Origin of the sequence: Seohaeicola sp. 4SK31 (genome assembly GCF_028802875.1) — a bacterium.
GTDB lineage: Bacteria > Pseudomonadota > Alphaproteobacteria > Rhodobacterales > Rhodobacteraceae > Seohaeicola.
On record NZ_JARAMP010000004.1, the window covers coordinates 1 to 56,530 of the forward strand.

A 56,530-nucleotide genomic window follows, 5' to 3' on the forward strand; every position below is an offset into this window, starting at 1 on the left:
ACACATCCAAACCAGCATAATGTTCCATAGGTCGTTCTCCTCACGCCTTATATACATGAGGCCAACATACCGGACCTCGTTCGCCACTGGAGAGCGACCGCCGCAATCACACCATGTGGTTTGGCCGGGCTATCGCGGGATTGTGAGTATTTGCGGAACGATGAAGGGGCGCGCAAAAATCCTTGCGCGGCGGGGTGGGTGCGGGTGTAGCCTGTCATCATGCCACGTCAGAACCCGCATCGCCCTTTTGTTCCCGATCCTGCGCAGATGGCGCTGGCCCCGCCTTTGTCGGGCAATGCGATCAACGGTCTGGGCGAGGAGGCCGCGCGGCCTGCGCGCGTGGTCTATTGGGCTCCTGATCCCGACACGATCCCCCATGGGGCGATGCAGCGGTGGTTCTATACCGTCGATCCTGATGCCGCACCCATCGTGGCGGCACGCGCCGCGCGGCAGATGATCCTTGCTGCTCCCTTGGCCGATCTGGCGGGCCCGCCTGTGGAGCGCCCGTCCGAGGAATGGACCGAGTCCCTGACGCGATTCGTCGAGGATGGTATCTGCGAAAAGACCGGCGTCGCGGTGATGGATACAGGATGGGTCTATGAAGGCCAGAGCATCCCGCAATCGCGGGTGATCATGCTGGGCGTGCAGCATGATTTCGACGCGATCAGCACCGCGCCCGAGGCCGAGGCGGGCGGCGAGGTGATCCGCCAATATGGCCGCGCGGCCGCCGCCGCCAAGACCGTGGCCAGTTGGTTGCGCCAGCAGGGCTGGGAGGCCGAGCCGGTGACCGGCCCGATGGCGGGCAAACTGCTGTTGATCCCGCCCGCGCTGGCCTGCGGGTTTGGGGAATTGGGCAAGCATGGATCGATCATCGACTCCGACATGGGCGCGTCCTTTCGCCTTGCGGCGGTGCTGACCGATGCGCCCTTTGCGCCCACCCCGCCGCAGAGCTTTGGCGTGGACGATTTCTGCGCCAGTTGCCGCATCTGCGAGGATGCCTGCCCGCCTTTCGCCATCGCGCCCGAAAAGCAGACCGTGCGCGGCGTGGACAAGTGGTATGTGGATTTCGACCGCTGCCTGCCTTTCTTCAACCAGACCAATGGTTGCGCGATCTGCATTGCCGTTTGCCCGTGGTCGCGCCCCGGTGTCGGCCTTAACCTTGCGGCCAAGCTGGCGCGGCGCGCGGCGCGGGTGCAGGGGTCAGAAGCGGACGCAGCAGCGCCAAGGGATGCGCCCTGAGCGACAGGCGCATGGCGACGTAATCCTCGACCACCTCCTCGCCCAGCGTCATCTGCGGCAGATGGGCGGCGGGCTCAACGATCCCCTCGCCGTCCATGTCCAGCGCGAAGAGCGGCAGGGGCGCGGCGGCGGTCAGGGCCTTGGCCTCCCACAGGGCCTGACGGCGGTTGAGGCCAAGGTCGGCGAAGGCATCCGCCTCGGCCAGTCGTGCCACTACTACAGGCGACAGCCCCGCGCGGCGCCAGACATCCGCCACCGTGGGATAGCCATTGCCACGCGCGGCACAGAGCCACGCGGCATCATCCTCGCGCAGGCCCTTGATCTGGCGGAAACCCAGACGCAGCGCGAGCCCGCCCAGACCGTCGGGTTCCATCACATTGTCCCAATAGCTGTTGTTGACGCAGACCGGCCGCACCTGCACGCCATGTTCGCGCGCGTCGCGGATGATCTGTGCCGGGGCATAGAAGCCCATCGGTTGCGCGTTCAGCAGCGCACAGGCGAAGATACCCGGATGATGGCATTTGAGCCATGCCGAGGCATAGACCAAGAGCGCGAAACTGGCGGCATGGCTTTCGGGGAAACCGTAGCTGCCGAAACCTTCGATCTGGCTGAAACACCTCTCGGCGAAGTCCATGTCATAGCCGTTGCGTGCCATGCCGCGCAGGAACCGCGTGCGGAACGCGGACACATTGCCGTGTTTCTTGAAGGTGGCCAGTGACCGGCGCAACCTGTCGGCCTCGTCCGGGGTGAAGCCTGCGCCGATGATGGCGATCTGCATCGCCTGTTCCTGAAACAGCGGCACGCCCAGCGTCTTGGCCAGCACCGCGCCCAGCGCGTCTGAGGGAAACTCCATCTTCTCCTCGCCATTGCGGCGGCGCAGGTAGGGATGCACCATATCGCCCTGAATGGGACCGGGGCGCACGATGGCGACCTCGATCACCAGATCATAGAAGCTGCGCGGTTTCATCCGGGGCAGGAAGTTCATCTGCGCGCGGCTTTCCACCTGAAACACACCCACGGAATCGGCGCGGCACAGCATGTCATAGACGCGCGGGTCTTCGGGCGGCAAGGTCGCCAGCCGGTGCCGCGTGCCATGATGCTGCGCGATCAGGTCAAACGCCTTGCGGATGCAGGTCAGCATCCCAAGGCTGAGAATATCGACCTTGAGGATACCCAAGGTATCAATGTCATCCTTGTCCCAGCAGATGACGGTGCGGCCCTCCATCGCGGCATTCTCGATGGGGACCAGTTCGTCCAGCCGCCCCTCGGTGATGATGAAGCCGCCGACATGCTGGCTCAGGTGGCGGGGAAAGCCTACGATCTCATGGATCAGAGCCATGGTGCGGGCCAGTCGCGGCTCGGTCGGGTCCAGCCCGATTTCGCGCAACCGGGCATCCTCGGTGCCGGACATGCCGTAGAAGCCCCACAGCTGCGAGCTGAGCGCGGCGACGGTATCCTGCGACAGGCCCATGGCCGCCCCCACCTCGCGGATGGCGCGTTTGCCGCGGTAGTGGATGACGGTCGCACACAGCCCGGCGCGGTGGCGACCGTAGCGGTCATAGATATGCTGTATCACCTCTTCGCGCCGTTCATGCTCGAAATCCACGTCGATATCGGGCGGCTCGTCGCGGGCTTCCGACACGAAACGCTCGAACACCATCGTGCCGATCTCGGGCGAGACCGAAGTGACGCCAAGGCAATAGCAGACCACAGAGTTCGCCGCCGATCCGCGCCCTTGGCATAAGATTCCGCGCCCGCGCGCGAAATCGACGATGTCATGCACGGTCAGGAAATAGGGCTCATAGTTCAGCTTGGTGATCAGGGTCAGCTCATGTTCCAGCATCCCGCGCACGCGGTCGGGCGCACCCTCGGGATAGCGCCAGTCCAGCCCGGCAAGGGCCAGGCGGCGCAGACGGGCAGCGGCTGTTTCGCCCCCTGTCACCTCGGACGGGTATTCATAGCGCAACGCGTCCAGCGAGAAGATCAGGCGATCCGCCAAGGCGCCCGCGCGGTCTACGGCGGCGGCATGGGGTTCGAAGAGGCGGCGCATCTCGGCCTCGGACCGCAGGCGCTGCTCGCCATTGGCCAGCGCCGCGCGGCCCAGCCTGTCAACCGTGGTGCCGGTGCGAATCGCGGTCAGCACATCGGCCATCTGGCGGCGGCGCCCCTCGTGCATCAGGGGCGTGGCCGAGGCGAGCGTGGGGATGCCCAGATCAACGGCCAGCTTTGCCAGACGGTCGAACCGCGCGCGGTCCTGCCCGTCATAGCGGGGGGCCATCACCAGATGCATCTGGCAGACCAGGCGGCGCGTCAGGGCGCTTGCCAGTGGCAGCCAATCGCGCGCGCCGCTGTCAGGCCTTGGCGGGTGCAGCAGGAAATGCAACCCTTCGGTCTGCCCCTCCAGATCGGTCAGGCGCAGATCGCAGCCCCCCTTGGGCGCGCGACGGCGGCCCAGCGTCAAAAGGCGGCACAGATGCGCCCAGCCGGTGCGGTTCTCGGGCAGCGCGGTCAGCACCAGCCCTTCGGCCAGATGCAGCGTGGCGGCGGGGATCAGACGCGGGCAGGTGAAACGCGGACCCTGATCCTCTGGCGCGCGAGCCGGATCGGGCGGGCCGATGATCCCATGGGTGGCCAGATGCGCCTGACGCTCGGCCACCTGCCGCGCAATCTCGCGCGCCGTGGCATGGGCGCGCACGATGCCCGCGACCGTGTCCTGATCCGCGATGGCAATGGCTGTGAGGCCAAGCGAGGCGGCACGCTGCATGAATTCCTCGGGGTGGGACGCCCCGGTGAGAAAGGTAAAATTCGAGGTGATGCACAGTTCTGCGAACATGACCTTGCAGTATATTCACGTTTTGTTCTTTTTCGAGTCCTATCATCGGGATCACCTGCGGCAGATGGCGCAATTGAGTATTTGGGGAACGATGAAAGGGGCTGCCGTGTCAGGCTTTCGGGCGCAGGCGCATCAGAAGGTAGATGTTGAACCGCGCAAAATTCTCGCGGTTGCGTGTCTGCTGGTTCAGGCGCTGATCAAGGCGTGCGCGTTTGCGTTCGCTGATCAACGTACGGATCGCGCGGCGCAGAAGCCAGCGCAGGCGGGGTTTGTGGCGTGCAAGGTCCTGATCCACGCGGGTCAGGCCATAGCCGAAGACGTTGAACAGCCCTTGCTCGATCTCGACCGACGGGGCGGCGGACAGGGTGACATCCTCCTCGCTGACGATGTCGAGAGGGAGGGTGGCGAGCGTTTCGCGGAAGGCGACGATGCGGTGCCCCCCACCAACCGGAGCCAGCATCCGGTCGCCGGTATATTCGGGCGTGCGGAAGCAATCGGCCACGATGATCTCGCCCCCCGGCGCCAGCAGCGTGAGGCATTTCGGCAGGCCCTGATCCAGTGGGATATACTGGAAACTTTCGGAGAACAGGCAGAGGTCGAAGCTGGCCGGGGCGGCGGTGAAATCCTCGAACATGCATTCATGGACGCGCGCTGCAGGCGCATTCGCGCGGCAGCGGCCGGCCAGAAAGGGGCTGGGCACGACGATATCGACCGAGTGACCGAGGGCCAGCAGCTTTTTCGCCGTCTCGCCCGCGCCGCCACCAATATCAAGGATGCGGCAGGGCCGGTCAGGCAGCAGCGCGAACAAACGATCCGTATAGGCCTCCTGCGCGGCGCGCAGGTTGGCCGCGCTGACCTCCAGCCCATCCCAAAGCCCGTAATGCAGATTCTCGGCCCCGGTCAGCCATTTGGTGAATGCCAGCCCGACATCAAGGCCAATGGCCTGCGTATTGATCTTGTCCTGTCCCATGCGCCGCACCTAGCGGAAAGCAAAGGTTCTGGGAAGCAATTTTCGTCAGTCAGGGACGGGTTTTCGCCCTCAGATCAGCGGGCCGAATTCCGCCAGCACCGCAGCATAGACTGCCCGCTTGAAGGGGACGATGTGATCCACCAGATCGGACGGGTCCAGCCAGCGCCATTCCGAGAATTCGGGATGGCTGGTCAGGATATTGATCTGGTCATCACTGCCGTGAAACCGCATCAGGAACCATTTCTGGCGCTGCCCCCGGAAACGGCCTTTCCAGATGCGCGGGACAATCTCATGCGGCAGGTCATAGGGGATCCAGTCGGCAGTCTCGGCCACCACGCTGACCAGATCGGGGGTCACGCCGGTCTCCTCCCACAGTTCGCGCAGCGCGGCGTCATGCGGGGCCTCACCCTCGTCTATGCCACCTTGGGGCATCTGCCAGGCCGGCGTGTCATTGTCGAGCCGCTGACCCACAAAGACCTCACCCCTGTCATTGCACAGCATCACGCCGACGCAAGGACGATAGGGCAGCAGGGCTATCTGTTCAGGGCTGGGCGTCATAGCGCTCTATTCCGGCATTCAAGGGACATGCCCCGCACCGCAAAGGTGCGAGGCAAAGGCGCGTCAGCGAACCGGACCAAGGGCCGACAGCCCCTTGAGGATATCCAGCGCATAGGCCAGCTGGTAATCATCCTCGCGCAGCTTTGCCGCCAGTTCCGCCTTGGCGCGGTCTTCTTCGATCTGGCGAATCTGATCCTCGGACAGGCTGTCATTGTTCAACGAACCGCGCAGATCTGCCTCGGACCGACCGGGAGGGGTCGTGCCCTCTTCATCCTCGGCCTCGGGGCGGCGCGGCGGCTGATCCACCACGATATCCGGCGAAACACCAAGCGCTTGGATCGAGCGCCCCGACGGCGTGTAATACCGCGCAGTCGTGAGGCGCATCGCACCATCGCCCCGCAAGGGCATCACGGTCTGAACCGAGCCTTTGCCGAAGCTTTTCGTGCCGATCACCACGGCGCGACGATGATCCTGCAACGCCCCCGCCACGATTTCCGAGGCCGAGGCCGACCCGCCATTGATCAGCACCACGATGGGTTTACCCTGCGCCAGATCGCCTGGCGTGGCATTGAACCGCTCCCCATCCTCGGGGTTGCGGCCACGGGTCGAGACGATCTCACCCTTCTCCAGAAAAGCATCCGACACGCGGATCGCCTGGGTCAACAGACCACCGGGGTTGTTCCGCAGGTCCAGAACCACCCCTCTGATCGCATCGATACCGCCCGCCTCCTCGATGGATTCGGCAAGCCCGCTTTCAAGGTTGGCATAGGTTTGATCGTTGAAGGTGGTGACGCGCAACACGACAGTCTGCCCCTCGGTCCGGGTCCGCACCGCCGTCAGTTTGATGGTATCCCGGATGATCGAGATGTCGAAGGGCTCGGTGGTTCCCTCGCGCAGGATGGTGATCACGATCTCGCTGCCAACAGGACCGCGCATCATGTCCACCGCCTGATCCAGCGTCAGACCCATCAGGCTTTGCCCGTCCACATGGGTGATGAAATCGCCCGCCTCGACCCCGGCGGCATCGGCAGGTGTGCCGTCGATCGGCGAGACGACCTTGACGAAACCCTCTTCCTGCGTGACCTCGATCCCCAGACCACCAAACTCCCCGCGTGTCTGCACCCGCATATCGGCTGCGTCCTCGGGGGACATGTAGCTGGAATGCGGATCAAGCGAGGTCAACATCCCGTTGATCGCCGCTTCGATCAGTTCGTTGGTATCCACCTCTTCGACATATTGGGCGCGGATCCGCTCGAAAATGTCGCCGAAGAGGTCAAGTTGCTCGTAAACCGAACTGTTCTTCGCCGATTCCTGCGCCAGAAGCGGTGCTGCCAACTGCGTCGTGGCCAGGACCCCGACCATCGTTCCACCGATCGCGGCCATCACGAACTTGTTCATCTAGTCTTCCTCTCGCGTTGCGAACCATGCTTCCGGATCGACCGGCGCATCATCCTGCCTGACTTCGATATAGAGCGTCTCGGGGCGCCCGGTTCCAGTCCCATTTCCGGAATTGGCCAGAATTTCGCCGATCTCCGCATCCTGCCCCCCCATCAGCCCGATCGGACTGCCGGCTGGGATCACTTCTCCTATCCCACCATAAACCACATCCAGACCGGCAAGCACGAAAAGAGTGCCGGCCTGAGGCTCGAGAATCATCACGTTTCCGTAGTCCAGCAACGGCCCCCGGTAGCGGATCGTCGCGGCCGTGGGCGCCGTGACAAGCGCGCGCGGGCGGGTGGCGACCAGCAGGCCGGGGCGCGTGATTCCCGCCGAATCCGCCTCTCCGGCCCGGCGCAGAATCTGTCCCTGCACCGGCAGAGGCAATGTCCCACGCAGGTTCGAGATATCGGGCAGGTCCGCACGATCCTCGTCGGTCGTCATCTCGGACAGGCCGCTGGCAAAACCTTCCAGCGTTTCGGTCGAGGCGATCAGGATCGCGGTCCGCACCGGATCTTCGGTAAAGCGGCGTGGCAGATCGGTGCGGTCGGCAACAGCCTGGGACAGGGCCGTGCGCGCCTCCTGCACGCCATTCAACCCGTTCTGCAAGGTCTCGACCGCGTTCTGTTGCAAGATCCGAAGGGTCGTTATCTCGGACAGTCTTGTGCGCAACTCGTCGGCACGCGCGCTCAGCGCGGGCGTGACATCGGTCAGGATCATGCCCGAACGTGCGGTGCCCACCGGGCCCGCGGGATGCAGCAACATGGTCGGCGAGGGCCTGTCCCCCATGCTGAGCAGAACGCCCAGAAGCTGCGCCACCTCGGCCTCGCGGGCTTGCAACTCGCGGGTCAGACGCGCCTCGCGCAGGCTCGCACGGCGCAGCCCGTCCCGCATTGCTTCAAGACCGTCCTCGAAAGCGGCCACGGTTTCGGTCAGGGCGCGCACCCGGTCGCGGGCCGATTGTGCCTCATCAAGTTGCCGGGTCGCCTGTTCCAGCCGCACGGCAGCGGCACGCGCCGCCTCGGCGGCCTCACCCTCCGACTGGGCCAGCAGGGGGCCAGTGACCAGCGAAATGATCAGGGCGGCAAAGGCAGCGGCACGGATCATACGATCAGGCTTTCTCCGGTCATCTCCGGCGGTTGCGGCAGCCCCATCAGTTCCAGAAGAGTGGGTGCCAGATCGGCCAGCCGTCCGGGTTTCAAGCTGACACCGGACGGCCCGCCCACAAGGGCAACGGGGACCGGGTTGAGTGTGTGGGCTGTGTGCGGCCCGCCCGTGTCGGGGTCTATCATGACCTCGCAATTGCCATGATCCGCCGTGACGATCATCGCGCCGCCCACCTGTTCCAGGGCGGCGACGACGCGGGCAAGCCCCTGGTCCACCGCCTCGCAAGCGGCGATGGCGGCTTTGAGATCGCCCGTATGCCCGACCATGTCGGGGTTCGCGTAATTGACGACGATCAGATCGTAACCATCCTGGATCGCCTGCACGAAATGGTCAGTCACCTCAGCGCAGGACATTTCGGGTTGCAGGTCATAGGTTGCGACCTTGGGCGATGGAGCCATATAGCGGTCCTCGCCTGTCTCGGGCTGTTCCTCGCCGCCGTTCAAAAAGAAGGTAACATGGGGGTATTTCTCGGTTTCGGCCAGCCGGAACTGGCGTTTGCCGTGCTTTGCCGCCCATTCGCCCAGCGTGTTCACGATCTCTCGGGAAGGAAAAACCGTCGTCATATAGGCGTTGTGCGCCTCGGAATACTCGACCATGCCCAGACAGGCCGCCCAAACGGGGCGCGCGCCCGCGTCAAAGGCCGCAAAAAGCGGCGCGGCCATGGCCGCCAGGATCTCGCGCGCCCGGTCGGCACGGAAGTTGAGACAGAACAACCCGTCCCCATCGCGCGCGCCTGCATAGTCGCCGATCACGGTGGCCGTAATGAACTCGTCGGTTTCGGACCGGTTGTAACCCGCAGTCACGGCGGCATGGGCCGACGCCGCGTGAAGTCCCTTGGCATGGACCATCGCCTCATAGGCCTCGGCCACGCGCTCCCATCGGTTGTCGCGATCCATCGTGAAATAGCGCCCGGTCAGCGTGCCGATCCTTGCCCCGTTCGGCATCGCTGCCTGAAGGTCCTCGAGGTAGCCATAGGCGGATTTGGGCGCCACATCACGCCCGTCGGTCACAGCATGCAGCACTACGGGCACGCCTGCCTGCGTGATCGCGCGCATCGCCGCAAGGATATGGCTCATATGCCCGTGCACGCCCCCATCCGACACCAGACCGATCAGATGCGCTGTCCCACCCGATGCTTTCAACGTGGCGATGAACGCTTGAAGGGCCGCGTTGGTGAAGAACGATCCATCCTCGATCGCAAGGTCAATCTGGCCAAGGTCCATCGCCACCACGCGGCCTGCGCCGATATTGGTGTGCCCCACTTCGGAATTGCCCATCTGCCCGGTCGGCAGGCCCACATCCGGACCATGTGTGATCAACAGGTTATGCGGACAGGTCGCGATGATCCGGTCGAAGGTCGGGGTGTTCGCCAATGCGGGGGCGTTCGCGGTGCGATCTTCCCGGTGGCCCCAGCCGTCCAGAATGCACAGCACCACGGGTTTCGGGGTGGTCATCGTCCAGTTCTCCTGCCTGATAGGGTGCCTCTTACCCTGTTGCGGCGCAGGGGTGAACCTGTTTCAGGCGGATGCGACCCCATGCAGCGCCGGGATCGCGGTCGCAGGGATTTGAGGCGCGGGTTCAGTTCGACGTCCCTGTCAGGCCTTCGGGCTGCCCCACGACGACGAAACTCAGCGCCGCAGGGTCCAGCACCTCCCGCGCGACGCGGTTTACATCCTCCAGCGTGACGGCATTCACCTTGTCATTGCGGGTCGCGGCATAGTCGATGGGCAGGCCGCGCATCTGCATGCCGACGATGATGTTGGCAATCGTGCCGTTTCCGTCAAACCGCAGGGGATAGGCCCCCGTCAGATAGGTCTTGGCGTTCTCCAGTTCCTCGGCAGTGACACCCTCGGTCTGCAACCGTGTCCATTCGGCGCGGATCACGTCCACCGCCTCGGCCACCCGGTCATTGGCAGATGCCACCGATCCGCCCCATGTCTGCGCGTGATCGCGGTCAGCCAGATAGGTGTAGATGCCATAGGTCAGGCCGCGCTTCTCGCGCACCTCGGTCATCAGGCGGCTTTCAAACCCGCCGCCGCCCAGAATGTGATCCAGAATGAAGGCAGCAAAGAAATCGGGGGCTTCCTGACCGACACCCGGCTGGCCGAACAAAACAACAGATTGCGGGGTCGGAAAATCCACGACATCAACACCACCCGGAAAGACCGGATCTGCCGGCCCCGGCATGGCGGCACCCGTGGCGGGCAGGTCGCCCAGCAGCTTGTCCAGAAGGGTGCCAAGCTCGGCTTCCGTGATATCCCCCACGGCAGAGACATAGATGCGGTCCCGCGCCAGCGTTGCGGCATGGGCGGCGCGCAGATCGTCACGGGTCAGGGCGCTGACCGTTTCGATCGTACCATCCAGCGAGGAGGCATAGGGGTGATCCCCGAAGATCAGCCCGTCAAAGCGGCGCGCGGCGATGCTTTGCGGATTCTTCTCGTCCGACCGCAAGCCCGACAGGACCTGGGCACGGACCCGCTCGATGGCCTCGGCGTCGAAACGCGGCTGGATCAGCGACTGGCGCAGCAGATCGACCGCCGCATCCCGGTTTTCGGTCAGGAACTGGGCCGAGACGGACAGCGCGTCATCCGAAACGGAATAGCGGAACGAGGCGGCCAGGCCGTCGCGCGCGCGGGCAAAGGCGCGCGCGTCCATTTCGCCCGCACCCTCTTCCAGCAGCGCTGTCATCAGGTTGGTCGCCCCACGCTTGTCCATCGGTTCGACGGATGCGCCACCGCGAAAACGGACTTCCAGCGCGGTGAAGGGGATCGTGTGATCCTCGACCAGCCAGGCGGTGATGCCGCCGGGACTGACGACTTCCTTGATCTCGATCGCAGCGCGCGCGGGCAGCGCCGCCAGCGCCAGCATCAGCGGCAGAATGAAACGCATCATCACTGTGTCACCTCCTCGGCCATCAACCAGCCGGTCACGGCCTGCCTGCGATCCAGCACCATCCGCGCCGCCGCCATCACGTCGTCGGCAGTCACCGCCTGCAGGATGTCGGGCCAGGCCTGCACATCCTCGACCGTCAGGCCCTGCGTCAGGGCGCGACCATAGCGGTTGGCGATACTGTCCACGTTGTCGCGCGCATAGATCTGCGCGGCGCGCAGTTGCATCTTGATCCGGTCAAGCTGTTCGGGGTCCACCCCTGTCGTCAGAAACTCGGCCAGAACCTTGTCCATCGCGGCCTCGGCCTCCTCGAGCGTCACACCTTCGGAGGGCACGACAACAACGTCGAAGGTCGTCTTGTCCAGCGACATGCCGCTGTAGAATGCCCCGGTGAAGGTCGCGACCTGGCTGTCGAACTGCAAGGCCTCGGCCATCACCGATGTGGTGCCGGAGCCCAGCACCTCGGCCAGAATGGTCAGGGCGGCGGCGGTATCCTGCGCGCCGCTGTCGCGTTCGGGGGCCAGATAGGACCGGCTGACATAGGGCTGCGCCACCCGCGCATCGCGGAAGGTGATCCGGCGTTCAGCGGTCTGGGGCGGCTCGGTCGGGCGGAGGCGTTCGGGCAACGCGGGATTGGCGGGGATCGGCCCGTAATGCTCTTGGGCCAGCGCGCGGACCTCGTCGGGAGTCACATCCCCTGCGACCACCAGAATGGCGTTGTTCGGCGCGTAGAACCGTTCGTAGAAGGCCAGTGCGTCATCGCGGTCCAGCGACACCATCTCATGACGCCAGCCGATGATCGGGACGCCATAGCGATGGTTGAGGTATTGCACCGCGTCCTTCTGCTCGCGGAACAGGGCGGCGGGGCTGTTCTCGACCCGCTGGTTACGCTCTTCGATGATGACCTCGCGCTCGGTCGCGATCTCGGCATCGTCAAGGCGCAGGTTGACCATGCGGTCCGCCTCCATCTGCATCATCAGACCCAGACGATCCGCCGCGACCCGCTGGAAATAGCCGGTATAATCATAGCTGGTGAACGCGTTGTCCTGTCCGCCGTTGCGCGCCACGGTGCGCGAAAACTCGCCCGACTCCATCGTCTCGGTCCGCTTGAACATCAGATGTTCCAGAAAATGCGCGATACCGGAGGCGCCAGCGGGTTCATCCGCGGACCCGGCCCGATACCAGACCATATGGACGACGACGGGCGCGCGATGATCCTCGATCACCACCACATCCATACCGTTATCGAGCGTGAAATGCGTGACCTGCTCATCAGCCATCGCAGGACGGGAAAGGCCCAGTGTCAGGCTCAGAGCCAGTGACACGGCGGCGGCAGTCAGTCGGAACACGGGTGTCCTCCTCGGATTGGATCAATGCAAGGATAGGCAGTCGCCGTTCAACCGCAACCCGGACTGACGCAGATGTGACGGATCAGCGCCGCTCGGGCGGCGGTGCCGAGGGTGTGGCGACTCCCATCCGGCGGAAGCGGCGCAGTTCGGCATAGGGATCGGTCATCTCGGACTGATAGACCTCGTGATAGCGGTCCACGTCGCGGAAAATGCGGAACTTCGTGAACCGCGAGCGGCTGCGCTGGAACTCGGCATCCTCGGCCGCAAGGGTCATGCGGATATCGCTTGAGATACCGTTGCGGGCGGCATGCTGCACCAGCGCCGCGTCCGACGCGGCGACGCCCTGCGGCACCAATGCACCGGGGCGTCCGCCCAGAGCGGCCACACCATCGGCCAGCGGGTTCTGATCGGTCAGGTTGGAGCCGCCCGGAGTGGGCGCAGGCAGGCTGGCGACCTCGGTCGGCATCTCCAGCGGCTTGCCGGGCAGGACCGAGAATTCATCCGGCCCCGCGCCCATCGACCGCAGATTGCGCAGGTTGAGGTCTCCCTCGGGCCTTGAACAGGCCGACAAGGCCAGTATGGCCACCAAGATCATCCCATGCGGCAGACGCATTGCCACCCTCCTGACGTTATCGGTTCCAGCTTTAGACCATCAACGGCGGATCGTCACGGGGCCTTTTTCTCTGGCGTGAAAAGAACCAGACCAATCGCCCCGGCAAAGATCGAGATATCGGCGATATTGAACGCATAGGGATTCTCGATCCCGCAGCAGGACATGTTCAGGAAATCCGCGACCGCGCCATACAGGACACGGTCCACCACATTGCCCAAAGCACCGCCAACCAGCAACCCGGCCGAGATCAGACCCCAGCGTCCCGGCGGATCCCTGCGCACCCACCACAATACCCCACCGGAAATCACCAGCGCCACCGTGATCAACAGCCAGCGCGCCAGATCCGAGGCCTGCGCGAACAGTCCGAAATTGATTCCGTAATTCCACGCCATGCGCAGGTTCAGATAGGGCGGAAATACGTCGATCGCGCCCAGATAGGCCAGATCCAGCAGGTGCACGACCAGATATTTCACCGCCTGATCGGCCACAAAGATCGCCAGCGCGACCCAGAATACCAGCCTCATCTGTCCTCCTTGCCGCCGCGTCTGCCCTTGGGCGCGACTCCTGTTTCTTCTTGCCTCAAATATCCCCGCGCGGCGCGCGGTCCCACTTCAGTGCCGGAAATGCCGCATCCCGGTAAAGACCATCGCCAGACCCGCTGCATCCGCCGCCGCGATCACCTCGTCATCGCGCATCGACCCACCCGGCTGGATGACTGCCGTCGCCCCCGCCTCGGCTGCGGTCAGCAGGCCATCGGCAAAGGGAAAGAACGCGTCCGACGCCACGACCGACCCCTGCGTCAGCGGTGCCGACAGGCACAGCGCGTCTGCCATGTCCTGCGCCTTGCGCGCGGCGATGCGGCAACTGTCCACGCGGCTCATCTGCCCGGCACCCACGCCGACCGTAGCCCCGTCCTTGACATAGACGATGGCATTCGACTTCACATGTTTCGCCACTTTCCACGCAAACAGCAGATCCGCCAGTTCCGCATCCGTCGGCGCGCGTTTCGTCACCACTTTCAGATCATCGGCTGTGATATGGCCATTGTCCTTGTCCTGCACCAGATACCCGCCCGACACCTGACGCCATGTCAGTGCGGCCTCGGCCGGATTGGCAAGGCCCGGCGTGATCAGCAGGCGCAGGTTCTTTTTCGCGGCAAAGAGATCGCGCGCCCCCTGATCGGCACCGGGCGCGATGACGACCTCGGTAAAGATCTGCGCGATTTCCTCGGCCGTCGCGACGTCCAGCGTCCGGTTCAGCGCGATGATCCCGCCAAAGGCGCTGGTGCGGTCGCAATCGAAGGCGCGCGAATACGCCTCTCTCAGCGTGGCCCCGCGCGCCACACCGCAGGGGTTGGCATGTTTGATGATCGCGCAGGCCGGCCCGTCAGATGGCGCGAATTCGCTGACCAGTTCGAACGCCGCATCCGTGTCGTTGATGTTGTTGTAGGACAGCTCCTTGCCCTGCAACTGCTTGGCCGTGGCCACGCCGGGGCGCGGATTGCCGTCCACATAGAAGGCCGCCCCCTGATGCGGGTTCTCGCCGTAACGCAGCCCTTGCGCCAGCTTGCCTGCCGTCACCCGGCGGCGCGGGCTGGCCTCGCCGATTGCCGCCGCCATCCAAGTAGAGACCGCTGCGTCATAAGCCCCGGTCCGCGCATAGGCGATCTGCGCCAACCGCTGCCGGAAAGCCAGGGAGGTCGCGCCGTCATGCGCGGCCAACTCGTCCAGAAACGGCTGATAATCCTCGACATCCACCACGACGTTGACGAAGGCATGGTTCTTGGCCGCCGCGCGGATCATCGCAGGGCCGCCGATGTCGATATTCTCGATGCAGGTGTCATAATCGGCACCCTTGGCCACCGTCTCTTCGAACGGGTAGAGGTTCACGACCAAGAGGTCGATTTCCTTGATCCCGTGGGTGACCATCGCGCCGACATGGGCGTCATTGTCCCGCAGCGCCAGCAGCCCGCCATGCACCGCCGGGTGCAGGGTCTTGACCCGGCCATCCATCATCTCGGGAAAGCCCGTCACATCGGCCACATCCTTGACCACCAGCCCCGCCGCCCGCAGCGCCGCCGCCGATCCGCCCGTTGACAGCAGCTCGATCCCCCGCGCCGCCAGCGCATGCCCCAGGTCCAGCAGGCCGGTCTTGTCGGATACGGAAATCAGCGCGCGGCGCACTGGGTGCAGGTCGGTCGTCATGGTTCTTGGCCCCCGAGGTCGTCGGCCCCTTATCGCAGGGGCCTAAAGTGTCACATCCATCTCGTCCCGGTTCAGGTCACGGATACTGATCGGCGTATCCTGCGCCTTGGTCAGCGACCACCGGGTGCGGGTCGCATAGTCCATCGCGCGACCGGATAAAACGATTTGTTTGGTCGCACGCGGGGCAAGACGTCCTTTTTCAAGGTAAACACTCGGCTCCAGCGACATCTCGGCCCGGCTGTCATGGCGGAACACCCACAACTCCCCGCTTTTCAGGGCCAGCGACACGGCTGTGCCGCCCATATCGACTTCGGCCTCGACCTCGGGATGCAGGTGAAAGCGGATGGCAAAGGGAATCCCCTGCAAACGCACGGCATCCATCTGCCGGTCAAAGGTCTTTTGCGCGGCACTGTTCAGCGCGATCAGCAGATCCTCACCCGCCAGCCCGCTGCCGTCGAAGGTCAGTTCCAGCGTGCGCGCATGGGTCAGGCCATGGGTGCGGACATAGCCGTCATGCCCACCCTGAAACCGCAGCCCGTCCGGGGCCTGTGACATCTCGACCGGCACATCGCGCGGAGTGTCCATCAGCCATTCGGCGCGCCCGGGGATGCCCCCTTTGGCCTTGCCCAGACGCGCGCTGGAGTAGCCCGCCAGTGTCAGTGTGGAATGGCTGGGGGTCGCGCGCCCGGCCCGCCGCCAGTCGGCACCGAACGCGGCACCCGACCCGCAATTGACCACGACGGGCCGCCGCCCCGAGGTCAGCTCGAAGGCCAGTGTCGAGGCATGTGCATTGACCGAGGCCACACCCGCAGGGGGCGGTGCCGCATCCACGATGATACTGCTCCGCCCTGCCCCCAACCGGGCAAACCCCATGGACAGCCCCTCGGGCATGCGTCCCTTGGCGCCCGAGGCCGCCAGCGCCGCGTCCAGCCGCCCTTCAAGCCCGCGCCCGCCACCGTGGAACCGGGCCAGTCCGCCATCCGAATGGCGCAGGGTGCGCAGGCTTGGCGCGATACGGTCGATCGCCTCCAGCAGATCTGCGGGCACGCTGCGCCCGGCCTCGCTCAATGCAGCGGCCGACCATGTCAGAAGGGTAAAGACCTCCAGCAATTCCTCGGGGTTGCGGGTGGGTATGCCGCCCTGCGCGTCCACCTGGACCCGGCAATCGCGCGCCAGTGCGCGCATCGCCGGATCGACCAGCCGTTCCATCCCTTGCAACGACAGGCCCGCATAGATCATGCCCGTCAGCGCCTCGATGCGCGGCAGCCCCGGCGAGGCCGCGCGCCAGCGCCGCCCCAGAAAGATCGCCTGTTGCGCCAGTGACCGGTAAAAGGCTTCGGACGCCGCCTTGTCCTGACCGCGCAGCACGAACAGCGCGTGATGGATCCAGCGGATGACCCGCCGTCCGGTCAGATCGGGTGTCCAGCCCGGTCCCTGCCCGCGCCCGAACCTGTCGATCCAGCCCCAGAGCCAGCTTTGCGCCAGTGACCGTGTCGCGCCGTCACCCACGGCGGCCAGATCGTCCATCCAGCCGAATCCGTGCAGTTCGTCCTCGAACAGGTCGTCCGGTGCCCCAATCTCCCACAGGGATTGTCCCGGCGCCTCGACAAGATGACCCGCGAACAGGTAGTTGCCCGCCACAAGCTGCCGTCCGCGCGCGAAACTGCCGATGGTGCGAGGTTCGGGCTGGCTAACAAAGCCGGTGGCCGGGCGGCTCAGCGTGCTCAGCCGCGCATGAAAGCGGTGCATCCAGCGCCTGCGACGCGCCGAAAAGCTGTCGGGTCGGGACATTGCTCTGCCTCTCGCGCGGGTTGACGCGTCTTTGGGGCAGCATAGCGCGGCCCATTCTGCAAGTCACCGCTGAATTCCCCGGCGGGCTTCTTCTTGCCCGAAATATCCTCGGGGGAGGCGTTCAGCGCCGCTGAACGCCGGGGGCAGACGCCCCCGGCAAGGCCAGCCTCAGACGCGCAGGCAGGCGATATAGAACCCGTCCATCCCGCCCTGATCCGCCCAAAAATCAGGCCGCAGCCGCAACCCGCCCTCGGGCGTGATCCATGCGGGATCATGCCCCGGCAGATCAAGGGCGGCACGGTCCACCGTCAGGCCCGGGTGCCGTTCCAGCGCCTCGTCCACCTGAACCTCGCCCTCATCGGGAAGCAGAGAACAGGTGCAATAGACCAGCCGCCCCCCCGGTTTCAGCAGGGTCAGCGCGTGATCCAGCATCTGGGCCTGCATCTCGATCAGCGCGCCGAAATCGGACCCGTCCTTGGCATGGGGCAGATCGGGATGCCGCCGGATGGTGCCCGTGGCGGAACAGGGCGCATCCAGCAGGATGGCATCATACTGTCCTTGATGCGTCATCGCATCGCCCACGACCAGCGTCGCCGTCAGCCCTGTGCGCGTCAGATTGGACGCCACCCGCGCCATCCGCGCCTCGGATATATCCAGCGCTGTCACCGCGGCCCCGGCGGCTGCAAGCTGCATCGTCTTGCCACCCGGTGCCGCGCACATGTCCAGCACTCGCTCGCCCGGCCGCACCGCCAGAACCCGCGCCGGGATCGCCGCCGCCGCATCCTGCACCCACCACGCGCCGCTGTCATAGCCCGGCAGCGCCGTCACCTGCCCCGCTGCGGCAAGCCGCACCGATCCTGTCGGCAGCACGACGCCGGCCACCGCCGCCGCCACCTGCTCCGCAGCGCCCTTCGGCGTCAGGTCCAGCGGGGGTGTCGCGAATTGCACCGCCTCCATCGCTGCCACGACCGAAGCGCCATAGCCCTCGACCAACGGATCACGCAGCCAATTCGGCAAGCGCGGCACACGCAGCTTGGCCCAGGCCGCAGGCCCCTCGACCGCGATCTTGCGCAGCACCGCATTGACAAGCCCCTTGAGGGCGCCGGTCCGCTTGTCCTTGCCGACGGTCGCCACCGCCTCGTTCACCACGCCATGCGCGTCGCCGCCCATGCAGATCTCGACCGTGGCCAGACGCAGCATGTTGCGCACGGTCAGGGGGGGAGTCTTCCGCAGATGTTTCTCAAGCAGACGGTCGGCCCGTTCCAGGCCGCGCAATGTGTCCAGCGCCAACCGCTGCGCCCGCGCGCGATCAGCCGGATCAAGCCGGTCCAATGCCCCCGCAGCCAGAAGTTCTGGCATCAGCCGCCCCTCGCCGGTGATCTGGTCCAGCAGGTGATGCGCCACTTGGCGCGCGGAAGTCTGGGAAGCGGCCATGGCAGGGTCCTTGCTTGCGGGCGGTTGCGCCGTATATCAAGGGCTGTGACCAGAAGGAAGACAGCCGTGACAGACGAGACGCCGCACCACGACAAACGCGACCTGCCCCCCGCCGCCCAGCGGGCATTGGCCGAGGCCGAAGAGCGCCGCCTGCGTACTCAGGATTTGGCCCTGCCCAAGGAGTTGGGCGGGCGCAACGGTCCCGAACCCGTGCGCTTTGGTGATTGGGAAAAAAAGGGCATCGCCATCGACTTCTGATGGCGCGAGCCGCCGGGGCTATTGCAGCGCGAAATCCGCGTAATCGCCTTTGCCCGCGTCGGATACGAAGCGCACGGTCTGGCCCTGCACCAGCACGGCCTGACAATTCTGACCCAGATCGCTGCCGCCCCAGTTCAGATCGCGGCAGAACAGCCCGTCCTGCCAGCGCCATGCGCCCGTGACGTCCCATCCCAGACCCCGCCCCGTGATCTCTCCATCCGGCTGCACGGTCAGGCGCACGACAATGGGGCCATAGCCTTTCAACCGCAGGTCCTTGCCTGCGACGGTGGACAGAAACGCATTCTCGTCAGGGATCGGCGTGAACTGCTCGGCCACGGCAGGGGCCATGGCGGGAACAGCCAGCGACAAGCTCAGGATCAGGGCAGCAAGTCTCATCATAACCTCGGCGTGTTTGCGGGGTATTTGCAGATAATACGCCAGAACACCGGATTCGGATCAGTGGGCAGGTCACATCCGCGCGAGGCTCGGCAGCTTCCTGCCGATCCCTGCGGAGTGCGGCTTCCGCTCTACTGTGCGCCCAATCCCAGAACGTCGACCATGTCATATTCACCCGGATGCCGCCCCTGCCCCCAGAGCGCCGCCTTCAGCGCGCCGCGTGCGAACACGGCCCGGTCGGTGGCGATATGGCGCAGAATGATCCGCTCGCCGGGGGCGGCGAACATCACGTCATGGTCGCCCACGATGTCGCCGCCGCGAATGGCGGAAAAGCCGATATGTCCCCGCTCCCGCGCGCCGGTCATCCCCTCGCGCGCGGCATCGCGCACATCCTCCAGCCGCACGCCGCGCCCGATGGCCGCCGCCTCGCCCAGCATCAGCGCCGTGCCCGAGGGCGCATCGACCTTGCGGTTGTGATGCGCCTCGATCACCTCGATGTCGAAATCGGCGTCCAGTGCGGCGGCCACGCGCTTTGTCAGCTGCACCAACAGATTGACGCCCAAGGACATGTTCCCGGCCCGCACGACGACCGCATGGCGCGCGGCGGCCTTGATCGCGGCCAGATCATCCTCGGACAGGCCCGTGGTGCCGATCACATGCACGGCGCGCGCCTGCGCGGCCAATGCCGCAAATTCCACCGTCGCTGCCGGGCTGGTGAAGTCGATCACCGCCTGCGCGCGTGCAAAGGCCTCCAGCGGATCATCCGTCACGGTCACCCCCAGCGCCGCCCCCCCCATGGCGACACCCAGATCCTGCCCGATCCAGTCATGGCCCGCACGTTCCACCGCGCCCACCAGACGCGCCTGATCGCTGTCCGTGATGGTCTGCACCAGCATCCGGCCCATCCGCCCCGATGCGCCCGTCACCACGATTCCCGGCTTGTCCGTCATGCTATCCGCTCCCGCTGTCATCTGCGCCCCTCATATCCAAGCAACGGCGGCTTGGCAAAGCCCGCCGGACAGCTTAGATGGGCGGCATGGCAAAAAGCACATCTTCCACCGGCCCCGGCCAACGTCAGCTGCGCGTCGGCGAATTGATCCGCCGCACCTTGTCCGAGGTGCTGCTGCGTGGCGACATTCACGACCCCGACCTGAACCGCATGTCCATCACCGTGGGCGAGGTGCGGGTGAACCCCGATCTGCGCGTGGCCACGATCTATGTCCTGCCCCTGGGTGGTCAGGGCAAGGACGAGGTTCTCAAGCTGCTCGCCCGCAACAAGGGCGAGATCCGGCGGATCATCGGCAAGAAGCTGACGCTGAAATTCGTGCCGGAACTGCGCTTCCAGCTGGACGAGACCTTCGACCGCATGGATGAAACCCGCCGCCTTTTCGCGCAGGACGAGGTCCGGCGCGACATCGAGGAGTGATGCGCGCCCTTTTGGCGCTCGCCGCCCTGCTGGCCGGGGTTGGCACCGCACCGGCGCAGGCACTGGATTGCCGCGAGGTGACGCATGACGGCATTCTCTATGCAATCTGCGAGGTCGATCCCACCAGCCAGCGGCTGGAGTTGTACCTGAACGACGCCGCCGACCGCCCCTACGGGCATTTCTCGGCCATCGAAGACATGCTGGCCGCGCAGGGGCAAACCCTTGGCTTCGCGATGAACGCCGGCATGTATCACACCGACCGCCGCCCTGTGGGACTCTATATCGAGGACGGCGAAACACTGGCCCCGCTGCAAACCCGCGAGAGTTTCGGCAATTTCGGCCTGCTACCCAATGGTCTGCTCTGCCTGACCGAAACCGGCGCGCGGGTGATCGAGACCCTGCGCTATCAGCGCGAGCAGCCCGCTTGCCGCGCGGCGACGCAATCGGGGCCGATGCTGGTGATTGACGGCGCCTTGCACCCGCGTTTCCTGCCCGACAGCACCTCGCGCTATATCCGCAACGGGGTGGGCACGACAACAGAAGGCGACCGCGCGGTCTTTGCCATCTCGCGCAACCCGGTGACCTTCCATCAGTTCGCCCGTTTCTTCCGCGACGCGCTTGGCCTGCCGCAGGCGCTCTATTTTGACGGCAATATCTCGCGTCTGCACGCACCGCAACTGAACCGCGCGGACTCCGGCTTCCGCATGGGCCCGATCATCGGCCTGCCCGTGCCCAAATCCGAGTGACCCCCGTTCATCTTGCCCCAAATACTCATTTCCCCGCAGACGGACCACGCAACGCCCGCGTTTGACAGACTGCCCCCCTTGGGCTAGGCCCCGCGCTCTGACAACAACGGGACGGAACCATGGGACGCAAGCGCAAGGGTCGTGACATTTCGGGCTGGCTGGTGGTGGACAAACCTGCCGGGCTGACCTCGACCGCCGTGGTCAACAAGGTCCGCTGGGCGCTGGACGCGAACAAGGCGGGCCATGCGGGCACGCTCGACCCCGAAGCGACGGGTGTTCTGGCCGTGGCTTTGGGCGAGGCGACAAAGACCGTCCCCTATATCACCGATGCGCTGAAGGCGTACCGCTTCACGATCCGGTTGGGTCAGGCCACCAATACCGACGATGCCGAGGGCGAGGTGATCGCCACCTCCGACATCCGCCCCGATGACGCCACCATCAAGGAAGCGCTGCATGCGTTCGTAGGCGATGTGATGCAAGTGCCGCCGCGCTTTTCCGCCGTCAAGATCGACGGGGAACGCGCCTATAAGCTGGCCCGCGATGACGCGGAATTCGAGATCGCCGCACGGCCCTTGTGGGTCGAGGAACTGGTAATGACCGACCGCCCCGACACCGATCATGTCGTGCTGGAAATGACCTGCGGCAAGGGCGGCTATGTCCGCTCCATCGCACGCGATCTGGGCGAGAAACTTGGCTGCCGCGCCCATGTCGTCACGCTGCGCCGCCTCTGGTCCGGCCCCTTCGAGGCCGAGGATGGTCTCACGCTGGAGCAAATCGACGCACTGGCCCGCACGCCGGATCTGGATGCGCATGTCCTGCCGCTGGAAACGGGGCTGGCCGATCTGCCCGAACTGCGCTGCACGCCCGAGGGGGCCGCCCGCCTGCGCAACGGCAATCCCGGCATGGTGCTGGCGTCCGACGTCGATTACGGCGACGAGGCCTGGGCCAGCCTTGACGGCCGCGCCATCGCCGTGGGCATCTACAAGGCGGGCGAGCTGCACCCGTCGCGCGTCTTCAACCGGGATTGACGCCAGCCAGCTTGCAAATTCGGGGCATGCAAGGCACAACCGGGGCATGATCACGCGTGATTTCCTCAAGGGTGACGCCCGGTCCACGGCGGTTTACTCGGATTGCGAGCGGTATCGCTATCTGCTGACCCGGGTCTGGAACCCGGACGCCCCGCGCGCGCTGTTCGTGATGCTCAACCCCTCGACCGCGACCGAAGTGCAGAACGACCCCACGGTCGAGCGCTGCGAACGCCGCGCCCGTGCGCTGGGCTTTGGCGGCTTTCGTGTGACCAATATCTTTGCGTGGCGCGACACCGATCCACGCGCCATGCGCGCCGCAACGGATCCCGTGGGGCCCGCCAATGACGCGGCCATCGCGGAAAGCTGTGGCTGGGCCGGGGGCGCGCAGGATCGCATCATCGCCGCGTGGGGCACCCACGGAGCGCATCTGGACCGCGGCCCTGCGGTCGAGCGGCTGTTGCGCGCGCAGGGTCGCCCGCTCCATCATCTGGGGCTGACCAAGGACGGACATCCCAAACATCCGCTCTATATCTCCTATGAACAGCAACCGATCTCATGGTCTGCGGCCTTTGCCCTCGGCTGACCGCGCGAAAGGACAAACCATGCCCGACACGACCCGCCCCCAAACGGAACAACCCCTGCCCAGCGACCAGATCGAGGCGATCCGCTCTCTGGCGCGAGAGTTGGAGCGCCTCAATTCGCACCGTTTCGTGAAGGTGCACAACTCGATGTTCCGTCTTGTGGGGTTCCAGTTCGCGCGGGGGCTGGCCTTCGGGCTTGGGTCGGTTCTGGGCGCTTCGATCCTTGTGTCGGTCGTGGCATGGTGGCTGTCGCAGATCGAATTCCTGCCGATCATCGGGGAATGGGCCTCGAAGCTGGCGCAGGAAATAGAACTGCCCCGCGACGTCGGCCGACCGTCCGAGGATTAACCATATCTCCCGAATGAAATTGACCTGCTGCCCGGGCTTGTGCTGTCTGGCGATGGGGTGGTCTGTTCATCTGTTCGGTAAGGGGTTGGCGCATGTTGGTCTTGACGGGCATCATCGGTCTGATGGTCGCCGGAGCGGCCTTTGTCGGCATAGTTGGCATCGGTGACTCCCCGGAGTCCGAGGAACCATCTGATGACGCGAATCCGGAGTCCTCTCTCTCCGTCAATGGCGGTGGCGCGGCACAGGCCGGGCAGACCGACCTTCTGGCAGAGGCATTTCCAGCGGAACCCCTGTCACAGGGTCCGGTGACAGGGGATGCAGGGGACAACATTCTGGCCGGACAGGACGGGAATGATCTGATCCTTGGCCTGTCCGGGGACGACCAGATCGGCGGTCGCGACGGCGACGATACGCTGGACGGCGGCGATGGTCGGGATGACCTGCACGGGGCCGACGGCGCAGACAGCCTGATCGGCGGAACTGGGCAGGACAGCCTTTACGGCGGCAACGGACATGACGTTCTGGTGGGTGATGCCGGGGATGACCTGCTGTTCGGGCAGAGTGGTGACGATACCCTGCTGGGTGGCGACGGCAATGACAGTCTGCATGGCGGCCCCGGTCAGGACAATCTGTCAGGTGGCGCGGGCGACGACGCCCTGCATGGCGGGTTGGACAACGACACGCTGTCCGGGGGAGCTGGTGCTGATACCCTGTTCGGCGGCGCGGGTGATGACCTGCTGATCGGCGTGCAGGATACGGATCAGCCCCTATCTGACGTGGATTTCCTGAACGGCGGCGATGGGGCGGACACGATCATCGCAGGCAACGGCGACATCGTGACAGCCGGGCGCGGACCCGACCTGTTGACCCTGGGCCACTGGATTACCGATCCGGTGCAACTGGTCGATTTCGATCCCTCGGAAGACAGTCTGATCGTCGTCTATGACGACAGCACAGGGCAGGACCCGGTGATCGACATGCGCCTGGATGAAAGTGACGCGGACCGGATAAGCCTTTATCTGGACGGCGTGCAGATCGCCACATTGGCCGCCTCAGGCGGAGTGGCGCTTGATGAAATAGCGATAATTGGCCAGTCTCAACTGCCCTCACAGACGGCCTGACCTGGCCGCAACAGGCGACAGGGCAACGCTGCTTTCGCTTTTTCCTTTCCTATCCGGGCGTTTTCCCCTATACGCGCGCAATCTTTCGCGGATTCCCCGCGTGGATATCTCCATGGACCCTGCTGGACGACATCCCGGCTTGCGCCCTTCACCTTTCATTCAAAGGAGACCCCGATGTCGATTACTGTCGAAGAAAAAGCACGTGTGATCAAGGAATTCGCCACCAAAGAAGGCGATACGGGTTCGCCCGAAGTTCAGGTTGCAATCCTGACCTCGCGCATCACGACCCTGACCGAACACTTCAAGACTCACAAGAAGGACAACCACGGACGCCGTGGCCTTCTGATGATGGTCGCACAGCGCCGCAAGCTGTTGGATTACCTGAAGGCCAAGGATGAGGCCCGTTACACGGACCTGATCAAGCGCCTGGGCATCCGCCGCTAAGTGACGACACAGAACCGCGCCCCCCAAAAGGGCGCGGTTTTGACATGATCCGATTGCGGTCCCGTCGGGCTTTGCGGGACTGCAGGATGAGACGAAGGAAAAGCCAAGGGGCAATACGGCCCCAGATGAAACGGTCAAAGGGGATGGGCCCCGGCGACCAAGATAGGATACGAGATGTTTAACGTAACGACGAAATCGATGCAGTGGGGCGAAGAGACGCTGACACTGGAAACGGGCAAGGTTGCCCGCCAGGCAGATGGCTCGGTCATCGCCACTTTGGGCGAAACCTCGGTGATGGCCAACGTGACCTTCGCCAAGGAACCCAAACCCGGTCAGGATTTCTTTCCGCTGACCGTGCATTACCAAGAGAAATATTACGCCGCCGGTAAAGTGCCGGGCGGTTTCTTCAAGCGCGAGGCGCGCCCGACCGAGAAAGAGACGCTGACCGCGCGTCTGATCGACCGTCCGATCCGCCCGCTGTTCGTGGAAGGCTTCAAGAACGAAGTTCTGGTCATGTGCACCGTGCTGTCGCATGACCTTGTGAACGACCCCGATGTTGTGGCGATGATCGCCGCCTCTGCCGCCCTGACGATCTCGGGCGCGCCCTTCATGGGCCCGATCGCCGGATGCCGCGTCGGTTTCGTGAACGGTGACTATGTCCTCAACCCCTCGGTTGACGACATGCAGAACCTGCGCACCAACCCCGAGCAGCGTCTGGATCTGGTTGTCGCCGGCACCAAAGACGCCGTGATGATGGTGGAATCCGAAGCCTATGAGCTGACCGAGGCCGAAATGCTGGGCGCCGTCGTCTTCGCGCATCAGCAGATCCAGCCGGTGATCGACCTGATCATTGATCTGGCCGAAACCGCTGCGAAAGAACCCTTCGACTTCCAGCCCGCCGATTACAGCGACATCTATGCCGCCGTGAAAGCCGCAGGCGAAGAGAAGATCCGCGCCGCTTATGCGATCACCGACAAGCAGGCCCGCACCACCGCCGTGGCTGAAGCCAAGGCCGCGATCAAAGCGACCCTGACCGAAGAGCAGCTGGCCGATGCCAACCTTGGCACCGCGCTGAAAAAGCTGGAAGCCAGCGTTCTGCGTGGCGATGTCGTGAAAACCGGCAAGCGGATCGACGGGCGTGACACAACCACCGTGCGCCCGATCGTCTGCGAAACCGGCTTGCTGCCGCGGACGCATGGTTCGGCCCTGTTCACCCGTGGCGAGACCCAAGGTCTGGTCGTGACCACGCTGGGCACCGGCGATGACGAGCAGTTCATCGACGCGCTGCATGGCAACTTCAAATCCAACTTCATGCTGCACTACAACTTCCCCCCCTATTCGGTGGGCGAGGTTGGCCGTGTGGCAGGTCCGGGCCGTCGTGAAATCGGCCACGGCAAGCTGGCATGGCGCGCGCTGCAAGCTGTGTTGCCCGCTTCCACCGATTTCCCTTACACGATCCGCATCGTGTCCGAGATCACGGAATCGAACGGCTCCTCCTCGATGGCTTCTGTCTGCGGCGGCTCTTTGTCGATGATGGATGCGGGCGTTCCGCTGAAAGCGCCGGTTGCCGGTGTCGCCATGGGCCTGATCCTTGAGGATGACGGCTCCTACGCGATCCTGACCGACATTCTGGGTGACGAAGACCACCTGGGCGACATGGACTTCAAGGTGGCTGGCACCGAAAACGGGATCACCAGCCTGCAGATGGACATCAAGGTCGCAGGCATCACGCCGGAAATCATGGAGAAAGCCCTGGCCCAAGCCAAGGACGGCCGTATCCATATCCTGGGCGAGATGAACAAGGCCCTGTCCGGTGCGGCAGACTTCTCGATCCACGCGCCGCGGATTGAGACCATGCAGATCCCGACCGACAAGATCCGTGAAGTGATCGGTTCCGGCGGCAAGGTCATTCGCGAGATCGTGGAAGTGTCGGGTGCCAAGGTCGACATCAACGACGACGGCATCATCAAGATCGCTTCACCCAACGGCGATTCGATCAAGAAAGCCTATGACATGATCTGGTCCATCGTGGCCGAGCCGGAAGAGGGCAAGATCTACAAGGGCACCGTGGTCAAACTGGTCGATTTCGGCGCCTTCGTGAACTTCTTCGGCAAGCGTGACGGTCTGGTCCATGTGTCCCAGATCGAAAACCGCCGCCTGAACCATCCGTCGGATGTGCTCAAGGAAGGTCAGGAAGTCTGGGTCAAGCTGCTGGGCTTCGATGATCGCGGCAAGGTCCGTCTGGCGATGAAGTCGATCAACCAGCAGACCGGCGAAGAAATGACCAAGGAAGAGGCCGAAGCCGCCAGCGAATAAGGCGCTTCCCTTCAAACGGATAAGGCCCCGATGGCAACATCGGGGCCTTTTTTCATCGCGTTTGGCCGCAATCAGATGATCTCGTCCTCATCGAACAGGGGGGCCGCGTCCATCTGTGCGGCGACACCTTCCATCGCCGCTTCCGCGTGCCAGACCTTGGGGGTTTCGGCCACATGGAACAGCGCGTCGCCTTCGTTCACCACGGGCATGTTGCTGCGCCCCACGATGATTCCATTGGATTGGGCCGTAATCTCGACCTCGGCCACGCCGAACGGGTCGGACACTGCACCCAGCATCATGCCCGGTTCCACCAGATCGCCGATGCCGCGATAGGCCCGCAGCAACCCGCCTGCTGGAGCCCGATACCATGAAGACCGCGTGCAGGTCACGGGCCGCGCCCGCAGGCGCGGCACACCCTTGGGGCCGATCATGCCCAGAACCTGCATCACCCGCAGGATACCGGACAGCCCAGACCGAGCGGCCAGCTCGTCAAAGCGCAGCCCCTCGCCCGCCTCATACAGAAGCACATCCACGCCCGCAGTCTCGGCCGCCATCCGCAACGATCCGTCGCGCAATTTGGAATGGAGCATGACAGGTGCGCCAAAAGCCTGCGCCAGATGTTCCAGCCGCGTGTTGCCCGGCGTCAGGCGGATCTGCGGCAGGTTCGACCGCTGCACGGCCGCCGAATGCAGGTCGATCCCGAAATCCGACCGCTTCACGATCTGGCTCAGGAAGATATGGGCCAGCCGCGCGCCGAGCGACCCTTCTGCCGATCCGGGGAAACAACGGTTCAGGTCACGACGGTCAGGCAAATAGCGGGAATGGTTCAGGAACCCAAAGGTGTTGACAATGGGCACCGCCAGCAGCGTGCCCGCCATTCGGTCCAGATTGGGCGCGCGCAGCAGGCGCCGCACGATTTCGACCCCGATCACCTCGTCGCCATGGATCGCGGCGGACACGAACATCACCGGCCCCGGCCTGCGCCCGTTGACCACATGCACCGCCATCGACACCGGCGTGTGATCCGACAACGATGACACCGGCAGGTCAATGGTCCGGCGTGTGCCCGCTGGCACCTGCACCCCGCCCAGTTCGAACATCACGCCGCCCGTCATGCCGATAACCCTGTCACCCTTTGCCCTTGGTCTTGGTCTGCCCGTCCTTGGCGTTCTTCTCGATGAACGCGATGATCATGCCCGCGATATCCTTGCCCGTGGCCTTTTCCACGCCTTCCAGACCGGGGCTGGAATTCACCTCCATCACCACAGGCCCGTGATTCGACCGCAGCATATCCACACCGCAGACGTTCAGCCCCATGGATTTGGCAGCGCGGATGGCCGTGGACCGCTCCTCTGGTGAAATCTTGATCGGTTTCGCTGACCCGCCCCGGTGCAGGTTCGACCGGAACTCGCCTTCGGCTCCCGTCCGCTGCATCGCGGCCACCACCTTGCCGCCCACGACGATGGCGCGGATATCGGTGCCGCCCGCTTCCTTGATGAACTCCTGCACGAGAATGTTGACGCCTGCGCCGCGAAACGCCTCGATCACCGATTTGGCCGAGCGGTCCGTATCCGCCAGAACCACGCCGATGCCCTGCGTGCCTTCCAGCAGTTTGATGACCAAAGGCGCGCCACCGGCCAGCTTCACAACCTCTTCGGTCTGCTTGGGATCATGGGCAAAGGTCGTGACCGGCAAGCCGATCCCGTCCCGCGCCAGCAATTGCATCGAACGCAGCTTGTCACGGCTGCGGCCGATGGCCACGCTTTCGTTCAGGGGATAAACCCCCTGCATCTCGAACTGCCTGAGAACAGCCAGACCGTAAAACGTGACCGAGGCCCCGATCCGCGGGATCACGGCATCATAGCGGGGCAGTTTCTGCCCGTCATAATAGATCTCGGGGCGGCGCGAGGCGATGTTCATGCTGCACCGCAAGGTATTGACGAAATCAAGCTCATGCCCGCGCGCCTCGGCCGCCTCTTTCAGGCGCTGGTGCGAGTAGAGGGCCGGATTGCGCGTCATCATGGCGATCTTCATGGAAAGGTCCTTTACGGAAAACGAATGTCAACGTGGCGGCGTGAACGGCAGCCTTCAGGGCTGACCGGTGCCGCCTTTTGGCAGGGGCATCCCCGCCAGATTGGATTTTCCGGCATCCACCAGCAGACCGCGCTTGCGGATGGCCGTGCGGCCAAGAATGATCGGCATGGCCATGGCGGACCGGTCCGCCAGCGATACCTCGATCCGCCAGCGCCGCCCGCCAAGGATCAACAAAGTCTCGATCACCAGACGATCCTCGCCTTGGCCCGAGGTGTTCTTGATCTCGCGGCGATCCACCAGCGGCGCTTCGCAATCGCGCGCGGTCAGGCCGCTGGCATGGGGGATGTGGAAACGCACCCACTCGGCCCCGTCCCGCTGAAATCGCACCGCCTTGGTGGCATGAAGCGCCGAAGTGCGCGCGCCAGTGTCGATCTTGGCCTGCATCAGGTCGATGCCCAGTTCGGGAAGCGCGATCCTCTCGCGCCAGCCGATCAGCATCGGCGGCAGCTTCACCTTGCCGGACTTGGTCTTGCCCATGGCGTCTGTATTCTCCGGCATGTCGTGATCCCGTGATGTGCCAAGGCCGAGTCTATCAGTCCGACGTCGCCCGCGCATCCCCCGGCGCGCCGCGTAATCCGGCCAGTGCTGGTTGTCCATGACTGCGATGACATATCCATGAAAAAACCCCGCGGAAACTGTCCGCAGGGTCATGAGGGCGTGATGATGTCACTGTTACTTCAAGCTGGTGGTGCGCAGATAGGGCAGCTTCACGTCGATCTCGCCAAAGCGGGCGCGGGCTTGCTCGTCGGTCAGGCTCAGCGCCACGATCACGTCCTGACCGGGCACCCAGTTCGCAGGCAGGGCGATCGGCACGCCAAAGCTGGCCTGCAACGCATCCAAGGCACGCAGCACCTCGGCAAAGTTGCGACCCACCGACATGGGATAGGTCATGATCAGTTGGACCTTCTTGTCGGGGCTGATGATAAACACCGAGCGCACGCTGGCCGAATCCGCCGCCGTCCGCCCATCGGGCAGATAGGCATCAGCCGGCAGCATATCGAAGGCCTTGGACACGGCCAGATCCTTGTCTGCGATGATCGGGAAACCCGCCTTCGCCCCCGAAAAGCCCTCGATATCGGCTTTCCATTTCACATGTTCGGCCACGCCGTCCACGGACAGTCCGATCACCTTGGTGCCGCGCTTGGCCCATTCATCGGCCAGTTGCGCCACAGCACCGAATTCGGTGGTGCAGACAGGGGTGAAATCCTTGGGATGGCTGAACAGAATGGCCCAGCTATCACCGATCCATTCGTGAAAGGTGATCGTGCCCTGATCCGTTTCGGCGGTGAAGTTCGGTACAATCTCGTTGATGCGCAGGCCCATGGTCGGTTCCCTTTTGTTGCAAGCTGTGAGTTTGGATCATGGCTACGCCTACATGACGGCGAGCGAATCCGCGAATCTCTTTCCTGCGAGAATAGGCAACAACGAGCCGATCATCTTCTTGTGAATAATTTGATCAAATTATCTGACATCCCGTCAGTGGCCCTTGCAGCCCCGACCAAGCACTGACAGATTGCGCGGGACGACATGACTGGGACAGGACCGCGCCGGCATGCGGCACCGTCCCGCGCACGCAATTGGAGGATCAAGGATGATCGAGAAACGTCAGTTCTATATCAATGGCGCATGGGTAGACCCGATCGAAGGGCGCGACCACCATGTGATCGACCCCTCGACCGAAGAGGCTTGCGCCGTCATCTCGCTGGGTGGCAAGGCCGATACCGATGCCGCCGTCGCCGCAGCCAAAGCCGCCTTCCCTGCATGGATGAACACGCCGGTCGAGGATCGCATCGCGCTGGTCGAAAAGATGCTCGAGGTCTACAAATCCCGGACCGAAGATCTGGCCCAGGCCATGACCGCCGAAATGGGTGCGCCCATCGACATGTCCCGCGCCTCGCAGGTGGGGGCTGGCACATGGCACACCACCAACTTCATCAAGGCGGCCAAGAATTTCAAATTCATCCGTCCGCTGGGCGATCACGCGCCGAATGACCGCATCGTCTATGAACCGATTGGTGTCTGCGCCCTGATCACGCCGTGGAACTGGCCGATGAATCAGGTCACCCTCAAGGTTGTGGCCGCCGCCATCGCGGGCTGCACCATGGTGCTGAAACCCTCGGAAGAAAGCCCCCTGAACGCCATCGTCTTTGCCGAGATCATGCACGAGGCAGGGTTTCCCAAGGGCGTGTTCAACCTTGTGAACGGCGATGGTGTGGGTGTGGGTAGCCAGCTGTCCAGCCACAAGGACGTGGATATGGTCAGCTTCACAGGCTCCACCCGCGCCGGTATCGCCATTTCCAAGGCGGCGGCGGATACGCTCAAGCGTGTGCATCTAGAACTGGGCGGCAAGGGTGCGAACATCATCTTCGCCGATGCCGATGACAAGGCCGTCAAGCGCGGCGTGCTGCACATGATGAACAACTCGGGCCAGTCCTGCAATGCACCCAGCCGGATGCTGGTGCAGAAGGGCGTCTATGAGAAAGCCGTCGAAACCGCTGCCGAGGTGGCCAATTCCGTCACCGTGGGTAACGCGCACGACTCCGGTCGCCACATCGGCCCGGTCGTGAACGAAGCGCAGTTCAACAAGATCCAGGGCCTGATCCAGAAAGGGATCGACGAAGGCGCGCGACTGGTCGCCGGCGGCACAGGCCGCCCCGAAGGCTTCAACCGCGGGTTCTTCGTCAAGCCGACGGTCTTTGCCGATGTCACCAACGAGATGACCATCGCGCGCGAGGAAATCTTTGGCCCCGTGCTGTCGATCATTCCCTTCGAGACCGAGGAAGAAGCGATCCGCATCGCCAATGACACGGTTTATGGCCTGACCAACTACATCCAGACGCAGGATGGCACAAAGTCCAACCGCGTGGCGCTGCAACTGCGCTCGGGCATGGTCGAGATCAATGGCCAGTCCCGCGGTGCAGGCGCGCCCTTCGGCGGCATGAAGCAGTCCGGCAACGGGCGCGAAGGTGGCGTCTGGGGGATCGAGGATTTCCTTGAGGTCAAATCCGTCGCAGGCTGGGCGGCTGAATAAACCACTGGCAACGCAATGAAAAACCGCCGTCCGGGATGCCGGGCGGCGGTTTCTTCATGTACGGGTCGAAGACCGCGTCAATCCAGTGCGCGGGCCTCATCCAACAGCATCACGGGGATACCGTTGCGGATCGGATAGGCCAGACGCGCGGGCTTGCTGATCAATTCCTGCGCCTCGGCATCATAATCCAGCCGCGCGCCGGTGCGTGGGCAGACCAGCGCCTCCAGCATGCGACGGTCAAACAGCGGGCCGTCCGTCATTGCATGATCTCCTCGCCATCCCCGCCACGCAGGGAATATTCGATCAAGGTCACCAGCGTCTCGCGCCGTGTCGACAGGCAGGGCGCCTCCAGCAGGGCCTGCTTGTCCTCGGGATCGAAATCCAGCAGCATCGACAGCGAATTGATCAGCAACTCGTCATCCGCCTCCTGCAATCCTTCCCAATCGGTTTGCAACTCGCGCGCGGTGAAATAGCGCGACAACAGGTTCATGAACGACTCACGATCAAACCCGGTATCGGTCTCGTCCCGGCCTAAATCACGTTCAAACCCCGTCCAAGACACTTCACAGCGGCGATAGGGCGTGAACCCGTTCACCTCGCGCAGCACGCGAAAGCGCGACATGCCCGACAAGGTGATCAGATAGCGCCCGTCCTCGGTCTCGGAAAACTGCGTCACGCGACCGGCACAGCCGATCTGATGCAGGCCGTGCCCGTCACGTCCCGGCACCTTGTTCGGTTGCACCATCCCGATCAAACGCTCGGGGGTTTTCAGCGCGTCTTCCAGCATGGCCAGATAGCGCGGCTCGAAAATATGAAGGGGCAGCCGCGACCGGGGCAGCAGCAATGCCCCGGGCAGCGGGAACACCGCGATCACTTCCGGCATGTCAAATTTTTTGCCCATGACTCGTGACCTAGACCGGAATGCCCATCAGGCAAATATCATCGAAGATAGTTTGCGCCGCCCGTTCAGAACGACGGGATCGTTCGGCTTCAATGCCTCGAAGATCGTGAAGAGTTGTTGCTTGGCGGCACCCTCGTTCCACTCACGGTCACGGCGGAACAGTTCAAGCAGGGCATCCACAGCCTCGTCCATCCGGTTATTGGCCTGCAGGGCCAAAGCCAGATCAAAACGCGCCTGAAGATTCGCAGGGTCCGCCTCGACCGCGGCCATCAGTTCGGTCACGGGACCGGCCCCTGCCGCCTGCCGCGCCAGTTCAAGCTGCGCATGGGCCGCTTCCAGCGGCACGGATGTGGCGATCTCGGCAGGGGCACCGTTCAGCACCGCCTCGGCCTCGTCCAGATCACCCTTGGCGATATGGCACCGCACCAGCCCGGCATAGGCCGCGACATTGACGGGATCTTCTTCCAGAATGGCGGCAAAAGTCTGCGCGGCATCATCCACCGCCCCCTCGGTCAGCATCGTCTCGGCGGCCTCGATCGCCTCGGCCAGACCGCCGTCGCCCGCCAGTTCGGTCAGACGCTTGACGAAAGCCTGCACCTCGGACGCGGGCACCGCGCCTTGAAACGCATCTACCGGCTGGCCCTGCCAGAAGGCATAGACCGTCGGAATGGATTGCACCCGCAATTGCCCCGCAATGCGTTGGTTCTGGTCCACATTGACCTTGACCATCTTCACGGCACCCTTGGCACCTTCAACGGCCGCCTCAAGCTGCGGGCCTAGTGTTTTGCATGGCCCGCACCACGGTGCCCAGAAATCGACGACGACCGGCACGGTCATCGAGGCGTCAACCACCTCGGCCATGAACTCGGCCTCGGACACATCCATGATCACAGCCTTGGTCGCGGCGGGCTGCTTTTGTCCCAGTTCCAGCATCGTCTTCACATCCTTGTCTGCAAGTAAGCGTCGCGCGGACTCATCGGTCCGCCTGTCATCCCACTATATGGGGTGACATATTCGTGAAATCAAAGGTCAAAGGTGGCAAAGACCGGCGCGTGATCGCTGGGCTGCTCCCATCCGCGTGCTGCGCGCAAGATGCGGCTGGAATGGCCAGCCTGCGCGATGTCCTTGGTCGCCCAGACATGATCCAGACGGCGGCCCTTGTCGGCGGCGTCCCAATCCGCGGCGCGATAAGACCACCAGCTATACAAAAGCCCCTCGGGAATATCGGCGCGGGTCACATCGACCCAGTGGCCCGACTCCTGCACCTGCGCCAGATGATCCACCTCGATGGGCGTGTGGCTGACGATCTTCAACAACTGCTTGTGGCTCCAGACATCATCCTCGCGCGGGGCGATGTTCAGATCGCCCACAAGGATGGCGCGTTCGGGCCGGTCGCCGTGGAACCAGTCCCGCATCTCGGTCAGGTAATCCAGCTTCTGACCGAACTTCTCGTTCACCATCCGGTCCGGCACGTCGCCGCCCGCAGGCACATAGCAGTTGTGAATCACCACGCCGTTGGGCAACCGCGCCGCCACATGCCGTGCGTGGCCGAGGCTGGCAAAATCCATCTCGCCCATATCCTCCAGCGGCAGCTTGGACAGGATCGCTACCCCGTTATAGCCCTTCTGCCCCCGCGCCACGATGTGATGATAGCCCAGCGCCTGAAAGCCTTCGAGCGGGATCTTGTCCACGGGGCTCTTGCACTCCTGCAGACACAAGACATCCGGCGATTCCTCGGTTAGCAACTTGCACACCAACCCCTCGCGCAGCCGGACTGAGTTGATGTTCCACGTGGCAAGGGTAAAGGACATGCGCAAGCTCCGTTCCGATGGTTCGGCCAGAGGGGTAGCACATGGGTTCCCCGAACGGGAGGGGGTCATGGCCCTGAATCGGCCTCAGATCGACACCCGCGACAAGAGCGTGGCCGGATCAACCTCGGCCTTGGGATCGCGCAAGACCACAGAGCCGCGATTCAGCGCGACGAACTCATCGGCAAGGTTGTAGGCAAAGTCGAAATACTGCTCGACAAGCACAATGGCGATTTCACCCTCTGCCCGCAGGGTTTCGATCACGCGGCCGATCTGCTTGATGATATTGGGCTGAATCCCTTCCGTCGGCTCGTCCAGCAGCAGCACGCGCGGCTTGGTGATCAGCGCCCGCGCGATGGCAAGCTGCTGTTGCTGCCCGCCTGACAGGTCCCCGCCACGGCGGTCCTTCATCTCGGCCAGCACGGGGAACAGATCGTAGATCCGGGGCGGGATCACCTTGTCGGCCTTAGGCAGGCAGGCGAAGCCCGTCGTCAAGTTCTCGGTCACGCTCAGCAGCGGAAACACCTCGCGTCCTTGCGGGACATAGGCGATGCCCGCGCGGGCCGCCTGAAACGCGCTTGGATGATCCAGCACCTTGCCATCCAGCGTGATTGTGCCCCCGGAATAGGGATGTCGCCCCGCGATGGCCTTCAGAAGACTGGTCTTGCCCACGCCATTGGTGCCCATCACCGCTGTCACCTGCCCCGGCTTGGCAGTCATGGAAATCCCGTTCAGGATCTGGCTTTGCCCGTATTTCAGGGTCAGATCGGCAATCTCCAGCATGTTATCGCCCCAGATAGACGTCGATGACGTCTTGGTTTTTCGTCACATGGTCCAGACTGCCCTCGGCCAGCACAGACCCTTCGTGCAGCACCGTCACCTTGCAGTTAAGCCGCCGCACGAATTCCATGTCATGCTCCACCACCACCACTGCGCGTGTCTGCGCCGCCCGCACCAGAAGCGCGGTCGTATGCTCGCGCTCGGCAGGTGTCATACCAGCGGCGGGTTCATCCACCAGCAGCAGTTGCGGGTCCTGCGCCAGCAGCATCCCGATCTCCAGCCATTGCTTCTGCCCGTGGCTCAACTCTCCGGCGCGGCGCGGCAGGTCGTCGGTCAATCCGATCTCCTCGGCGATCTCGTCAATGCGCGCGGCCGTCGCCCGGCTTTTGCGATAGAAGAGCACATCAAACGGCCCGCGCGGGTTCTTCAGCGCCATGGCAAGGTTCTCGCGCACTGTCTGCGCCTCGAATACGGTGGGTTTCTGGAACTTCCGCCCGATCCCTTGCCGCGCGATCTCGCTTTCCGACATATCCAGCAAGGACAGGCTGCGCGGCCCCCAGATCACCCTGCCCTGATCAGGCTTTGTCTTGCCGGTGATGATGTCCATGAAGGTGGTCTTGCCCGCACCATTCGGCCCGATCACCGCGCGCAATTCGGCCTGCGCGATGCTGATCGACAGGTTGTTGATGGCGCGGAACCCGTCGAAGGTGACGCTGACGCCGGACACTTCCAGAAGCGTGCTCATGGCTCGCCCTCCTCCTTGCGCCACGCACCCTTGTCGGGGCCGTAGTCTCCCTGACGATCCGCCACGGGTTTCAGCACGATCAGGTCGAACAACCCGCCAATCCCCTTGGGAAAGAACAGCGTGACCGCCACGAACGACACACCCAGCAGCACCAGCCACCAGTCTGTCCAGTTGATCTTATAGAAACCAAGGTTGATCGCAGGCGCCGATCCCCCCGTGAACCACGAGGACAGCAGCGACACGAAGGCCGCCCCGATCACAGCGCCATACAAACGCCCGCGCCCGCCAATCGCCACCCAGACCGCCAGATAGATCGAGGCGATGGGCGCAATCTCGGCCGGGTTGATGATCCCCGCCTGCGGATAATAGAGCGCCCCGGCAATGCCCGCGACAATGGCCGTCAGCGTGAAGACGAACAGCTTGTAGCTTTCCACGTGATAGCCAAGGAACCGCACGCGGGATTCATTGTCGCGAATGGCACGGATCACGCTGCCCATCTTCCCCGACACAACCCAAGCGAACAGGACATAACCCAGCCCCAGTGCCACGGCCGAGGCCCAGAAGAACGCGATGGAAATCACCGATTGCGGCACCGCATCCAGCCCGGGCAGGTTCTGCAACCCAGACAGCCCGTTATTTCCACGCAGGCCGCTGTCGTTCTGAAACAGATAAAGCGACAGCGCCAGCGTCATCGCCTGTGTCAGGATCGACAGGTATACTCCCGTCACCCTGCTGCGGAACGCCAGCCAGCCGAACACCAGCGCCAAGAGGCCGGGCACCAGCACCACCATCAGGAGTTGCAGCGCCAGTGAATGTGAAAACGCCCAGAGCAACGGGAATTCGGACGAGCCCACGACCCCGAAAATCTGCGTCGCGATAGCATCCACCACCTCTTTATCGGTGGGCGGCAATGGCGCATTGGCCAGCGATTCCACAACGATCAATTCGGTCCGCGCATACATCAGCCACATGCCGATGGCATAACCGCCCAGCCCGAAAAACGCGAAATGCCCAAGGCTGAGGATGCCGCAATAGCCCCAGACGACATCCATCGCGATGGCGATCAGACACAGGCACAGCGTCTTGCCCAGTGTCTTGACGAAGGAGGTTGAAATGAGGCCAACCCCCGTCACCTCGGACAACACGGTCACCACAATCGTAAACACCGACAGCGCCAGCAGGAACCACAGAACCGACGGGTTGCGGGCAATGAAAGAGCGGTTCATAAGATCAATCCCCCGCCGCACGGCCTTTGAGGGCGATGATCCCCTTGGGCCGGAATTGGATGAACAGGATGATGAACAGGATCATATAAGTCTGCGCCGCCAGAGTGTTGCTTGGGTTGAAGAACTCGATCCCCTTTTGCAGAAAGCCGATCAGCGTGGCGCCCGCCAGCGTGCCCCAGACATTGCCGACACCGCCCACGACCACTGTCATGAAGCTTTGCACGATGTATTCCGTGCCCATCTCGGACGTGACCTTGGCATAAAGCCCGATGGCGACACCTGCGATCCCCGCAATGCCTGATCCCAGACCGAAGGTCAGCATGTTGATCCGGTCCGGGTTGATCCCCATGGACGCCGCCATGCCGGGGTTCTGCGTCACCGCGCGCACCTCCAGACCCAGACGGGTTCGTTTGAGGATATAGATCAGTAGCCCCAGAAACAGGAGCGCCAGCACGAAGATCGCCACGCGGATCATGCTGATCGACACCACCTCGTTGAAGGTCAGCGTCCCGCTCAACCAGTCGGGCGAGGTCAGGGGCCGCGCCTGTGTGCCGAAGATGTTCTTGGCCAACTGCTGCAAGGCAATCGAAATTCCGAAGGTCGCCAGCAATGTCTCCAACGGGCGATGATAGAGCCAGCGGATCACCAGACGCTCCATCGCCACGCCCGCGCCAAAGGTTACGGCAAAGGCCAAGGGCAACGCCACGATCAGCGACAGAGTATAATCGGGGATGAACAGTTGCACGACATAGCCGGTATAGGCCCCCATCATGATGAACTCGCCATGCGCCATGTTGATCACGCCCATTACGCCGAAAGTGATAGCCAGACCGATGGCGGCCAGAAAATAGATCGAGGCGAGCGACAAGGCGTCCAGCGTCAGATCGGCGGTCTGGTTCAGCCCGACATTGAACAGGATCGCTTCCAGCGTCTCCTCGGCAGCAGCAGTGATGGCGGGGTCCGACTCGGCGTAGATCAGAACGAACTGATGCGCGGTCAGGGCGGCGGCCTGATCCTCCAGCGTCACCAAGGGAGGCACCGCCCCGGTCGCGGCCAAGGCTTCATAGGCCGCCTCTCGTGCCGCATCCGTGGTCAGCGTGGACACGGGGATACCAGCGACCTGCCCGTCCGCGATGGCGGCAATCAGCGCGTCCCGGATCGTGGCGACGCCCGTCAAGGGCGGGGAGAGATCCGCCTCGACCAGCCGCGCATAGGCTTCTGCCTCGGATAGGGCCTTCGACCCCGGCTCCAGCACGGCGGCGATGTTGCGATCCGTCGGCAACGTGGTGAAAACCGCAGGCGAGGTCGTGAGGATCAGGTTCAGCACCGCCCGCGCATCGACGCCCAGATCGCCCTTCAAGCTCTCGATCGCCGCGATCCGCTCGTCCGCTGTCGCAGCGAACCGGGCCGACAAAAGCCGCTCCAGCCGGATCTTGCGCGCCTGTAGCGCAGGATCAGGCTCTTCGTCGATGGACAGGCGCAAGGGTTCCAACTGATCCTCTGCCGGGCTGCGCGCAATGGCATCCAAAGCCGCCAGCCGTTTGACAGGGTCATCATCCAGCAACTGAAAGGCCACCAGCGCCGACCCGATGGCCCGGCGCACCCCCGCATTGGGGCGCAACTCGGTCAGATCGGTGCCATCGGCCCGGCCCAGATCGGCGCCGGTGTCCACATCCGTCAGGGCAAATCCACCCTCGGCCTGCGTGGCAAAATAGAATAGCCCGTCACTGGCCCGCAGATAGACAGCGCGATCACGCCACCGTTCCAAGAACAGAGGCACCGAGGGCAGATCAGCTTCCAGCAGCGCGGCAAGCAGCCCGTCCACGGTGCTGCGCGACGGGTTCGAGACGGCGTCGGCATTGGCCTGCAACAGGGCCTGAAGCGGCGCGCCACCATCCTGCGCGCGCGCGGCAGACAGCGCCAGACACAGCGTCAGGGCGCAACAGATCAGACGGAAGATCATGGGAATTCCTTGACCGCTGGACAGGCAGAGAGGAGCGCGGCCACCCGCGCCCCTCGGTTCTGGATCAATAGTTCGAGGTGAGCTGAACGCAGGTCTTGGTCACGGTGTTGTACATCCCGCAGCCCAGATCCTTCCAGTCGCTGGTCAGAACCGCCGAATCCGGCAGGTAATCGGTCCAGGCATCGCCATCGACTTCCGGCGTCTGGCTGATGATGTCGAATTGCCCATCGGCGCGGATCTCGCCGATCAGCACGGGCTTGGCCAGATGATGGTTCGGCAGCATCACGGCGGTGCCGCCGGTCAGGTTCGGGAACTCCTGCCCATACATTGCCGTCCGCACGGCATCCACATCGGTGGTGCCGGCAGCGGTCGCCGCATTCACCCACATGTTGAAGCCGATGTAATGCGCTTCCATCGGGTCGTTGGTCACGCGGTTCTCACCGGCAAAAGCCTTCCACGCAGTGATGAATTCATTGTTGGCGGGGGTATCCGCCGACATGAAATAGTTCCACGCTGCCAGATGCCCGACCAGTTCGGAGGTATCCAGACCCGACAATTCCTCTTCACCGACCGAGAAGGCGACGACGGGGATATCTTCGGCCGACACGCCAGCCGCAGCCAGTTCCTTGTAAAAGCCGATATTGGCGTCACCATTGATGGTCGAGATCACGCCCACCTGTTTGCCATCCGCACCCAGCGCCACGACATCGGCCACGATCGTCGCCCAGTCGGAATGACCAAAGGGAGTGTAGTTGACAAAGATATCCTCTTTCGCGATCCCCTTGGAAATCAGATAGCTTTCCAGAATATTGTTCGTGGTGCGCGGATAGACATAGTCGGTCCCCAGCAGCGCGAATTTCTCGACGCCCAACTCCTCAAGGAAATAGTCCGTCGCAGGGATAGCCTGCTGGTTCGGCGCGGCACCGGTGTAGAACACGTTCCGCGACGATTCCTCGCCCTCGTACTGCACCGGATAGAACAGTAGCCCGTTCAACTCCTCGATCACCGGCAGCACGGATTTCCGGCTGACGCTGGTCCAGTTGCCGAAGATCACATCGACCTCGTTGATGGTCAGCAACTCGCGCGCCTTCTCTGCAAAAAGCGGCCAGTCCGAAGCCGGATCGACCACCACCGCCTCAAGCTGGCAGCCCAGCAATCCGCCCTTGGCGTTTTGCTGTTCGACCAGCATCAGCATGACGTCTTTCAACGTGGTCTCGGAAATGGCCATGCTGCCGGAAAGAGAATGCAGCACGCCGACCTTGATCGGGCAGTCCTGCGCGGAAGCAGCCCCGGCACCGGCCAGTAGGGCCGCCACAGCAAGGCTGGTGAATTTCGTCACATGTGTCATTGAATTATGTCCCCAGTCATATATCTGCGGGGAGGGTCCGGGCCAGTGCCATGCAAACCCTTGCATGCACCGGGTCATCAGATCCGCCCGCAACAGTCATGTTGCTGTCGCGCAGGGGGAGTATCTGCCAAGATCGGCCCTCTGCGCGGCGTCTGCGGACTGTCCGCATGACAGCCGCCACCCGGATATGAGGACGGACACCCGGATTGGCGCAATTCTCTCTTTTGCAACTGCGGCATTTTTCTCTGCGCCTGCAAAAGAAATGCCCTAAAAAAGGCAATTGCTCTTTTTTGCGCCGATTCTTGCCCAGATCGCGTCTGAAGAACGGGCAACCTTTGGCTTCACGGCTTTCTTCACAACGCGGTGTTTCGGGAATCGGTCGACAGCGCACTGTCCGGCGCGGCGGTCACAATGCGCGCGACGTCGGACGCCCGGCCAAGGGCAAGCCCGCCCCACCATCGCACGAGGACTGCGGATCAAAAGGGGCGGCAGGGGGTAAATCACCCCATCGGTTTGTTTGCAGATTTACCGAATTGGCCACTGATCGGGAACGTATCGTTGCGATTTTTAACACAATATTGCAATCTTTCCGCTGATCAACAGGCTGAAAGCCTTTTGGCATTTCAGGCCAGAACGGCAGGCAATCCATCCTCAAGGCCAAAAAAAAACCCCGGCGCTAAGCCGGGGCAGTCCAACAGGGAGGTGCATATGATGACCCGCATATGCGACGGGATCTCGTAATCTTGACCTTAATTCTGTTTTCAGAATACCACTTTGATCTGCATCAAGACAGTAGGGTTTTCCTTACGCTGCGTAAGTGCATCCCTTATGCAACAAGGCGATATCCGCCCGACTCGGTGACAAGCAAACGGGCGTTCGACGGATCGGGCTCGATCTTCTGGCGCAACCTGTAGATGTGCGTCTCCAGAGTGTGCGTCGTGACCCCGGCATTATAGCCCCAGACCTCATGCAGCAGCACATCGCGCGGCACCACACCTTCGGTGGCACGGTACAGATACTTGAGGATATTCGTCTCTTTCTCGGTCAGACGGATCTTCTTGTCGTCCTCGGTGATCAACATCTTCATCGCAGGCTTGAACGTATATGGCCCAAGAGTGAAGACGGCATCCTCGCTTTGCTCGTGCTGACGCAGCTGTGCGCGGATCCGCGCCAGAAGAACCGGAAACTTGAACGGCTTGGTGATGTAGTCATTGGCGCCCGCATCCAGGCCCAGGATCGTATCCGCGTCGCTGTCATGGCCCGTCAGCATCAGGATCGGGCATTTGACCCCCTGTTTGCGCAACAGCCGGCACAGCTCGCGCCCGTCCGTATCGGGAAGTCCCACGTCAAGGATCACCAGGTCGTAAAGCGCTTCCTTGGCGCGTTTCATGGCCTCGGAACCATTCCCGGCTTCGAAGACATCGAAATCCTCGGTCATGACAAGCTGCTCGCTCAGCGCCTCGCGCAGATCCTCGTCATCATCGACCAGAAGTATTTTCTTCAACTGTGCCATGGGTTTCCCTCCTGTGGTTGTGGTAAAGATGCGCCCGCATGGCGCAGGCGACAAGTCGGGGTGCCAATCTCTCACGCTGTCGTGTAAAGCAGTGTGCAAATGTTTCAGGTAAATGCGTAAAACCCCGTTTCAGGCACACGCAACGCAACAGGCCCCGCATGAGTTTCAGCCCGGATGTTACAGAAATACTGGCCCGCGCCCGCGCTGATCTGCGCATGGGCGTACCGGTGGTGCTGCAAGACGGAAGCGGAGGGGCGTTGGTTCTGGCGGCTGAAACGCTGGATGCACAACGGCTGGCCGATCTGCACGCCTTGGGTGGGGCGCCGGTTCTGGCCTTGACCGCACGACGGGCGGAAACCCTGAAGGCGCGCGCCTATGATGGTGACATCGCCCGCGTGATCCTGCCCGCTGATGCCAGCCTGGCCTGGGTTCTGGGTGTAGCGGACCCGGCGGATGACTTGAAGAAGCCGATGAAAGGCCCCCTCATCACGCAGCGCGACGGATCCGCGGACCTGCACCGCCTGGCTGTGATCCTGACCAAGACGGCACGGCTGCTGCCAGCAGCGCTGGTGCTGCCGCTGACCGATCCTGCGGGGTTCGCAACTGCCCACGGCCTGACCCGGATCGATGCGCCCCGCGCCCGCCCCCTCCTGGCCGCAGCCCCGGAGCCGCATCCGGTGGTCAGCGCACGCCTGCCTGTCGCCGCTGCCGAAAAGGGCCGGCTGCACATCTTCCGCCCCGAAGACGGGGGGGAAGAGCATTACGCCTTCGAGATCGGTCAACCCGACCGCGACACGCCCGTTCTGGCGCGGCTCCACTCGGCCTGCTTCACGGGTGACGTGCTGGGCAGCCTGAAATGCGATTGCGGGCCGCAGTTGCACGGCGCGCTGGAACAGATGGGCGAAGAAGGCGCAGGCGTTCTCCTCTATCTCAACCAGGAAGGCCGCGGCATCGGTCTGGCCAACAAGATGCGCGCCTATTCGCTGCAGGATCAGGGCTTTGACACGGTCGAGGCGAACCACCGCCTGGGATTCGAAGATGACGAGCGCGATTTTCGCCTGGGCGCCGAAATCCTGAAATCCATGGGTTTCAGCGCGATTCGCCTACTGACCAACAACCCGCGCAAGATCGCCATGATGGAAAAGCAGGGCATCACCGTCACAGAACGCGTGCCGCTGAAAGTCGGCGAGAACGCCCATAACCGCGCCTATCTTGCAACGAAATCCGCGAAATCGGGGCATATGCTGTGACCACCGCCACCGCGCGCGACATGGTGCTGACGCCAATGGGCCTGCGCTTCGGCGGGCAGACCTTCCCCTGCTCCATCGGACGCGGCGGCCTTACCGCTGTGAAACGAGAAGGCGACGGCGCCACCCCGCGTGGGGTGCACGGCATCGTGGGCATGCTCTATCGCCCCGACCGCATGGCACAGCCCGCCGACTGGGCGCTGCCGATCCTCCCCGGCGACCTGTGGTCCGACGACCCGCGACACGAGGACTATAACCTCATGGTTCGCGCGCCCTATCCCCACAGCCACGAGAAACTCCGCCGCGCCGATCCGCTTTACGATCTGATCCTGATCACAGACTGGAACTGGCCCCGTGCGGAACGCGGCCACGGCTCGGCCATCTTCATCCACCAGCGCCGCCGCGCTGGCTACCCGACCGAAGGCTGCGTGGCCCTGCGCCGCGACCACCTGCTCTGGATCGCCCAGCGCCTGCGCCACGGTTGCCGCCTCATCATCTTGTAACGCCCCGGTTTCTTCTTGCTTTAAATATCCATAAAACAACGCTTCACTCGTAAGCGCGCTCTCCGAAAATGGCCGATCCCACACGGATATGTGTGGCGCCCAACGCGATGGCGGATTCGAAATCGCCGCTCATCCCCATCGACAGCCCCATCAAACCGTTGCGCTCTGCAATCTTGGCCAGCAGCGCGAAATGCAAGGACGGCTCCTCCTCGACCGGCGGGATGCACATCAACCCGCGCAAGGGCAGGTCCAGCGCCCGCGCCTCGGCCACGAAAGCATCCGCCTCAGCCGGCATGACACCCGCCTTCTGAGGCTCTTCGCCGGTATTGATCTGCAGGAAGATATCCGGGCAATGCCCCATCTCCTGCGCCAGTCGCGCGATGGTCTGGGCCACCTTGGGGCGGTCCACCGAATGAATCACCTGAAACAGCTCCATCGCCTGGCGCGCCTTGTTGGTCTGCAACGGGCCAATCAGATGCAACTCGATACCGTCATAACGCGTGCGGAATTCCGGCCACTTCCCAGCCGCCTCTTGCACGCGGTTTTCACCGAACACCCGGTGCCCTTCGTCCAGCACGGCAGCGACACGTTCGTTCGGCTGCACCTTGGACACGGCGATCAGCGTCACATCATCCACGCTGCGCCCGGCACTCGCACAGGCTTTGGCGACACGGGCCTTGATCTCGGACAGCGACATGACATTCCCCTGGCTGATGCGGTCGCGCGCATGAAAACACCATCGCCGCACAAAAGAAAAGGGCAGGTCCGAGGACCTGCCCTTCCGTGTTCAACTGCTTGTTCTGGATCAGAACGAGAAGAAGATACCAGCCGAGACGATGTTGTCGCCAGCTTCGTTCTGGGTCCAGCCGCCTTCAACCGAAGCGCCGCCGCCCAGAGCGTAGGATGCGCCCAGACCGAAGGTTTCGTCGATCGAGTTGTTCTCGTCAGCAACGAAGCCGTAGACGTACAGAGCGTCGTTCACAGTGTAGCCACCGCGCAGCGAGATCTTCTCAGCAGTCACACCTGCGTAGTCGGTCTCAGCGAACGACAGACCGGCGTCGAACGCGCCGAACTTGCCACCCAGCGAGGCGAACAGAACGCTGTCGCCGTCACGTGCGCCATCGGTCCACTCTTCGTAAGCGACTGCAACAGTGTAGTCAGCGAACTTGTAGTTTGCGCCCAGACCATAGGACACGTCGGTGCTGTGTGCATGCAGGCCGATGCCGTTCATGCTGTACAGCACTTCGACGCCGTCCTGTGCGCTTGTCGCGCCAGCCGACTGGTAAGCAGTCCAGCCGAAGTTACCGCTCGTTGCGCCTGCCGGAGTGTTGGAGATGGTGTTGGCTGCCAGCGAACGGAAGCCGTTGCCTTCCAGACCCATGCCAGCCGATTTGGTCGGCAGGTACAGACCGGGTGCAGCTTCGATCACACCCAGGATGTTGCCCATCGCGATGGTCAGGCCACCGGCCGATGCGAAGAAGCGTGCGGTGTTGAAGTTACCCTGACCGGCGTTTTCTTCTGCCTGAGCGCGCAGACGTGCACCCAGAGTCAGGCCGCCATCGGTTTCGGTGGTGGCGTCGAACTGCAGACGCAGACGGCTTGCAGTGTTCACTTCGTCAACGCCAGCTGCGGCGCCATCGTTGTAGACTGCACCAAAGCGTGCATAGCCCGACAGTTTGACGTCGGCTGCGGCAACACCGGCGGTGGCGACCAGCGCGGTGGTTGCGATAAGAAGATTTTTCATTTCGTTGCCCTCGGTTTTTCAGAGATCGCCCAAGACAGCGAGTCCGCCTTGGGTATGCTCAATCGTTTCGCTCTTTTTAGGTGAGTGATGCAAGCGTCCCTGCCCCTGCCGATGCAAACCCGCCAGATATGGTGCAGACATGCCACACATGCTTTTGGGTCGGCCCGCACCATTCCGCCGATCCGCACCCCATGACCAAAGCCTCTTTTCAAGCAAAGCGCTTGCCCCGCAGGGCAGGCTTGGCTAGGACGGTGGCAACGGATTTCCTAACGGGGCTGGGCGAAGATGAAACAGCAGGCATTCAGGTTCATCGCATGTGGCATGCTGGTTTTCTCTCTGGCGGCCTGCGCCAATCAGGCCGAGGATGAGGGGCAGGTCGAAGGACAGCCGCGCATCTTCGATGCCGGGCGCGACGCCAATGCCTTCAATACCGGGCAGTCGATCTTCGACATCTTCAATCGCAACGCGCCCGATGTCTCGGTCGAGGTGAACCGCTACCTGTGGAACGCCTCGCTGGACGTGCTGAACTTCATGCCCATCGAATCGGTCGATCCTTTCACCGGGGTCATCGTCTTCGGTTTCGGCAATCCGCCGGGTGGCGGGCAGGCCTATCGCGGCACGGTCCATATCAAGGACCCGGCGCTTGAGGCGCGGTCTTTGGTCGTGGCGCTGCAAACCCGCTCGGGTCCCGTCTCCGCAGGCACCCAGCGCGCGGTCGAGGATGCGATCCTGTCCCGCGCCCGCCAGTTGCGCATCGCCGACGGCAAGCGCTAATCGCTGACCGTGCCGGGGGTGGCGGCAGCCAGCCTCTCGATCCAGTCCAGTTGTTGCGGCAGGCAGATGCGGCGCAGGTCATAGTGCGCCGTCACATGGGCGCGCGCGGCCTGCCCCAGACGCGCCCGCAATGCGGGATCATCCATCAGCCGACAGACCTGTTCGACCAGCGCGGCACCATCGAAGAAATCGACCAGCAGCCCCGTGTCACCATGGGTGATCGCCTCGCGCACAGGCGCGGTATCGCTGGCGACGATGGCGGCTCCCGCACTCATCGCCTCGAACAGGGACCAACTCAGGACAAAGGGATAGGTCAGATAGACATGCACGCGCGCCACTTGCAGCAGGGGCACAAAGTCACTGTAGGGCACACGGCCCAGAAAATGCACCCGCGCCCAATCCCTGTCCGGGATCTGCCCGCGCACCTCATCGACGAAGATCTGCTTCCAGGTCTGCCCCTTTGGCGGTTTTCCCCCGTATGACACGTCATCTCCCCCCACGATCACCACCTGCGCCTGCGGTCGCGCCGCCAGCAGACGCGGCAAGGCGCGCATGAAGACGTGATAGCCGCGATAGGGCTCAAGGTTGCGATTGACGAAGGTCACCACCTCATCGTCCCGCGTCAGAACCTGCCCATCGGGCAGGGTGACCCGCGCGCCCGGATCGGGGCGCACATGATCCGTGTCGATCCCGTCATGGATCACGCTGATCCTGTCGCGGAATGCCGCCGGAAAGGTATCCGCCTGAAACCGCGTCGGACTCAGCCCCATGTCACATAACGGCAGATGAATCAGGTTGTTCAGGTTCTTCATGCGGATACGCAGATGCTCTGCCTCGGACACCTGCGGCATGAACTCCGGGTCGAAACCCAGATGATCCCGGTCGGACAGATGATACAACTCGCAATACAGCCCGATCCGCGCGGCGGGCCAGACATCGCGCAGGAACATCGGCTCGCCCCAGCCATGATGCGCCACGATGATATCCGGGTGATAGCCCTTGTCCCGCAAGGCGCGGGCGGCGTGATAGCAGGCTTCCCCCCGGATCACCTTGGTCTCGGTATCGGCCAGCCAGGGATGCACGCCCTGCCCGGATGGCCGCTTGACCGCATAGGGCAGCAACCGCACGCCGTTCCAGACGGTCGCCTCCTTGACGCGCAGGGTCAGCGCCGTGCACGCATGCCCCTTGGCGACCAATGCCGGTGCCAGATGCTTGAACTGGCCAGGAAAGTTCTGGTGGATGAACAGGATCTTCACGCGGCTACCTTGGTCCTCACTCGTCACGCTGCCCCTTTATAGCGGCCAATTTCGCCCTGCCCAGACCCGCATTTTTATGCGCCGCCACTGGACCATGGGCCAAAGCGGGCCTATCACGCGCAGTGAACAGGGCTTGACGGCCCCGCAGGATCAACAAGAGGTCAGCCCGATGTCGCGCTATGATGCCGCCCAGATCGAAGCGAAATGGCAAACCGCCTGGGACAGCGCCGGGCTGTTCCGCGCCGTGCCCGCCAGCCAGACGACCAAGCCGAAATATTACGTGCTGGAAATGTTCCCCTATCCCTCGGGCCGCATCCACATGGGCCATGTGCGCAACTACACGATGGGCGACGTGATCGCGCGCTACAAGGTGACCAAGGGCTTCAACGTGCTGCACCCGATGGGCTGGGACGCCTTCGGCATGCCCGCCGAAAACGCCGCTATGGCCATCGGCGGCCACCCCAAGGACTGGACGTACCAGAACATCGCCGACATGCGCGCCCAGATGAAACCCCTTGGCCTATCCATCGACTGGAGCCGGGAATTCGCCACCTGCGACCCCGAATATTACGGCCAGCAGCAGGCGCTCTTCCTTGATATGCTGGAAAAAGGGCTGGTTTACCGCAAGAACGCCGTGGTGAACTGGGACCCGGTCGATATGACCGTTCTGGCCAACGAACAGGTGATCGACGGCAAGGGCTGGCGCTCGGGTGCCGATGTGGAACGGCGCGAACTGACACAGTGGTTCTTCAAGATCTCGGATTACTCCGAAGAATTGCTGACCGCGCTGGACGATCTGGACAACTGGCCCGCCAAGGTCCGGCTGATGCAATCGAACTGGATCGGCAAATCGCGCGGCCTGCAATTCGCCTTCTCCCTGATCGACGGCCCGCATGGCACTGACCGGATCGAGGTTTACACCACCCGCCCCGACACCCTTCTGGGGGCCAGCTTCGTGGGGATCTCGCCCGATCATCCGCTGGCCAAACAGCTTGAGCGTGACAATCCCGACGTGGCCGCCTTCTGCGCCGATTGCCGCAAGGGCGGAACCACCGAAGAAGCGCTTGAGAAGGCCGAGAAGAAGGGCTTCGACACCGGCCTGCGCGTGCGTCATCCCTTTGACACCGCATGGGAATTGCCCGTCTACATCGCGAATTTCATCCTGATGGATTATGGCACCGGGGCCATCTTCGGCTGCCCTGCCCACGATCAGCGCGACTTCGATTTCGCCACGAAATACAACCTGCCCATCATCGCGACCTTCCTGCCATCCGAGGATAGCGCGACCGATCTGGACGAGGCCTACGTTCCCCTCAAGTCCGAAAAAGTCTACTACAACAAAGGCTTCGCAGGGCAGGCATGGCAGACCGGCGAACAGGCGGTCGAAGCCGCCATAACCTTCTGCGAAGAAAACGGGGTCGGCCACGGCGTCACCAAGTTCCGCCTGCGTGACTGGGGCCTGTCGCGTCAGCGCTACTGGGGCTGCCCCATCCCCGTCGTGCATTGCGACACCTGCGGCGTGGTGCCCGAGCGGAAAGAGAATCTCCCGATCCGCCTGCCCGACGATGTGACCTTCGACGTGCCCGGCAACCCGCTGGACCGTCACCCCACATGGCGCGATTGCACCTGCCCCAAATGCGGTGCCCCCGCGCGGCGTGAAACCGACACGATGGACACTTTCGTGGACAGCTCATGGTATTACGCTCGCTTCACCGCGCCCCATGCCACGACGCCCACCGATATGGCCGAAGCCAGCTACTGGATGAATGTCGATCAATATATCGGCGGGATCGAGCATGCGATTCTTCACCTGCTCTATTCGCGCTTCTTCGCCCGCGCGATGAACATCACCGGCCATCTGCCCGCCTCGGCGCGTGAACCCTTTGACGCGCTCTTCACCCAAGGCATGGTGACCCATGAAATCTACCAGACCCGCGATGCCAACGGGCGGCCCGTCTATCACCTGCCCGAAGATGTCGAGAATGGCCGCCTGAAAGCCACAGGCGAGGCGGTGGAAATCATCCCCTCCGCCAAGATGTCGAAATCCAAGAAAAACGTGGTCGATCCGGTCAACATCATCTCGGCCTACGGCGCCGATACCGCGCGCTGGTTCGTGCTGTCCGACAGCCCGCCCGAACGCGACGTGGAATGGACCGCCTCAGGGGCCGAGGCGACGTTCAAGCACCTCGCCCGCGTCCACCGCATCGCCGCCGATATCGCCACCGCGAATGACGCCGCGAATCCCGAGGATGAAGCCCTCCTGCGCGCCATGCACAAATGCATCCACGAGGTGACAGGCGGCATCGAATCCTTCGGCTTCAACGCGGCCATCGCGCGGCTATACGCCTTCACCAACACACTGGCCAAATCCACCGCCGGAACGGATGCAAAACGCACCGCCGCCCGCACTCTCGCGCAGTTGATGTCCCCCATGACCCCGCATCTGGCCGAGGAAATCTGGTCCCTTCTTGGCGGTGAAGGTCTGATCGCCGCCGCCCCATGGCCCATTGCCGACGAATCGATGCTGATCGACGATACCGTCGTCCTGCCGATCCAGATCAACGGCAAACGCCGCGCGGAAATCAGCGTAGCGCGCGAGATCGACAAGGAGACGCTTGAAAAGATCGTCCTCGCCCATGATGCTGTCATCAAGGCGCTGGAAGGGGCCCAGCCCAAGAAACTGGTCATCGTCCCCGGACGGATCGTCAATGTCGTTATCTGACCGTAGGACAGTGCTGCGCGGGCTTGGCCTTCTGGGCCTCGGCAGCCTGTCACTGGGTGCCTGTGGTTTCACTCCGGCCTATGGCCCGACGGGCGCGGCCAGCCGTCTGCAGGATAGCATCCTGCCCGACGCGCCACAGGGCCGCGATCAATACCTCTTGATCCAGCGGTTCGAGGAACGTCTGGGGCGCGGCACCGATGGCCCTTATGCCTTGGGCTATACCTATGCCATCAGCGGCGCGCGCATGGCGGTGACGGCGGACAACACGACAAGCCGGTTCAACTATATCGGCAACGTGAATTTCGTCCTGCGTGACCGCGCCACCGAGGCCGTGCTGCTGCGCGGCACGGTGGATGGTTTCACCGGCTTCTCCCTCACCGGGTCCACCTCGGCCACCGCCGCCGCCGAACGCGACGCGCGCAACCGTCTTGCTGTTCTGCTGGCCGACAAGATGGTGACCCAACTCATTGCCGCCGCCAGCCGCCTGCCCGCATGAAACTGACACCCCGCGACGCCCCGCGCTATTTCGCCCGCCCCGACCCGGACCGGACCGGCCTGCTGATCTATGGCGGCGATGCCATGCGCGTGGCCCTCAAACGGCAAGAGGTGATCGCCGCCCTGATCGGCCCCGCGGGCGAGGAGGAAATGCGCCTTGCCCGCCTGCCCGCAGCCGACCTGCGCAAGGACCCCGCCGCCCTGCTGGATGCCGTCAAGGCGATCAGCTTCTTCCCCGGCCCTCGCGTCGCCTTCGTCGAAGACGCCACCGACACCGCCGCTGACACCATCGCCGCCGCCCTGTCGGACTGGAAACCGGGCGACGCCCAGATCATCGTCACCGCCGGCGCGCTCACCGCCAAATCCAAACTCCGCACTTTGTTCGAGGCGCATCCCAACGCCTATGCCGCCGCCCTCTACGACAATCCCCCCACGCGCGAGGAAATCGCCGCCGAACTCGCCCGCGCAGGTCTCACCGATCTGGACAACGCCGCCATGACCGCCCTCACCGCGCTCGCGCAAGAGATCGAGCCGGGTGATTTCCGCCAGACCCTTGAAAAACTCTCGCTCTACAAACTGGGCGATCCCACCCCCGTCAGCGCCGCCGATATCGCCAACTGCGCCCCCGCCACCTCGGACGCCGATCTCGACGACGTGCTCAACATCGTGGCCGAGGGCAAAGACGCCGAAATCGGCCCCGTCATGCGCAAGCTGCTGGCGCAGGGCGTCCAACCCGTCAGCCTCTGCATCAGTGCCGCCCGCCATTTCCGCACGCTCTACGCCTGCGCCGCCGATCCCGGCGGCCCCGCGCAGGGCATCGGCAAACTGCGCCCGCCGGTTTTCGGTCCCCGCCGCGACCGCATCCTCAGGCAAGCCCAGGGCTGGCGCATCCAGCGGCTGGAAATGGCCCTCAGCCTGATCACCGACACCGACCTCCAACTGCGCTCGGCCGGCCAGCACGCCCCCGCCATGGCACTGGTGGAACGCACCCTGATCCGTCTCGCGATGCTGGCAAAGCGCTGACCGCGACGTCGCGGAAAATCGCCGCATCCCTCTGGAAATCCACCCCGAAACAGGATCAACTTACCCCCGGAACCGGCGCGCCCGCGCCTGTGAGGGAGAGAGATCATGTACGAAGTCATCGGCGGCACCCAAAGCCGCGCATTCCGTGTGATGTGGATGCTGGAGGAGCTGGACCAGCCCTACACCCACACCGCCGTCAAACCCCACAGCCCCGAGGCGCTGGCCGCCAATCCCTCGGGCAAGATCCCCGCGCTGCGCGATGGTGATGCGCTACTGACCGATTCGACCGCGATCCTCACCTATCTGGCCGACAAGCACGGCAAGCTGACCTTCCCCGCTGGCACGATCCAGCGCGCCCGGCAGGACGGCATGACCCATATGGTGCTTGATGAACTCGACGCCGTCCTCTGGACCGCCGCCCGCCACAGCTTCATCCTCCCCGAGGAAAAACGCGTGCCCGCCGTCAAGGACAGCCTGAAATGGGAATTCTCGCGCAATATCGCGCGGCTGGCCGATGCGATGGACGGCCCCTTCCTGATGGGCGACACCATGACCATCGCCGATATCATCGCCGCCCATTGCCTCAACTGGGCCTACAGCGCCAAGTTCGAGATCGACCAGCCGAAACTGCTGGCCTATGCCAAGGTCATGCGCAGCCGCGACGCCTTCAAACGCGCCGCCGCCAAGTGACTGCCGGGTCAGGGGGCCTCGGCCCCCTGCACCCATGACGCCGCGTGCCGCCCGGCCCATAGCCCTGTCGCCAGCGCCCCGCTGATCAGATAGCCACCCGTGGGCGCCTCCCAATCCAGCATCTCGCCCGCCGCAAAGACCCCCGGCATCGCGCGGATCATCAAGCCGTCATCCAGCGCCGCCAACCTGATTCCCCCTGCCGTGGAAATCGCCTCATCCATCGGGCGCGGCCCCTGATGCGGCACGGCCAGCGCCTTGATCCGCGCCGCCAACGCCCCCGCTTCCTGCGGCAAAGGCTGGCCAAACTCCATCAACAGCGCCAGCTTCACCGGGTCCAGCCGCAGGACCTTGCGCAGATGATTGCTCCAACTCGCCTTGCCGCGCGGCCGCGCCAGCCGTTCTCCCACCTGCTGCACGCTCATATCCGGCATCAGGTCCAGCACCAGTCCCGCCCCCTCGCGCAGGGCGCGCGACACGGCATAGATCCCGCCACCTTCGATCCCGCGCGCCGACAGGACGATCTCGCCGCGTGACACCTGCCCGCCCGCATGCAGCGCGATCCCTTTCACGGGTTGCCCCAGATGCCGCGCGATATGCGCCGACCATGGCACGACAAATCCCATATTCGCAGGCTGAAACGGCGCCAGCGGAACGCCCGCCAAAAGCCCGGCCCAAGCGCCGTCCGATCCCAGCCGCGCCCAACTTGCCCCGCCGCAGGCCAGCACGGTCACATCAGGACGCATCACCTGCACGCCCTCCGGCGTGTCGAAACGGAGCCCGTCCTCGATCCCGATCCAACGCCACCGCGTGCGGATCTCAACCCCCAACCCCGCCAGACGCGCCAACCACGCCCGCACCAAAGGCGAGGCTTTCATGGCAACCGGAAACACCCGCCCCGAGGATCCCGTGAACACCTCTTGCCCCAACCCGCGCGCCCAATCCTGCACCGCATCGGGTCCAAAGGCGGCCAAAACGGGGCGCAAGACCGGACCCGCCTCGGCATAGGCCGCGACGAAAGCATCAATCCCTTCATCCTTGGTGATGTTCAGCCCGGATTTCCCCGCCATCAGGAACTTGCGCCCGACCGACGGCTTCGCCTCGGCCACGACGACGCGCAGCCCGGCCCGTGCCAGCGCCTCGGCCGCCATCAGACCCGCCGGCCCCGCCCCGATCACCAAAGCCTCGCTCATTGCCACCCTTGCCTTTGCCCGCGCATATCCCATCCTTGCAGGTCATGGATGCCAGCGACACCCCGATCTGCCCGCTTTGCCTGCGCCCGATCCCGGCCGATGTGCCGCAATCGGCCCATCACCTGATCCCCAAGCTCAAGGGCGGCAAAGGCGGCCCGACCGTGCTGTTGCATCACATCTGCCACAAGGAAATCCACGCCACGCTTACGGAATCCGAACTGGCCCGCAGCTTCAACACGGTTGATGCGCTGCGCGCCCATCCCCGCCTCGCCCGCTTCGCCGACTGGATCGCCAAACGCCCGCCCGGCTTCCTCTCCCGCAGCCCCGGATCACGCCGCAAACGCTAGGCCGCTTGCTTCTTCTTGCTCCAAATATCCAAGTCCGACGACTGCCCTCAGCGGCACATCGCCTTGATCGTGCTGGCAAAATCCGGCTTCGCCGCCAAAGTGTCAGCCCCGATGGACCGCGCCACCTCGATCAAGGCAACATCCTCGACGATCCGGTCGATCAGACCATAGGACAGCGCCTCATCCGCCGTGATCTTCTGCCCGCCCATCAGGATCAGCTTGGTCCGCGCCGGTCCGATCAGCGCCGCCATACGACCGGGGTCCGAAGGTTGCGGCAGAAATCCCAGTTTCATCACCGGATAGAAGAACTTCGCATCCGGCACCGCGATCCGCAGATCGCAGGCCAGCGCCATGCCCATGGCGCCCCCCGCCAGCGTGCCATTCAACGCGGCGATGGACAGGCCCGGCAAGGCGGCAATGGCCCCCGACAGCCGTTCCCACAGGGGGCTTGTCGCCAACCCCGCCCGCGCCGCCTCAAGATCCGCGCCTGCGCTGAACACCCGGCCTGTCCCGGTCAGGATCAGCACCCGCGCCTCCTGCGCTTCCTCTGCGATCTCGCACAGCCGCTCCAGCATGGCGGCGGTCAGGGAATTGGCCTTGTCGGGCCGGTTGATCGTGACGGTCCACAGCCCGTCCTCCTTGGTCAGGTCGATCATATCAGCCCCACCCGGCGGCGAATCCCCTCATCACGCAACGAAATCTCGCGCCCCAGCCAGTCATCGGCATCGCTTGAGCACATCCACATCAACGCCCGCGCGGGCCAGTCTGCGGGGATGTGATCCTCCCATTCCAGCTTGGCGATCGGCCCCACGCCGCTGGCCTTGATCACCCGCTGCATATCTGTCGCCACCGTGCCCGGTGACAGGCCCATCACCCGTACACCCGCGCTGCCCGCTTCCAGATGCGCGCAGGATGTCAGCATCGCCGCCCCCGCCTTGGACGCGCAATAGCCGCTCCACCCTTCCAGCGGGTTATGCGCCGCCCCGGAACTGATCGTGATGATCGTGCCGCCGCCCTGCGCCTGCATCACCGGCAGCGCCGCGCGCATCCCGTGAAACACGCCCTTAAGGTTGATATCAATCGCACGCCCCCAGTCGTCCGCATCCGCCGCATCCAGACGCGCAATCGGCTCGATCACTCCCGCATTCCCGATCAGCACATCCAATCGCCCGAACTGCGCCACCGCCAGATCAACCGCCGCCTGCACCTGCGCCATATCGGTCACGTCACAGCCCACGCCCACCGCCTGCGCGCCGATCTCTGCGGCAATCCGGCCCACGGCACCCGCATCACGCGCCGCAAGCACCACATTGGCCCCGGCCGCCGCAAAGGTGCGCGCCGCCGCTTCCCCGATCCCACGGCTTGCGCCGGTGATCAGGACTGTCTTCCCCATGATCGCGTTCATCCTGTCCTCATCCTGTTTTCCCCTTGGTAAACGGGTCAATTCACGGGGTCCAGCGCCAAGAGGTCTTGACGCTTGGCCAGCATCCGTCACACTGCGCGCCGCATAGTCGCGGAAAGGTTGACAACATGAGTTTCTGGTCTCGCCACCTGGGCAGCAGCGCCATCGCAATTTTCATCACCGGGTCGGCAGCTTGGGCCGACGTGACCGCCGAGCAGGTCTGGTCCGATTTCAAAACCTATCTTGAAGACTTCGGCTATACTGTCGCCGGGACCGAACAGGCTTCGGGCGGCACGGTCACTGTGACCGGGCTGAACCTGACCATGGACAGCCCGCAGGACGGCACCACCGCCAGCCTCGTCATGGACAGCCTCTCCTTTGCCGAAACCGGCGACGGGCGCGTGCGCGTCACGATGCCCGACCGGATGCCGCTGGCCTTCTCCGTCACCCCCCCCGACACCGAGGGCGAGGATGTCTCCGGCACCGTGGACTATACCCAGCAGGGTTTCGCCATGGTCGTGTCGGGCGATCCCGACAACATGGTCTATACCTACGAAGCTGCCCAGATGGCCTTTGCCCT

55 protein-coding genes (1 of these 55 cut by a window edge) are annotated in these 56,530 nt (G+C 63.7%); 20 read left to right on the forward strand and 35 right to left on the reverse strand.

Annotated features, from left to right (window positions below; genetic code table 11):
* The first annotated feature begins 219 nt into the window (after positions 1–219).
* Complete coding sequence (locus PVW27_RS04330; RefSeq protein ID WP_274555449.1) at positions 220–1,239, forward strand: 4Fe-4S dicluster domain-containing protein; 1,020 nt, start codon at positions 220–222, stop codon at positions 1,237–1,239.
* Here PVW27_RS04330 and PVW27_RS04335 read toward each other — a convergent pair.
* From PVW27_RS04335 to PVW27_RS04395, 13 genes are all read right to left on the reverse strand, one after another.
* On the reverse strand, positions 1,154–4,072 hold the full coding sequence (locus PVW27_RS04335) for an error-prone DNA polymerase (RefSeq protein WP_274555451.1): 2,919 nt from the start codon (positions 4,070–4,072) through the stop codon (positions 1,154–1,156). The two genes, PVW27_RS04330 and PVW27_RS04335, sit on opposite strands and share 86 nt — an antisense overlap.
* A 109-nt stretch (positions 4,073–4,181) precedes the next feature.
* On the reverse strand, positions 4,182–5,042 hold the full coding sequence (locus PVW27_RS04340; protein WP_274555453.1) for a class I SAM-dependent methyltransferase: 861 nt from the start codon (positions 5,040–5,042) through the stop codon (positions 4,182–4,184).
* Positions 5,043–5,111: 69 nt separating this feature from the next.
* Positions 5,112–5,600 carry an RNA pyrophosphohydrolase gene (locus PVW27_RS04345; RefSeq protein WP_274555455.1) on the reverse strand — a complete coding sequence of 163 codons (489 nt, stop codon included), beginning with the start codon at positions 5,598–5,600 and terminating at the stop codon, positions 5,112–5,114.
* A gap of 63 nt (positions 5,601–5,663) precedes the next feature.
* Positions 5,664–6,998 (reverse strand): S41 family peptidase, encoded by a 1,335-nt coding sequence (locus PVW27_RS04350; protein WP_274555457.1) that lies wholly within the window; start codon positions 6,996–6,998, stop codon positions 5,664–5,666.
* On the reverse strand, positions 6,999–8,144 hold the full coding sequence (locus PVW27_RS04355) for a murein hydrolase activator EnvC family protein (protein WP_274555459.1): 1,146 nt from the start codon (positions 8,142–8,144) through the stop codon (positions 6,999–7,001).
* The gene (gene gpmI / locus PVW27_RS04360) at positions 8,141–9,658 is read right to left on the reverse strand and encodes a 2,3-bisphosphoglycerate-independent phosphoglycerate mutase (RefSeq protein WP_274555460.1); all 1,518 of its coding nucleotides are present in this window, start codon (positions 9,656–9,658) and stop codon (positions 8,141–8,143) included. Before gpmI ends, PVW27_RS04355 begins: the two co-directional genes overlap by 4 nt.
* Before the next feature lie 124 nt (positions 9,659–9,782).
* The gene (locus PVW27_RS04365; RefSeq protein ID WP_274555462.1) at positions 9,783–11,096 is read right to left on the reverse strand and encodes a M16 family metallopeptidase; all 1,314 of its coding nucleotides are present in this window, start codon (positions 11,094–11,096) and stop codon (positions 9,783–9,785) included.
* Positions 11,096–12,373 carry a M16 family metallopeptidase gene (locus PVW27_RS04370; protein ID WP_274555798.1) on the reverse strand — a complete coding sequence of 426 codons (1,278 nt, stop codon included), beginning with the start codon at positions 12,371–12,373 and terminating at the stop codon, positions 11,096–11,098. Before PVW27_RS04370 ends, PVW27_RS04365 begins: the two co-directional genes overlap by 1 nt.
* A 151-nt stretch (positions 12,374–12,524) precedes the next feature.
* Positions 12,525–13,055 (reverse strand): DUF3035 domain-containing protein, encoded by a 531-nt coding sequence (locus tag PVW27_RS04375; RefSeq protein WP_274555463.1) that lies wholly within the window; start codon positions 13,053–13,055, stop codon positions 12,525–12,527.
* Between the two features lie 53 nt (positions 13,056–13,108).
* Positions 13,109–13,579 (reverse strand): signal peptidase II, encoded by a 471-nt coding sequence (lspA, locus tag PVW27_RS04380; protein ID WP_274555465.1) that lies wholly within the window; start codon positions 13,577–13,579, stop codon positions 13,109–13,111.
* A gap of 87 nt (positions 13,580–13,666) precedes the next feature.
* Positions 13,667–15,259: a bifunctional phosphoribosylaminoimidazolecarboxamide formyltransferase/IMP cyclohydrolase gene (purH, locus tag PVW27_RS04385; protein ID WP_274555467.1), complete on the reverse strand. Its 1,593-nt coding sequence runs from the start codon at positions 15,257–15,259 to the stop codon at positions 13,667–13,669.
* A 42-nt stretch (positions 15,260–15,301) separates the two neighbouring features.
* Positions 15,302–17,050 carry a heparinase II/III family protein gene (locus PVW27_RS04390; protein WP_274555469.1) on the reverse strand — a complete coding sequence of 583 codons (1,749 nt, stop codon included), beginning with the start codon at positions 17,048–17,050 and terminating at the stop codon, positions 15,302–15,304.
* 168 nt (positions 17,051–17,218) lie between these two features.
* Positions 17,219–18,484, reverse strand: coding sequence for an RsmB/NOP family class I SAM-dependent RNA methyltransferase (locus tag PVW27_RS04395; protein ID WP_274555471.1), 1,266 nt, complete (start codon positions 18,482–18,484; stop codon positions 17,219–17,221).
* Between the two features lie 66 nt (positions 18,485–18,550).
* On the opposite strand from PVW27_RS04395, the gene PVW27_RS04400 reads away from it, so the two are divergent.
* A complete protein-coding gene (locus PVW27_RS04400; RefSeq protein ID WP_274555473.1) occupies positions 18,551–18,742 on the forward strand; it encodes a DUF1674 domain-containing protein in 192 nt (63 codons plus the stop codon).
* A gap of 18 nt (positions 18,743–18,760) precedes the next feature.
* On the opposite strand, the gene PVW27_RS04405 is transcribed toward PVW27_RS04400, so the two are convergent.
* Together PVW27_RS04405 and dapB are read right to left on the reverse strand one after the other, a co-directional pair.
* A complete protein-coding gene (locus tag PVW27_RS04405) occupies positions 18,761–19,138 on the reverse strand; it encodes a dihydrodipicolinate reductase (RefSeq protein WP_274555474.1) in 378 nt (125 codons plus the stop codon).
* Positions 19,139–19,269: 131 nt separating this feature from the next.
* Positions 19,270–20,088: a 4-hydroxy-tetrahydrodipicolinate reductase gene (gene dapB, locus PVW27_RS04410; RefSeq protein WP_274555475.1), complete on the reverse strand. Its 819-nt coding sequence runs from the start codon at positions 20,086–20,088 to the stop codon at positions 19,270–19,272.
* Positions 20,089–20,174: 86 nt separating this feature from the next.
* On the opposite strand from dapB, the gene rbfA reads away from it, so the two are divergent.
* The 8 genes from rbfA (at position 20,175) to pnp (ending at position 27,148) form a co-directional block, all read left to right on the forward strand.
* Positions 20,175–20,564 carry a 30S ribosome-binding factor RbfA gene (gene rbfA, locus PVW27_RS04415; RefSeq protein WP_274555477.1) on the forward strand — a complete coding sequence of 130 codons (390 nt, stop codon included), beginning with the start codon at positions 20,175–20,177 and terminating at the stop codon, positions 20,562–20,564.
* Positions 20,564–21,310, forward strand: coding sequence for a phosphodiester glycosidase family protein (locus PVW27_RS04420; protein WP_274555479.1), 747 nt, complete (start codon positions 20,564–20,566; stop codon positions 21,308–21,310). The genes rbfA and PVW27_RS04420 overlap by 1 nt, the downstream gene beginning before the upstream one ends.
* Positions 21,311–21,429: 119 nt before the next feature.
* Positions 21,430–22,338: a tRNA pseudouridine(55) synthase TruB gene (truB, locus tag PVW27_RS04425; RefSeq protein WP_274555480.1), complete on the forward strand. Its 909-nt coding sequence runs from the start codon at positions 21,430–21,432 to the stop codon at positions 22,336–22,338.
* 46 nt (positions 22,339–22,384) lie between these two features.
* A complete protein-coding gene (locus PVW27_RS04430; protein ID WP_274555482.1) occupies positions 22,385–22,921 on the forward strand; it encodes a DUF1643 domain-containing protein in 537 nt (178 codons plus the stop codon).
* A 19-nt stretch (positions 22,922–22,940) separates the two neighbouring features.
* Positions 22,941–23,267: a DUF5665 domain-containing protein gene (locus tag PVW27_RS04435; protein WP_274555484.1), complete on the forward strand. Its 327-nt coding sequence runs from the start codon at positions 22,941–22,943 to the stop codon at positions 23,265–23,267.
* A 92-nt stretch (positions 23,268–23,359) separates the two neighbouring features.
* Positions 23,360–24,388, forward strand: a complete 1,029-nt coding sequence (locus PVW27_RS04440; protein ID WP_274555486.1) for a calcium-binding protein — start codon at positions 23,360–23,362, stop codon at positions 24,386–24,388.
* A gap of 174 nt (positions 24,389–24,562) precedes the next feature.
* Positions 24,563–24,832, forward strand: a complete 270-nt coding sequence (gene rpsO, locus PVW27_RS04445) for a 30S ribosomal protein S15 (RefSeq protein WP_274555488.1) — start codon at positions 24,563–24,565, stop codon at positions 24,830–24,832.
* A gap of 174 nt (positions 24,833–25,006) precedes the next feature.
* Positions 25,007–27,148, forward strand: coding sequence for a polyribonucleotide nucleotidyltransferase (gene pnp, locus PVW27_RS04450; protein WP_274555490.1), 2,142 nt, complete (start codon positions 25,007–25,009; stop codon positions 27,146–27,148).
* A 71-nt stretch (positions 27,149–27,219) separates the two neighbouring features.
* Here the strand turns inward: pnp and PVW27_RS04455 are convergent, their stop codons facing one another.
* The 4 genes from PVW27_RS04455 to PVW27_RS04470 all read right to left on the reverse strand — a co-directional run bounded on the left by PVW27_RS04455 (position 27,220) and on the right by PVW27_RS04470 (position 30,565).
* On the reverse strand, positions 27,220–28,263 hold the full coding sequence (locus PVW27_RS04455) for a succinylglutamate desuccinylase/aspartoacylase family protein (RefSeq protein WP_274555492.1): 1,044 nt from the start codon (positions 28,261–28,263) through the stop codon (positions 27,220–27,222).
* A gap of 13 nt (positions 28,264–28,276) precedes the next feature.
* Positions 28,277–29,182 (reverse strand): 30S ribosomal protein S6--L-glutamate ligase, encoded by a 906-nt coding sequence (gene rimK / locus PVW27_RS04460; protein WP_274555494.1) that lies wholly within the window; start codon positions 29,180–29,182, stop codon positions 28,277–28,279.
* A gap of 54 nt (positions 29,183–29,236) precedes the next feature.
* Entirely contained in the window at positions 29,237–29,740 is a 504-nt protein-coding gene (locus PVW27_RS04465; protein ID WP_274555495.1) for an ATP-dependent zinc protease family protein, read from the reverse strand.
* A gap of 174 nt (positions 29,741–29,914) precedes the next feature.
* Positions 29,915–30,565: a peroxiredoxin gene (locus PVW27_RS04470; RefSeq protein ID WP_274555496.1), complete on the reverse strand. Its 651-nt coding sequence runs from the start codon at positions 30,563–30,565 to the stop codon at positions 29,915–29,917.
* A gap of 268 nt (positions 30,566–30,833) precedes the next feature.
* Between PVW27_RS04470 and PVW27_RS04475 the strand changes: the two genes are divergently transcribed.
* On the forward strand, positions 30,834–32,273 hold the full coding sequence (locus tag PVW27_RS04475) for an aldehyde dehydrogenase family protein (RefSeq protein WP_274555497.1): 1,440 nt from the start codon (positions 30,834–30,836) through the stop codon (positions 32,271–32,273).
* A gap of 77 nt (positions 32,274–32,350) precedes the next feature.
* On the opposite strand, the gene PVW27_RS04480 is transcribed toward PVW27_RS04475, so the two are convergent.
* The 10 genes from PVW27_RS04480 to PVW27_RS04525 form a co-directional block, all read right to left on the reverse strand.
* Positions 32,351–32,533 carry a Trm112 family protein gene (locus PVW27_RS04480; protein WP_274555498.1) on the reverse strand — a complete coding sequence of 61 codons (183 nt, stop codon included), beginning with the start codon at positions 32,531–32,533 and terminating at the stop codon, positions 32,351–32,353.
* Positions 32,530–33,174, reverse strand: coding sequence for an LON peptidase substrate-binding domain-containing protein (locus tag PVW27_RS04485; RefSeq protein ID WP_274555500.1), 645 nt, complete (start codon positions 33,172–33,174; stop codon positions 32,530–32,532). Before PVW27_RS04485 ends, PVW27_RS04480 begins: the two co-directional genes overlap by 4 nt.
* A gap of 27 nt (positions 33,175–33,201) precedes the next feature.
* On the reverse strand, positions 33,202–34,107 hold the full coding sequence (locus PVW27_RS04490; protein WP_274555502.1) for a thioredoxin family protein: 906 nt from the start codon (positions 34,105–34,107) through the stop codon (positions 33,202–33,204).
* An 89-nt stretch (positions 34,108–34,196) separates the two neighbouring features.
* A complete protein-coding gene (locus tag PVW27_RS04495; protein ID WP_274555504.1) occupies positions 34,197–34,985 on the reverse strand; it encodes an exodeoxyribonuclease III in 789 nt (262 codons plus the stop codon).
* Between the two features lie 84 nt (positions 34,986–35,069).
* On the reverse strand, positions 35,070–35,765 hold the full coding sequence (urtE, locus tag PVW27_RS04500; protein WP_274555505.1) for an urea ABC transporter ATP-binding subunit UrtE: 696 nt from the start codon (positions 35,763–35,765) through the stop codon (positions 35,070–35,072).
* A 1-nt stretch (position 35,766) separates the two neighbouring features.
* Positions 35,767–36,507 (reverse strand): urea ABC transporter ATP-binding protein UrtD, encoded by a 741-nt coding sequence (gene urtD / locus PVW27_RS04505; protein ID WP_274555507.1) that lies wholly within the window; start codon positions 36,505–36,507, stop codon positions 35,767–35,769.
* On the reverse strand, positions 36,504–37,733 hold the full coding sequence (gene urtC, locus PVW27_RS04510; protein ID WP_274555509.1) for an urea ABC transporter permease subunit UrtC: 1,230 nt from the start codon (positions 37,731–37,733) through the stop codon (positions 36,504–36,506). Before urtC ends, urtD begins: the two co-directional genes overlap by 4 nt.
* Before the next feature lie 4 nt (positions 37,734–37,737).
* Positions 37,738–39,696 carry an urea ABC transporter permease subunit UrtB gene (urtB, locus tag PVW27_RS04515; RefSeq protein WP_274555512.1) on the reverse strand — a complete coding sequence of 653 codons (1,959 nt, stop codon included), beginning with the start codon at positions 39,694–39,696 and terminating at the stop codon, positions 37,738–37,740.
* 64 nt (positions 39,697–39,760) lie between these two features.
* Positions 39,761–41,044, reverse strand: coding sequence for an urea ABC transporter substrate-binding protein (gene urtA, locus PVW27_RS04520; protein ID WP_274555514.1), 1,284 nt, complete (start codon positions 41,042–41,044; stop codon positions 39,761–39,763).
* Between the two features lie 826 nt (positions 41,045–41,870).
* Positions 41,871–42,557, reverse strand: a complete 687-nt coding sequence (locus PVW27_RS04525) for a response regulator transcription factor (RefSeq protein WP_274555516.1) — start codon at positions 42,555–42,557, stop codon at positions 41,871–41,873.
* 158 nt (positions 42,558–42,715) lie between these two features.
* On the opposite strand from PVW27_RS04525, the gene ribA reads away from it, so the two are divergent.
* A complete protein-coding gene (ribA, locus tag PVW27_RS04530; protein ID WP_274555518.1) occupies positions 42,716–43,807 on the forward strand; it encodes a GTP cyclohydrolase II in 1,092 nt (363 codons plus the stop codon).
* 20 nt (positions 43,808–43,827) lie between these two features.
* Positions 43,828–44,307 carry a L,D-transpeptidase family protein gene (locus tag PVW27_RS04535; protein ID WP_274555800.1) on the forward strand — a complete coding sequence of 160 codons (480 nt, stop codon included), beginning with the start codon at positions 43,828–43,830 and terminating at the stop codon, positions 44,305–44,307.
* A 43-nt stretch (positions 44,308–44,350) separates the two neighbouring features.
* On the opposite strand, the gene PVW27_RS04540 is transcribed toward PVW27_RS04535, so the two are convergent.
* Positions 44,351–45,004: a YggS family pyridoxal phosphate-dependent enzyme gene (locus tag PVW27_RS04540; RefSeq protein ID WP_274555519.1), complete on the reverse strand. Its 654-nt coding sequence runs from the start codon at positions 45,002–45,004 to the stop codon at positions 44,351–44,353.
* Positions 45,005–45,112: 108 nt separating this feature from the next.
* Positions 45,113–46,051 carry a porin gene (locus PVW27_RS04545; protein ID WP_274555520.1) on the reverse strand — a complete coding sequence of 313 codons (939 nt, stop codon included), beginning with the start codon at positions 46,049–46,051 and terminating at the stop codon, positions 45,113–45,115.
* 321 nt (positions 46,052–46,372) lie between these two features.
* Between PVW27_RS04545 and PVW27_RS04550 the strand changes: the two genes are divergently transcribed.
* Positions 46,373–46,825: a DUF3576 domain-containing protein gene (locus PVW27_RS04550; protein WP_274555522.1), complete on the forward strand. Its 453-nt coding sequence runs from the start codon at positions 46,373–46,375 to the stop codon at positions 46,823–46,825.
* Here PVW27_RS04550 and PVW27_RS04555 read toward each other — a convergent pair.
* Positions 46,822–48,081: a glycosyltransferase family 4 protein gene (locus tag PVW27_RS04555; RefSeq protein ID WP_274555802.1), complete on the reverse strand. Its 1,260-nt coding sequence runs from the start codon at positions 48,079–48,081 to the stop codon at positions 46,822–46,824. The two genes, PVW27_RS04550 and PVW27_RS04555, sit on opposite strands and share 4 nt — an antisense overlap.
* 169 nt (positions 48,082–48,250) lie before the next feature.
* Between PVW27_RS04555 and leuS the strand changes: the two genes are divergently transcribed.
* From leuS to PVW27_RS04575, 4 genes are all read left to right on the forward strand, one after another.
* Complete coding sequence (leuS, locus tag PVW27_RS04560) at positions 48,251–50,803, forward strand: leucine--tRNA ligase (protein ID WP_274555524.1); 2,553 nt, start codon at positions 48,251–48,253, stop codon at positions 50,801–50,803.
* Positions 50,790–51,299, forward strand: a complete 510-nt coding sequence (gene lptE, locus PVW27_RS04565; RefSeq protein WP_274555526.1) for an LPS assembly lipoprotein LptE — start codon at positions 50,790–50,792, stop codon at positions 51,297–51,299. Before leuS ends, lptE begins: the two co-directional genes overlap by 14 nt.
* Entirely contained in the window at positions 51,296–52,321 is a 1,026-nt protein-coding gene (gene holA, locus PVW27_RS04570) for a DNA polymerase III subunit delta (protein ID WP_274555528.1), read from the forward strand. Before lptE ends, holA begins: the two co-directional genes overlap by 4 nt.
* Positions 52,322–52,426: 105 nt before the next feature.
* Positions 52,427–53,011, forward strand: a complete 585-nt coding sequence (locus PVW27_RS04575; RefSeq protein ID WP_274555530.1) for a glutathione S-transferase family protein — start codon at positions 52,427–52,429, stop codon at positions 53,009–53,011.
* Positions 53,012–53,019: 8 nt separating this feature from the next.
* Here the strand turns inward: PVW27_RS04575 and PVW27_RS04580 are convergent, their stop codons facing one another.
* A complete protein-coding gene (locus PVW27_RS04580) occupies positions 53,020–54,201 on the reverse strand; it encodes a TIGR03862 family flavoprotein (protein WP_274555532.1) in 1,182 nt (393 codons plus the stop codon).
* A 44-nt stretch (positions 54,202–54,245) separates the two neighbouring features.
* On the opposite strand from PVW27_RS04580, the gene PVW27_RS04585 reads away from it, so the two are divergent.
* The gene (locus PVW27_RS04585; protein WP_274555534.1) at positions 54,246–54,548 is read left to right on the forward strand and encodes an HNH endonuclease; all 303 of its coding nucleotides are present in this window, start codon (positions 54,246–54,248) and stop codon (positions 54,546–54,548) included.
* A 47-nt stretch (positions 54,549–54,595) separates the two neighbouring features.
* Here the strand turns inward: PVW27_RS04585 and PVW27_RS04590 are convergent, their stop codons facing one another.
* Both PVW27_RS04590 and PVW27_RS04595 read right to left on the reverse strand, forming a co-directional pair.
* The gene (locus PVW27_RS04590) at positions 54,596–55,204 is read right to left on the reverse strand and encodes an enoyl-CoA hydratase/isomerase family protein (RefSeq protein WP_274555536.1); all 609 of its coding nucleotides are present in this window, start codon (positions 55,202–55,204) and stop codon (positions 54,596–54,598) included.
* Positions 55,201–55,941: an SDR family oxidoreductase gene (locus tag PVW27_RS04595; protein WP_274555538.1), complete on the reverse strand. Its 741-nt coding sequence runs from the start codon at positions 55,939–55,941 to the stop codon at positions 55,201–55,203. Before PVW27_RS04595 ends, PVW27_RS04590 begins: the two co-directional genes overlap by 4 nt.
* Before the next feature lie 137 nt (positions 55,942–56,078).
* Here PVW27_RS04595 and PVW27_RS04600 point away from each other — a divergent pair, with 137 nt between their 5' ends.
* Positions 56,079–56,530, forward strand: the 5' end (the start) of a protein-coding gene (locus tag PVW27_RS04600) for a DUF2125 domain-containing protein (protein WP_274555540.1). The gene runs 1,069 nt beyond the window's last position; the window shows 452 of its 1,521 coding nt (coding positions 1–452); the start codon lies at positions 56,079–56,081; its stop codon lies beyond the right edge, outside the window.

Bases quoted from the DNA above. Each gene is read 5' to 3' on its own strand.
- ribA (WP_274555518.1), top strand. From the start codon at position 42,716: ATGAGTTTCAGCCCGGATGTTACAGAAATACTGGCCCGCGCCCGCGCT.
- PVW27_RS04340 (WP_274555453.1), bottom strand. From the start codon at position 5,042: ATGGGACAGGACAAGATCAATACGCAGGCCATTGGCCTTGATGTCGGG.
- PVW27_RS04550 (WP_274555522.1), top strand. From the start codon at position 46,373: ATGCTGGTTTTCTCTCTGGCGGCCTGCGCCAATCAGGCCGAGGATGAG.
- urtC (WP_274555509.1), bottom strand. From the start codon at position 37,733: ATGAACCGCTCTTTCATTGCCCGCAACCCGTCGGTTCTGTGGTTCCTG.
- PVW27_RS04490 (WP_274555502.1), bottom strand. From the start codon at position 34,107: ATGCTGGAACTGGGACAAAAGCAGCCCGCCGCGACCAAGGCTGTGATC.
- PVW27_RS04455 (WP_274555492.1), bottom strand. From the start codon at position 28,263: ATGACGGGCGGCGTGATGTTCGAACTGGGCGGGGTGCAGGTGCCAGCG.
- PVW27_RS04365 (WP_274555462.1), bottom strand. From the start codon at position 11,096: ATGATGCGTTTCATTCTGCCGCTGATGCTGGCGCTGGCGGCGCTGCCC.
- PVW27_RS04335 (WP_274555451.1), bottom strand. From the start codon at position 4,072: ATGTTCGCAGAACTGTGCATCACCTCGAATTTTACCTTTCTCACCGGG.
- PVW27_RS04465 (WP_274555495.1), bottom strand. From the start codon at position 29,740: ATGCCGGAGAATACAGACGCCATGGGCAAGACCAAGTCCGGCAAGGTG.
- PVW27_RS04545 (WP_274555520.1), bottom strand. From the start codon at position 46,051: ATGAAAAATCTTCTTATCGCAACCACCGCGCTGGTCGCCACCGCCGGT.
- PVW27_RS04590 (WP_274555536.1), bottom strand. From the start codon at position 55,204: ATGATCGACCTGACCAAGGAGGACGGGCTGTGGACCGTCACGATCAAC.
- PVW27_RS04495 (WP_274555504.1), bottom strand. From the start codon at position 34,985: ATGTCCTTTACCCTTGCCACGTGGAACATCAACTCAGTCCGGCTGCGC.
- PVW27_RS04575 (WP_274555530.1), top strand. From the start codon at position 52,427: ATGTACGAAGTCATCGGCGGCACCCAAAGCCGCGCATTCCGTGTGATG.
- holA (WP_274555528.1), top strand. From the start codon at position 51,296: ATGAAACTGACACCCCGCGACGCCCCGCGCTATTTCGCCCGCCCCGAC.
- PVW27_RS04595 (WP_274555538.1), bottom strand. From the start codon at position 55,941: ATGGGGAAGACAGTCCTGATCACCGGCGCAAGCCGTGGGATCGGGGAA.
- rpsO (WP_274555488.1), top strand. From the start codon at position 24,563: ATGTCGATTACTGTCGAAGAAAAAGCACGTGTGATCAAGGAATTCGCC.
- PVW27_RS04470 (WP_274555496.1), bottom strand. From the start codon at position 30,565: ATGGGCCTGCGCATCAACGAGATTGTACCGAACTTCACCGCCGAAACG.
- urtA (WP_274555514.1), bottom strand. From the start codon at position 41,044: ATGACACATGTGACGAAATTCACCAGCCTTGCTGTGGCGGCCCTACTG.
- PVW27_RS04420 (WP_274555479.1), top strand. From the start codon at position 20,564: ATGCGCGCCCTTTTGGCGCTCGCCGCCCTGCTGGCCGGGGTTGGCACC.
- leuS (WP_274555524.1), top strand. From the start codon at position 48,251: ATGTCGCGCTATGATGCCGCCCAGATCGAAGCGAAATGGCAAACCGCC.
- PVW27_RS04535 (WP_274555800.1), top strand. From the start codon at position 43,828: ATGGTGCTGACGCCAATGGGCCTGCGCTTCGGCGGGCAGACCTTCCCC.
- PVW27_RS04430 (WP_274555482.1), top strand. From the start codon at position 22,385: ATGATCACGCGTGATTTCCTCAAGGGTGACGCCCGGTCCACGGCGGTT.
- PVW27_RS04435 (WP_274555484.1), top strand. From the start codon at position 22,941: ATGCCCGACACGACCCGCCCCCAAACGGAACAACCCCTGCCCAGCGAC.
- PVW27_RS04375 (WP_274555463.1), bottom strand. From the start codon at position 13,055: ATGCGTCTGCCGCATGGGATGATCTTGGTGGCCATACTGGCCTTGTCG.
- PVW27_RS04475 (WP_274555497.1), top strand. From the start codon at position 30,834: ATGATCGAGAAACGTCAGTTCTATATCAATGGCGCATGGGTAGACCCG.
- PVW27_RS04390 (WP_274555469.1), bottom strand. From the start codon at position 17,050: ATGTCCCGACCCGACAGCTTTTCGGCGCGTCGCAGGCGCTGGATGCAC.
- purH (WP_274555467.1), bottom strand. From the start codon at position 15,259: ATGACGACCGACCTGCACCCAGTGCGCCGCGCGCTGATTTCCGTATCC.
- PVW27_RS04440 (WP_274555486.1), top strand. From the start codon at position 23,360: ATGTTGGTCTTGACGGGCATCATCGGTCTGATGGTCGCCGGAGCGGCC.
- PVW27_RS04480 (WP_274555498.1), bottom strand. From the start codon at position 32,533: ATGACGGACGGCCCGCTGTTTGACCGTCGCATGCTGGAGGCGCTGGTC.
- PVW27_RS04540 (WP_274555519.1), bottom strand. From the start codon at position 45,004: ATGTCGCTGTCCGAGATCAAGGCCCGTGTCGCCAAAGCCTGTGCGAGT.
- PVW27_RS04395 (WP_274555471.1), bottom strand. From the start codon at position 18,484: ATGGCCGCTTCCCAGACTTCCGCGCGCCAAGTGGCGCATCACCTGCTG.
- PVW27_RS04525 (WP_274555516.1), bottom strand. From the start codon at position 42,557: ATGGCACAGTTGAAGAAAATACTTCTGGTCGATGATGACGAGGATCTG.
- lptE (WP_274555526.1), top strand. From the start codon at position 50,790: ATGTCGTTATCTGACCGTAGGACAGTGCTGCGCGGGCTTGGCCTTCTG.
- PVW27_RS04345 (WP_274555455.1), bottom strand. From the start codon at position 5,600: ATGACGCCCAGCCCTGAACAGATAGCCCTGCTGCCCTATCGTCCTTGC.
- lspA (WP_274555465.1), bottom strand. From the start codon at position 13,579: ATGAGGCTGGTATTCTGGGTCGCGCTGGCGATCTTTGTGGCCGATCAG.
- rimK (WP_274555494.1), bottom strand. From the start codon at position 29,182: ATGAAGATCGCCATGATGACGCGCAATCCGGCCCTCTACTCGCACCAG.
- PVW27_RS04330 (WP_274555449.1), top strand. From the start codon at position 220: ATGCCACGTCAGAACCCGCATCGCCCTTTTGTTCCCGATCCTGCGCAG.
- urtE (WP_274555505.1), bottom strand. From the start codon at position 35,765: ATGCTGGAGATTGCCGATCTGACCCTGAAATACGGGCAAAGCCAGATC.
- PVW27_RS04370 (WP_274555798.1), bottom strand. From the start codon at position 12,373: ATGGCTGATGAGCAGGTCACGCATTTCACGCTCGATAACGGTATGGAT.
- truB (WP_274555480.1), top strand. From the start codon at position 21,430: ATGGGACGCAAGCGCAAGGGTCGTGACATTTCGGGCTGGCTGGTGGTG.
- PVW27_RS04405 (WP_274555474.1), bottom strand. From the start codon at position 19,138: ATGAGACTTGCTGCCCTGATCCTGAGCTTGTCGCTGGCTGTTCCCGCC.
- PVW27_RS04350 (WP_274555457.1), bottom strand. From the start codon at position 6,998: ATGAACAAGTTCGTGATGGCCGCGATCGGTGGAACGATGGTCGGGGTC.
- dapB (WP_274555475.1), bottom strand. From the start codon at position 20,088: ATGACGGACAAGCCGGGAATCGTGGTGACGGGCGCATCGGGGCGGATG.
- PVW27_RS04585 (WP_274555534.1), top strand. From the start codon at position 54,246: ATGGATGCCAGCGACACCCCGATCTGCCCGCTTTGCCTGCGCCCGATC.
- urtD (WP_274555507.1), bottom strand. From the start codon at position 36,507: ATGAGCACGCTTCTGGAAGTGTCCGGCGTCAGCGTCACCTTCGACGGG.
- PVW27_RS04355 (WP_274555459.1), bottom strand. From the start codon at position 8,144: ATGATCCGTGCCGCTGCCTTTGCCGCCCTGATCATTTCGCTGGTCACT.
- gpmI (WP_274555460.1), bottom strand. From the start codon at position 9,658: ATGACCACCCCGAAACCCGTGGTGCTGTGCATTCTGGACGGCTGGGGC.
- PVW27_RS04485 (WP_274555500.1), bottom strand. From the start codon at position 33,174: ATGGGCAAAAAATTTGACATGCCGGAAGTGATCGCGGTGTTCCCGCTG.
- urtB (WP_274555512.1), bottom strand. From the start codon at position 39,696: ATGATCTTCCGTCTGATCTGTTGCGCCCTGACGCTGTGTCTGGCGCTG.
- pnp (WP_274555490.1), top strand. From the start codon at position 25,007: ATGTTTAACGTAACGACGAAATCGATGCAGTGGGGCGAAGAGACGCTG.
- rbfA (WP_274555477.1), top strand. From the start codon at position 20,175: ATGGCAAAAAGCACATCTTCCACCGGCCCCGGCCAACGTCAGCTGCGC.
- PVW27_RS04580 (WP_274555532.1), bottom strand. From the start codon at position 54,201: ATGAGCGAGGCTTTGGTGATCGGGGCGGGGCCGGCGGGTCTGATGGCG.